The sequence below is a fragment of the Streptomyces seoulensis genome (genome assembly GCF_022846655.1).
Lineage (GTDB): Bacteria > Actinomycetota > Actinomycetes > Streptomycetales > Streptomycetaceae > Streptomyces.
In genome coordinates this window covers 620,603-677,994 of record NZ_AP025667.1, presented here as the reverse complement: position 1 = coordinate 677,994, position 57,392 = coordinate 620,603, and the positions used below count along the sequence as shown (strand labels likewise).

Here is a 57,392-nt window from a genome sequence, read left to right as displayed (position 1 = left end):
CACTTGTAGCCGTTGCGCTGGGCCATCTCGACGGCGTCCAGGGTCTCGGTCAGCGAGCCGATCTGGTTGACCTTGACCAGCAGGGCGTTGGCGATGCCCTCCTCGATGCCGCGGGCCAGGCGCTCGGGGTTGGTGACGAACAGGTCGTCGCCGACGATCTGGACCTTGTCACCGATGCGGTCGGTGAGGACCTTCCAGCCCGCCCAGTCGTCCTCGAACAGCGGGTCCTCGATGGAGACGAGCGGGTAGGCCGCCACGAGCTCCTCGTAGTACTCCGTCATCTCGGCGGCGGAGCGCTCCTTGCCCTCGAAGAGGTACTTGCCGTCCTTGTAGAACTCGGACGCGGCGACGTCGAGCGCCAGGGCGATCTGCTCGCCGGGGGTGTAGCCCGCCTCCTTGATGGCCTCCAGGATGAGGTCGAGGGCCTCACGGTTGGAGCCGAGGTTCGGGGCGAAGCCGCCCTCGTCGCCGAGGCCGGTGGCGAGGCCCTTGTTCTTCAGGACCTTCTTGAGGGTGTGGTAGACCTCGGCGCCCCAGCGGACGGCCTCGGAGAAGGACTCCGCGCCGATCGGCGCGATCATGAACTCCTGGATGTCCACGTTGGAGTCGGCGTGCGAGCCGCCGTTCAGGATGTTCATCATCGGCACCGGCAGCAGGTGCGCGTTGGGGCCGCCCAGGTAGCGGAAGAGCGGCAGGTCGCTGGCCTCGGAGGCGGCGTGGGCGACGGCGAGGGAGACGCCGAGGATGGCGTTGGCGCCGAGCGAGCCCTTGTTGTCCGTGGCGTCCAGGTCGAACATGGCCTGGTCGATCAGACGCTGCTCGGTGGCGTCGTAGCCGACCAGCTCCGGGCCGATCTGCTCGATGACGGCGAGGACGGCCTTCTCGACACCCTTGCCCATGTAGCGGTTCGGGTCACCGTCACGCAGCTCGATGGCCTCGAAGGCACCGGTGGAGGCGCCGGACGGGACGGCGGCACGACCCGTGCTGCCGTCGTCGAGGCCGACCTCGACCTCGACCGTGGGGTTGCCTCGGGAGTCCAGGATTTCCCGAGCTACGACGACGTCGATGGACGGCACGAGCATCTCCTTCGTGGATGTGACGCTGAGAGTGCGGGGCGTCTGCCGGATGGCATGCCCTGCGTCTAGAGCCTAACCGTCCCCGGGGCGTCGGCCGTCGACCGACCGCCTCGTGAACGGGGTGGGACAGGGAGACCGTACCCATTGTTCCCGCCCGGAACAAAGGGGTTCGGGGCATCGGTACGGCCGAGGGAGGACGCGCACCGCCCCGGCGCGCGGGGGGAACGCGCACCGGGGCGGGGGTCCGTGGCGGACCGGAGGCTCGCGGAGCCGGACGGGTCGGGGGCCGGCCCCGGGAGCGGGTCGCGGTTACTTCAGGTGCAGCATCTGGCCGGGGTAGATGAAGTCGGCCTTCTCGACGATGTCCTTGTTCAGGTCGAACAGCTTCTTCCAGCCGCCCTCGACCTTGTGCTCGGTGGCGATGGAGCTGAGCGTGTCGCCCTTGACGACCTTGTACTCGCCGTCACCCTTCTTGGCCTTGCCGCCGGTCGGGGTGGTGACGGTCTTGCTCGCGTCCGGACGCTCGGTGGAGCGGGAGGCGGCCTGGTCGTCGGCGGTGCGGTCGGAGGTGTCGGCCGCGGCCTTGTCCTCCGTCTTGGTGTCCGTGGAGGGGGCCGGGGCGGCGGAGCCGCTGTACGGCGTGCTGGACAGGCCCGTGCCGCAGACCGGCCAGGCACCCTTACCCTGGGCGGCGAGCACCTTCTCGGCGACGGTGATCTGCTGTTCCTTGCTCGCCTTGTCGGCGGTGCCGGCGTACTGCGTGCCGCCGTACGCGGCCCAGGTGGAGGCGGAGAACTGCAGACCGCCGTAGTACCCGTTGCCGGTGTTGATGGACCAGTTGCCGCCCGACTCGCACTGCGCGACGGCGTCCCACTCGGAGCCGGTGGCGGCGGAGGCGCTGCCCGACGCCATCACCGGGCCCGCGACGGCCGCGCCGGCGACACCGGCGAGCGCGAGGACACGGACGGTCTTGGACGGGCGACGGTACTTGCCCTTGCTGGAAAACAGCATGGATCGATCCCCTCACCGACGCCTGCGAGGTGAGCTGTCGGGTTCGGGCCGGTTGAGTGCCCGGCCACCCCTCCCCCGTCACTGCGGAAAAGGCGTGGCTCCACCCCAAGCCCGCACCGGCGTCAATCACCGGTCCGGGCACTTACCTTGGGTCCCCCGCTCCTGCCTACGGCGCTTGACGCGACGGTTGTCCCCGAGGGCCGCTGGCAGGATTCGGCGTTGCGGCCACGGGGGCTCGTGGTGACGAGCGGTCCCGACCGTAGACACGCGCCGAGGCGAATTTCAAAGACGATCAAGGCTTCTGAGAGTCATCCCACACTTTCGCCAATTGGGACATATAAGAGGATAGTGGGCGTCAGATTCCCCTATTCCGCGTCCGTTTCGCCCGGCACCTTCAGGGTCTGCCCCGGGTCGAGATGGTTCGGGTCGGAGCCGATGGCATGCTTGTTCGCGGAGTAGAGCGCTTCCCACCCGCCGTCCACGTCGAGGGAGTCGGCGATGGAGCCGAGCGTGTCACCGTCGCGGACGATGTAGCCGCCCGGAGAGGCGGTGGCGTGGCGGCCCGTCCCGGCCGCGTGCTGACCGCCCGTCACGGCCTCGTCGGCGCTGCCGCCGCGATGACGGCCGCCGCCGCCGAGGTCGCCGGTGTCGACCAGGCTCCAGGAGCCGCCGTCCTCCCACGAGTCGTCGGAGTCCTTGGCGGCGGGAGCACTGGAGGCCGAACCGCCGCCCGCGTAGCCGCCGTCGGAGGCCGCGGGCGCGGACCCGCCGGAGCGGGAGGTGTCGGTGTCCTTGCCGGAGTGGCCGGAACCGGCCTTCTCACCGGCGTCCGCGGACGGCTTGCCGGTCTCCTTCGAGGAGGAGTCGGACGAGGGGGACGAATCCGCCGTTCCGGACGAGTCGGAATCATCGGGCGAAGCGCTCGCGTCGGGAGCCTCGCTCGGCTTGTCGTCACCGGTGTCGGAGCCGCCCTTGTCCGCGGACGGGGACTCGCTCACACCCGTGTCGACGTCCACCGAGCCGGAGTCGGAGGTCAGCCCGGCGAGCAGGGCGCAGGTGGCCCAGTGGGTGGTGCCCTGGTCGGCCAGGATCTTCTCGGCCACCGAGATCTGCTGCGAACGGCTGGCCTGGTCGGCGCTGCCCGCGTACTGCGTGCCGCCGTACTTGTCCCAGTCGTCCTGGGATATCTGCAGGCCGCCGTAGTAGCCGTTGCCGGTGTCGGCGCTCCAGGAGCCGCCGCTCTCGCACTCGGCGACCTTGTCCCAGGTGGTGCCGTCGGCCGCGTTCGCGCTCGCCGCCCCGAGGAGCGGGATCGCGATGGCGGACGTGGTCACGCCGGCCGCGACGAGGAGCGCCGGAGCCTGGCGGGGTCGACGGTGCCTACCGTTCCCGGAGAGCATGCGGTTGCCTTTCGTGCGACAGCAGTACGGCGTGGCAAGTGGTGCTCGGCGCCACACTGATGGGTGAACGTATCGGCAGACGATCGCTTGTCACAAGTTAATGCCGCACAGATCACGTGAAGATCACATAGTTGAAGGTCTGTCATGTGAGGTTTCACGACTGGGACCGACCGGTGTGAACTCCACCGGCAGTGTGCGCAGTCCACGCATGATGAGTCCGCCGCGCCAGCGCAGTTCGGCCGGGTCGGCCGCCAGGCGCAGGTCCGGCAGCCTGGTGAGCAGGGTGGCCAGCGCGGTCTGGCCCTCCAGCCGGGCGAGCGGGGCGCCCAGGCAGTAGTGGATGCCGTGTCCGTAGCCGAGGTGCTGGTTGTCGCGGCGGCCGAGGTCCAGCAGGTCCGGGTCGGCGAAGCGGTCCGGGTCGCGGTCCGCCGCCGCGAGGACCACCAGCACCGGGTCCCCGGCCGCGATGTCCTGGCCGCCGATGGTGAGCGGCCCGGTGGCGTAACGCCAGGTGGCCAGTTCCACCGGGCCGTCGTAGCGCAGCAGTTCCTCCACCCCGGTCTGGAGCAGGCCCGTCTCCCCGGCGGCCAGGGAGCTCTGGAGCCGGTGGCGCTGCCCGGGGTGGGTGAGCAGGGCGTAGGTGCCGTTGCCGATGAGGTTGACGGTGGTCTCGAACCCGGCGAACAGCAGGATGAAGGCCATGGCGGCGGCCTCGTTCTCGGTGAGGTGCTCGCCGTGGTCGGAGGCCCGGATGAGCGCGGAGATCAGGTCCTCGCCGGGCTCGGGCTCGGCGGGGAGCGCCTGGCGCTTGCGGTGGATGAGGTCGGCGAGATAGCCGCGCATCTTCTTCACCGACCGCGCCACCCCGCCCCTGGGGCCGCCGCCGTGCCGGATCATCATGCCCGCCCAGTCCCGGAAGTCGTCCTGGTCCTCGCGCGGGACGCCGAGCATGTCGCAGATGGCGTAGATGGGGAGCGGGAAGGCGAACTCGTGGATGAGGTCGGCCGAGCCCCGCTCGGCGAACCGATCGATGAGGTCGTCCGTCAGCTCCTGCACGCGGTCCGCGAACTCGGCGACCCGGCGCGGGGTGAACGCCTTGCTGACCAGACGGCGCAGCCGGGTGTGGTCCGGCGGGTCGATGTTCAGCAGGTGGGTCATCAGGTCGGCCTTGCGCTCACCGGGGATGCCGGTCTTGCCCTTGGCCTGCGCGGTCTCGGCGTGGTGTGCCGGGTTCTTGCTGAGCCGCTGGTCGGCCAGGGCCTGCTTGGCGTCGTCGTACCGGGTGACCAGCCATGCCTCCACCCCGCTGGGCAGCTTGGTCCAGCGCACGGGAGCGTGCTCCCGGAGCCAGGCGTAGGCGGGGTAGGGGTCGGCGGCGAACTCCCAGGTGAAGAGTTCCGGGGCGGAGTCTTCCGGGGCGGAGTCCTCGGAGGCGGGGTCGTCGGGGGTGGGCTGGTGTGGCTCGGTCACTCCTCGACGGTATCCGGCGGGCGGGGGCGGGGTGCGGGTCGGCTCCTCTCTGTCGGGGCCCGCCTGCCGGTCCGGGGGTCCCCGCCGGCCGCGCTACTCGGTGTCGTGCTCCGGGTCGGTGTCGTGCTCCGGGGCCGGTGCGCCCTCGGCCGCGCGTATCGCGTCCCGGTAGGTGCGGGCGGCCGCTCTCAGGGCCGTCTCCGGGTCGACGCCCGCTTCCTCGGCCCGGGCGGCCAGGTCCAGCAGTTCGTACCCGATGCCGTCGCCCTGGGGGAGGGGTACGTCCAGGCCGGCGGCGCGGACGCGGGAGGCGAGTTTGGCGGCGAGGGCGAGGCCGGGCTGGCCGAGGGGGATGCCTTCGGTCACGGAGGTGCGCCGCTTCTCCTCGGCCTTGGTACGCAGCCAGTGCGCCTTGACGTCCTCGGGCGTCTCGGCCTCCTCCTCCCCGAAGACGTGCGGGTGACGGTGGATCAGCTTGGTGACGATGCCCCCGGCCACGTCGTCGACGGAGAAGGGGGACTCCGGGTCCTCCTCGGCGATGCGGGAGTGGAAGACGACCTGGAGCAGCACATCGCCCAGCTCCTCCCGCAGCTCCTCCCGGTCGCCGGCCTCGATCGCCTCGACCAGTTCGTACGCCTCCTCGATGCCGTACTTGGCCAGGCCCTCGTGGGTCTGCCGGGAGGACCAGGGGCATTCGGCGCGGATGCGGTCCATGACCTGCACGAGGTCGAGGAGGCGGGCGCCGGGCAGGTCGTAGGAGGCGGGGAGGAGCTCCAGCTCGGGCATGCTCACCCGGCCGGATCCGGCGAGCCGGGCGAGGCCGTCGGTGAGGGCGGGCTCACCCTCGCCGGTGGCGACGACGACCACCGTGCGGTCGCCCTTGCAGGCGTCGACCAGTTCCTCGGCGGTGGGGGACGCCTCCGACACCGCTATGCCGGCCTCACGCAGATACGGCACCTGCGGATGGGCGCCGTCCGCGCACAGCACGGCGTCGGCGGAGCGCAGCGCCTGCCAGGCGGGCCAGGACAGCAGGCCGGGGGCGACCCGGTGGCTGGTGGTGAGCAGGACGATGCGGCCAGGGGCGGTTTCGGGACTGATTGCGTTCACGATCCGAACGTAACCCAGGACGCGGAATGACGGGCCGAGTTATCCACAGGGGCGGGAGAGTCCTGTGATCGTATGACCGACACGCCGCGCGGGGCCGGGAACCAGCAGGTCACACGGCCCGCGCCGGGCGTACCCGTCCCGTCAGGCGCTCTGGGCCGCCGTGGCGTCCCGCAGCCAGGGCGTGCGGGCGTCGACCCGGCTGCTCTTGACCACGTCCCAGGCGCCGTAGCGCGGGTTCACATCGATGTGGAGGGCCTTCGACGCCTTGGACAGCGCGTCCCAGAACGGGGGCTGGCTGGTGTCGGTGCCGAGCTTGGCGGCCAGCTTCTGCGCCTCGATCTGCAGCCCGAGGTTGTCGTCGAGACGCTCGGGGGCGATGCCGTACTTCTGGAGCCACGCGGCCCGGAGCTGCTTGTCGCCGCCGGCCTGCTTCTCCAGGTCCGTACGCATCCGCTGGACCTCCTTGCGGGTGACCGTGACGCCCTGGTCCCGTGCGGCGCGGTGCAGCACCTGGTCGAGGACCATGTTGTGCAGGGTGTCGCGGGTGAGGCTGCCGGTGGAGGCCAGCACCTGCTGGTACTGGGCCTGGTCGGACACCTCGGCCCGCTGCGCCGCCCGTACCTCGTTCACCCGGCTCTCCAACTGGGACACGGTGATCCGCTGCCCGCCGACGACGGCAGCCGCGCCGGGGTGCGCGTCGTTTCCGCAGGCGGTGAGGAGCGGGGCCGCGGCGGCGATCGCGGCGGTGAGGGCTAGCGCGGTGCGACGGCGGCGGAGCAAGGGGAACCTCCTGAGGAGATTGTGCGACGGTGCACAAGGTCTTGCGGTGATCGATGTTAGGCAGCCGTACTGCTCCGGCCAACCCATTGGACCAACGATTCACCACGAGTTCGGGCACCGCCGCGTCACTCTGCCGAGGGGCGCGTCACCGGGCCGGTGCCGTCTCACGCCCGCCGGGTGGTCCGCACGATCCGTACGGCGGGCCACACCAGCAGGGCGGTGATGCCCCAGAAGAAGGCCGAGATGGCGATCCACTCCCCCATCGTGAGCTCGGGGTCCTCGGCCTCGAACACCGTGAAGGAGAGGGCCATGAGGCCGCAGAGCACGGCGAGTATCCCGAGCACCACCAGCCCGATGGACTGCATGACGGTCCGCCGCGTGGGGGTACGGCCGCCCGGGGCGGACCCCTGAGCGGTGCCGCCCTCGTGAGAGGCGGCCGCGGTCGCCGGCCTGGCCGCCGGCTGCTGCCGGGGCGGCAGCCACACCACCGCGTGCGGGGGCACGGCGGCGTCGATGGTGGCCATGGTGTGCGCGTCGATGTCGTACAGGCCCGGATCCACGTCGACGCACAGCGCGTCGGTCCCGACGAGCCGGCGGCCGCCGTCGGGCCAGCACAGCACGGCGGCGCAGGCACGGTAGGGGACGGTCACGGCGCACTCGGTGCCGTCCGGCGACTTCGTGGTCACGCTGACGCCCTCGGCACCGACCACCAGCGCCACGCTCTTGTCCCGCACCGAACGGAACCTGCGCCCGGTCACCGTGTACGACGAGTCCGTGGGGGCCGCCGTGTACCCCGCCCAGTCGGCGCTGTGCCCGGCGGGCACCTGCATCAGGGCCGTCTGCGCGGCCTGCCGCGCCACCGTGTGCACCTGCTCCGGCGTCACCGCCCGCAGTTCGGCCCGCAGCGCGTCCGGGGTCAGGACCGGGCGCCCGGCGAGCAGGTCCTCGGCGGAGCCGGGCAGCCGCTTGGCGGCGGCGTCGGGCGCGGCCAGCGCGGAGTCGTGGCGGGTGCGCACCGCCTCCAGGTCCGCCGGCCCGATCCGGCCCGCCCGGAGCCCGGCGAGGACGTCGACGAAGCCGCCGAGCACCGCGTCCTGCTTGTCGGGCAGGGAGTCGGCGAAAGCCGTCACGAGGGCCATGCCGTCGCGGCGGGGGGTGTAGTCGGTGCCGGCCGTGTAGGAGTAGCCGCCCTCCTGGCGCAGGGAGCGGGACAGCTCGCGCTCCAGGACGCCCGCGTACAGCCGGGCGGCGGCGGTGTCGGCGACGACGGCGTCGAGCAGGACACCGCCACTGCCGTCCGAGAAGTACGCCGGGGTCTCGGGGAGCGCGGAGGTGACGGCGGGCATCGGGATGCGGGCGCCCTCGGGCAGCCGCAGCGACAGCCCCTCCGGTATCCGCTCACCCGCGACCCACAGCACGGCGTTGCCCCGCGTGAACCAGGTCTGCGCCCAGTGCCGCACGTCCTCGGGGCGCAGGTTGCGCACGCCCCACTCCGGGTAGCTGACCAGCCCGTGCCCCTGGGCGCCGTAGCGCCACAGCGGGAGCTGGGCCGAGCCGCGCCGGGACTCCTCGGTGCGCAGGATCTCCTTCTCGGTCTCCAGGCGCTCCATGGGCAGGTCGCACAAGGAGGCGCAGACGCCCTGGAGGTAGGCGACGACCTCGTGTTCCACGCCCTCCATGTAGAAGTGCGTGAACGCGGCCTTGGTCTCGCCGTTGAAGTGGTAGTCGGCCAGGCCGTGGCGGTGCAGGGCGAGATGCTCCACGAGGTGGGTGATCCCGGACCGGGTGAGCGTCTCGTCGGCGACTCCGACACGGAACACGAGTCCGGCGCGCATCGGCCCGGTGGCGTGCGCGAAGAGGGTGGGTACGCCGTCGACCTCGGTGGTGCGGATGGCAGCCTGGGGGTTCATCTCCGGCCTCTGTTCGGCGGGTTCGTCGTGCGAAGGATGGGGGATCTGGGCTCTGCCGGGCACGCGCGTGCGTCAGTCGGCGAAGGGCCAGGTGTGCGCGGCCGCGGTCAGCCGCGGGCGAGGGCGGCGTCGCGGTGCTTGACGTACGCCTTGGTGGCGTCGCCCAGGTAGTCCCAGGGGTACTCGGAGGCGAGGTCGCCGAGTACCCGGAAGCAGGCGGCGGCCCGCGCCAGGTCCCCCGTGAGGGAGAGCATCGCCGCGAAGCAGCTCTGGGCGATGACCCAGCCGTGGTCGCGCCGGAAGTGCGGGCTGAGCACGGACCGGTCGGCGGCCTCGGCGAGTTCGGCGTGGACGTGTCCCTGGCGCAGGTACGCGTCGCGCTCCTGTCCGCTCAGGGAGAGCCAGTGCTCGAGGTGGACCTCGGCCACCATCGCCCCGCTGAGCGCTCCTTCGGGGGCGTCCAGCAGGCACTGCCGGGCGAATCCGTGGGCCGCCTCCCAGCTCCCGCCCCACTTGGGGCAGAGCTGCTGCAGCAGCCGGGACTGGCCGTTGAAGTGGTGCGGGTGGTGCGCGGCCAGCCGGTCGTAGCGCCGGCGCGCCTCGTTCTGCCCGAGCTGGAGCCCCATCGCGGTGGTGAGACGCTCGGCCCAGGCCGCGTCGGACGACGGGTCGAGCGCGGTGGCCCGGATGAGCAGTTGCTCGGCCTGGCGCAGATGCGCGTGAAGCCCGGCGAACTGCTCGCGGCTGACGTCCTTCGCGGACGCCGAGGTCCGTATCTCCCAACCGATCTGCACCTCACGGGCGCCGAGGACCGTCAGCGCGAGCACGTCGTCGGGCTCGGCGGCCAGGATCTCGCGCATCCACACCTCGATCCCCGCCACCTCGTCGAGCACACGGACGGCGAAGCTGCGGGCGACCTCGCGCGGCAGCCCGTCCAGGTACCGGCGGATCGACGGCCAGTCACGCGCGGCGGCGGTCTGCCGGAGCCACGCGACCTCGGGGTAGGCGGAAGCGACCTCGAAGTCGGGTGGCGGCAGCGCGGATCCGGAAGCGAACGACATGCGGCGGATACTAGGCGAGACCTGTGACAACCCCTCGCACGGGGCGCCTTGCGGAACTTCCGTACAACCATCGCCAGTCGGCGGGAGTCTCCTTGGAGCCCCTTTTCCCCGCGCACCCGTCTCGGAGTCCCGGATGTCCATAAGCTCCCGCCGCAACCGGCAACTGCTCGAAGCCACCGCTCCCCTGCTTCTCCAGGGCGAGCGGGTGGAGTTCACCTCCCTGGCCGGGGTCGGCTCGGTGTCCGTGCGCAGGCAGGCGCTCACCGCGGCGGTGGTGGGTGTACTGAGCGCCGGGACGGTGATGGCCACGGTCACGCCCCGCCCGCTCTACCTGGTGCTGACCGACCAGCGCCTGCTCTTCTTCGACGGCAACCAGGGCCGCAAGCCGGGCAGGCTCGTGCTGAACCTGCCCCGCCCCTACCTCTCCGCGGGCAACTCCAGGAAGGTGTTCCTCGGCATGCAGTACGCCACCGTCCTCTCGGTGGCCGGCCAGGAGCACGGGCTGAAGGTGACCTTCCCGGTCCAGCACAAGTCGGACGGGCCGCGCTTCGTCTCGGCGCTGCCGGTCACCCGCTGACCCCGCGCGGGCGGCGCCGTCAGCCCCGGACCTGGCCCAGCCACTGGAGGGTCCGCCGGATCTCCGCCGCCAGCGGATCGAGCGGGCCGTGCGTCCGCTCCACGTCCATCAGCAGTCGCGCGAGCATGTCGTGGGCGGCCGGACGGTCGCCCAGGGCGAGCAGCAGATGGCCGATGCGGCGGCGGACGTCATGGGCGAGCCGGGGATCGTCGAAGGCGTACCGGTTCTCGTAGTAGGGCAGCAGCGCGCGGTACTCCGCGAGCGCGGCCGCCGGTTCGCCCAGTTGCTCCAGGCACTGCGCGGCCTCGTAGCGGAAGCGCAGGGACTGCTGGTCGGCCTGTCCCGCCTCGGCCGCGCGCTCGTCGGCCAGACGGCGCAGCTCGGGCAGGGCGCGCCGGTACTGGCCGTCGTCCAGGAGCGTGGCCGCGTACTGCTTGCGCAGGGTGCGTACGACCGGTGAGTGCTCGCCGTGCTGTTCGGCCGCGGCGGGCAGGATCGCGCCGAGGATGTCCACGGCCTGCGTGATGCGCCCCTCCCCCAGCAGCCGCTTGACCTCGTCCACGGCGGCGGCGACATCGGGCTTCTCGTCCACCGGGGGCGCCGGAGCGACCTGGGCGGGCTGTGGCGCGGGGGTGCGGGCACGGTCGGGCCAGGGGGCGTGCGGACGCAGGAAGGGACGCGTGGGGTCCAGCGGGGCACCGGTGGGCATGCCGCGCTCGGGCAGGAGCGGCGCGAGCTGCTCGTACACCTCCTGCGCGGAGGCCGGGCGGTCCTGCGGGTCCTTGGCGAGCAGCCGCAGCACCAGCGCCTCCAGCGCGCCCGGCACCTCCGGGCGCAGCCGGCGTACCGGGAGCGGGGGCTCGTACAGGTGCCGGTGCAGCACGCCGAGCGCGGTGGAGCCGGTGAACGGCACGTCCCCGCTGAGCAGTTCGTGCATCAGCACACCGAGCGCGTACAGGTCGGTGTACGGGCCGACGGCGCCGCCCATCGCCTGCTCCGGCGCCATGTAGGCGGGCGAGCCGATCGGTGAACCGGTGTGCGTGAGGCGGGTGGTGTCGGTGTCCATGACGGACGCCACGCCCAGGTCGAGCACGGTGACCGTGCCGTCCTGCTTCACCATCACGTTGCGCGGCTTGAGGTCGCGGTGCACGATCGGCACCGCGTGCACCGCGCTCAGCACGGCGCACAACTGCGCGGCCACCGCGACCGTCCACTGCCACGGGTACGGGTCGTGCTCCGCGAGATGGTCGGAGAGGTCGGCGCCGTCCACGTACTGCATGACGAGGAACAGCTCCTCGCCCTCGCTGCCCGCGTCGTGCACGGTGACCAGGCCGGGGTGGTCGACCTGCGCGGTCACCCGGCACTCACGCAGGAAGCGGCGGCGCAGTTCGTCCGCCTCCTGCCCGGCCACCTTGTCCGGACGGAGCAGCTTCACCGCCACCCGGCGGTCGAGCCTGCGGTCGTAGGCCGTCCAGACCTGGCCCATGCCGCCCTGCCCTATCAGCGTGGACAGCTCGTACCGGTCGGCGACGACGCGTCCCTGCGTCACGCTCACCGTCCGCCCTCGGGCTTGCCGTCCTGCCGGCGCAGGTAGTCGCTCAGCTCGTCCAGCTCGGCGCGCACCTGGTCGATGCGCGCGGGGGCGGGACGGGGAGGAGCGGACGGCTGGGGCGGAGGGCTCTGCATGTACGTCTGCGGCGCCGGGTGTTCGGGCCGGGGCGGGGGCGGCATCTGGACCGGCGTGTCCGTGTAGAGCGAGGCGGGCTGCGGGTAGCCGTACGTCATGGGCATCGCCTGGACATGGGCCGACGCGTAACCGGCTTGCGTGGCCGCCCTGTTGTGGAACCGGATGTCCGCGACCAGGAAGTGGACGGCCGCGCCCACGGCGACGCACAGGATGGCGATCGCCGCGACGTCGCTCCACGGGTCGCCCTCCGGCAGTTCACCGACCGCCACGAAGCAGCCGACGGACAGCACCAGGCTGACCCAGGACACCAGCCAGTCGTACCACCGCCCCCGCAGGAACGCGATCCGGAACAGCGGCACGCACGCGAAGACGCCGCAGGACAGGAGGGAGCATGCGGCCATCAGCACGCGAAGGGTGATGACGGTCCCCGCGTTGCGGACGGGCGGCGGCTCCCCGTGGCCGTGCATGGCTGCTCCTGGACGGTTCGGTATCAGGGTTCGAGCGTATAGGCCGACACCGACAGGGTGTTACAAGTTGTACCGAACCGTTGTCCGGGGTTCCGGTCAGTGCGGCGCGACCGTCCCGTCGGTGAGCCCGTCGTACATGCCGCGCAGCAACTGCTCCCCCAGCCTGCCCGCTTGGCGCAGCGCCCGCTCGAAGTCGTCCAGGGCGCGGAAGCGGTCGCCGTAGCGGCGCTGTTCCTCCAGCGGGAGACGGGGCAGTTGCAGGCGGCGCACGTCCAGGCGGGTGGCGGTGGAGGCGTAGCTGCTGGCCTGGCGGTTGTTGGCGGTGCCGCGCAGGAACCCGGCGAGGAACCACGCGTCGAGCGAGGCGGCGTCCGGGCGCAGCAGTACGAGGTTGCGGCCGAGGGCGGCGCCCGCCGTCTCCGCGTCCACCACGCGGGCCACCGAGCCGCCGCCGAGTACGGGTACGACCACGTCGCCCGGCTCGGTCAGCACGGTCTCCTCGTCGCTCTCGGGGAGGGTGCCGGAGGGCGCTGATCCGGCGAGCACGTCGTGGTCGGTCAGCACGGGCACGCGCGCGTGCGTGCCGGCGGCGGGGGTGCCGCCGGCGTGCGTGCCGGCGGTCAGGGTGCCTGAGGTTCCGCCGGTGCGCAGCGTCAGGGCGCCGCCCCGGGCGAGTTCACCGATGGTGGTGAGCGGCCAGCGCGTGGGCGGGGCCGGGGCGGCGGTGGGCGGGGTGAGGCCGGTGGTGAGGCGGAGAGTGGCGGCCAGGTCGTCCCGGACCGCGGCGAGCTGCTCCACCCCGTCGGCCGCGGCGGGGGGCGGGAGGTGGCGGGCGGGGGCGAGGTCCACGTCGTCGTCGAGGAGTTCGATGACCGGCACGGAGCGCGCGAGGCCGGGCCGCTCGGCGAGCCGCCCGTCGCGCGCGAAGGAGCGCCAGGTGTCGAGCGCGGCGTCCCGCACCGCCTGCCAGTCCGGGCCGCCGCGTGCCTCCCCGGCGAACGCGCCGGTGTCCACGAGCAGCACCTCCGGCGCCGCCGGGGTCCGGTCGGGGCGGCGGAGCACCCACAGGTGGAGCGGGAGGTTGTACGGCGGCGCCGCGCCGACCGGCAGTGCGAGCACGGCGCGCAGGGCGCCCCGGCGCAGCAGATCGGCGCGGATGCGGCGCCCGGAGCGGCGGGAGGCCGCGGCGGGGGGCATGAGCAGCACGGCGGTGCCGCCGTCGGCGAGCCGGGCCAGCGCGTGCTGCACCCAGGCGAGCTCGGACTCGGTACGCGCCGGGAAGCCGTACTCCCAGCGTGCGTCGTAGGCGAGTTCGTCGTGGCCCCAGTTGCGCTCGTTGAACGGCGGGTGGCACAGGACGACGTCGGCCCGCAGCTCCGGGTACGCGTCGGCGCGCAGGGTGTCGCCCACGGCGCCGCGCACGGCGGCCCGGGTGCGCAGGGCGAGCCGCAGCGCGGTGAGGGCGACGAGGTCGGGGGCGCTGTCCTGGGCGCAGAGGGTCTGCTGCGGGCGGGCGTCCACGGCGCGGAGCAGGGCGCCGGTGCCGCAGGCGGGGTCGAGGACGGTGTCGGCGGGGCCGGCCAGCTCGGCCATGAGGCCCGCCAGTTCGGCCGGGGTGGGCGTGAACTGGCGCGAGTGGACGTCCAGGTACCGGCCCAGCAGGAACTCGAAGGTCTGCCGCGCTCCCAGTTCGGCGGCGAGTTCGGCGGCGCCGCGCAGGAGGGGGGCGGAGGGGAGGAGTTGCGGCCCGGAGGGGGTGTGAACAGGCGGCGCGGTGTTCACAGGGGCCGACTCGTTCACGGGCTCACAGCCGAACCGCGACCCGGTCACCTGGTCGAGAACCCCGGGCAGCCGCGCGGCGAGGCGCTCGTCGGAGCCGGCTTCGATGTCGAGCCAGACGGTGGGCCGTTCCTGGATGAGCAGCAGGACGCAGCCCGCGTGCACCAGGGCGGTGGCGGGACCCTCGGGGTGGCCGGTGAGCTGCTGCCAGACCCGCTCCCGCAGCGGGACCTCGGCGAGTTTCCCCTGCCTGCGCAGCCATGCCTCGACCTCGGCTAGGGCGAAGGAGGGGCTGGTCTCGGTACCGCCCACCGGCTTGGGGAAGTCGGGGTGCCTGCGGCGCCAGTTGCTGACGGCGGCCCGGCCTACCCCGGCGAGCCGCGCGATCCCGGCCGCGGTCACCTCTGTTGCGTTGTCCTGCACCGGCCCCGGCTCCCCTCGTTCCATGTGTGCACCGAGCATACCGACGCTTACAAGACTCATGGATTCACACCTGTGCACTCTCCACTTCTTGTGAATCGTGTTGACTCGGTTCACAAGCTCTGCTCTTATTGACCCAGCGAACGAGCGGCCAACCGGAGGGGGTTGGCCGTATGCATCGGGGAGGGGCCTTGCCGTGGGCATGAAGGGCAGGATCGCGCTCAGCGCGGCCACCGGACTCGTCGTCATCGGCGTCGTGTCCGCGAACGCCGACAACCATGAGGGCGACGGCGGCACCGGCGGCGCGGGCAAGGAGGCTCCGGCCACCGCCGGGAGCAAGTCCGGCGGACAGCCGGGCGGTCAGGGCAGGGCCTCGGGGGGCACCGAGTCGGGCAAGGCCAAGGCCGTACTGCCTGGGGACGGCGATTTCCGGGTCGGTTCGGACATCGAGCCCGGCACCTATCGCTCGACCGGCGACGCCGACGGCTCCTGCCACTGGGAGCGCACCAAGGTCGCCAAGCATGGCCTCGGTTCGGTCATCGCCGCCGACGACACGACCGGGACCGCCGCGGTGACCATCCGCCCCACGGATACCTACTTCAAGTCGACCGGCTGCGGCGGCTGGAAGAAGACCGGCTGACGCACCGGCTCCATCCGCCGGTGCGGGACGTGACGGTCACTCCCGGCACTCCCCCTAACCGACACTCCGTTCGCGGAACTCTTCCGCCGCCCGGCGCACTTCCCGCCCGGACGCCGGACTCGCTTCCCCTCTCTTCCCACGCCTTTTCTCGTCTTCTCTCTTCCGCTCACCAACTCTTCAGTAGGAACTCTCATGCGCATCCAGTCCCGCTTCGCCCAGGTTCTCGCCGTCGCCGCCCTTCCGCTGGCCCTGGCCGCCTGCTCCCCCAGCTCTTCCGACTCCGGCGCCTCACCCAAGGAGCCGAAGGCGAAGAACCTGAACGCCGGCCTGATGACGGGCACCCAGCTCAAGAAGGCTCTGGCGCCGGCGTCGTTCTTCCCTTCCCACCTCAGCGCGCTCTCGGACGGCTTCTCGGACAGCGGCGACCAGTTCGTCTCCCCGGCAAGCCGGGACACGGCCAAGCCGGACTGCACCAAGTTCGAGAACACGACCTGGCTCGACGCTTCGGGGTTCAAGGGAGGCGTGTCGTTCGCGCAGGGCGAGTACGCCAACAAGGACGAGACGGAGGAGATGGTCCAGGAGATCGACGTGTTCCAGGGCACGACCGCCGACACGGTGATGCAGCAGGTGCGTGCCGCCGCCGGGGCGTGTGCCACGTTCACGGACCTCAACGACCACTCGAAAGTGAAGCTCGCGGGCACCACCACCTCCGGACTCGGTGACGACGCCTACACCATGACACTCACCAGTGGTCACTGGGAGAACGGCACGACCTTGGTGGCCGCCCGCGTGGGCAATGCCGTGGTCACCGTGACGTCCTCCACCGGCAAGGACAACGGCGCCGCCAACGCCGCCAAGCTGGCGGGGCACCTCGTGGACTCGCTGAAGGCCGCGAGCGCCAAGGGCTGACCTGGCGGGCGGCAGCCGCTCAGCGGGCCCGGAAGCGGGACGGGGCCTTGGTGGGGTTGCCGCCGGTGGGGAGCTTCTGAGCGGGGCAGCTCATGAGGATCTTCTTCATCTCGGACTTCTCCGCCGAGGTGACCCAGAGGCCGTACTTCTTCTTCACGGCGACCTGGGCGGCGACGTAGGTGCAGCGGTACTTCTTCTCCGGGGGGACCCAACTGGCGGTGTCGCCGTCGCCCTTGCCGCGGTTGGTGCTCGCGTCGACCGCCAGGAGGTTGAGGGGGTCGTTGGCGAGGGCTATGCGCTTGCTGGTGTCCCAGTACTTGGCGCCCTTCTGCCAGGCGTCCGAGAGGGCGACGACATGGTCGATGTCGACCAGGCTGCGGCCGCGCCGGTAGGTGACCGTCTTGCCGGAGTAGGGGTCGGGTTCGAGCACCCCGAAGGTGACCTTGCACTTGCCTCCGCTGAACTTCACCTCCTTCAGGTCGCGCTTGAGGATGTCGTCCCGGGTGTCGCAGGAGTTGGAGTCGGTGTCGGCCCAGGCGCTGCCGAAGCGCTCGCGGGCGTAACCGGTCTTCGGCGCGCGGCCCTTGACCTCGAGCGAGTCGGCGGCGGTCAGGGCGGCGCCGCGGGCACCGGTCTCCTCGGCGCCGGAAGACCCCTTGACCTGTTCGGTCTTGCAGCCCGTCACGGTGGTCAGCACGACCATGGCGGTGACTGCCCCGCCCCACAGACGCTTCACGGCGCCCCCCTCGTTCGCCCAGGTCCGTCCGCGGACGCGGGCGGAGAGATCCGCCCTCCACCGTAACCGCCGGGCCGCGCTTGATGGAGAGGAACCAAAGGGGCGTACAGGGTCATTCGGGGCTCTGGGCGTCTGCCGGTTCGCGCGCCTCGCTCACACCTTGCCTATCCCCAGGGTCGATTCGGAGGGCAGCAGACCGGAGGAGAGGACCGCGACCCAGTGATCGCCGAGGAGGTCGGCGAGACGGTCGGCGTCCGCGCGGCCGAGGGACTGCCATGGGGCCGCGGCCAGTCGGTCGGTGTGGTCCTCGATCCGACGACGCAGGGCGCGACCTTCCTGCGTGGCCGTACCGTCCGGCTCCACCAGGCCCCGCACGCCGAGGCGTTCACGGGCGGCCTCCCACTCCTCATCGCTCCAGCCGCGACTGCGGAAGCGCTCCACGGACGCGGCGCCTATCGCCGCGAAGGACACCAGGGACTCCACGGGATCGAGCCCGGCGACCAGCAGGGCGGCCAGGTGGCCGTCACCCCGGTGCTCGCGCAGGATCGTGGCCGCCTGCCATAGCTGGAGGTGCGGGGCCTCGGGCCAGGGCAGTTCGGCGTTGGCCGCCGCGAGGGGGCGGCCGCCGGTACCCGCGGACTCGGCCGCACGGCGGGCCAGGGCGGCGGCCTCGGCGAGGTCCGCACCGTCGACACGGTCTCCGAGGACGGCGCGATAGGCGCGGTCGATACCGCGCAGGCGGGCCGACAGCACGTCCCGGGGGCCGGCGATGTCCCACGACCGCTCCATGTGTCCGGCGACCATGCGCGGGCTGAAGCTGTAGAAGGCGGAGGCAACCCGCTCGGGGCCGACCTCACCCAACGGGGCCGCGCGAAGCGGGAAGTACGCGGGCCAGCGGTCCTCGGTGCCGTACCCGAGCGCGGCCATCTCCCGCTCGACCTCGGGTGCGTAGTAGAGCAGTGCGTGGAACGGCTCCAGCAGGTGCCAGAGCTGCCGCACGCGGGCCGTCTCCACTGCTTCCAGCGTCTTCTCGGACATGCCAGTCTCCTCCCCCGGATGCGACCGTCGGCCGGCCGCCTTCGACTTGACACTGACTAGATTGCCGAACCGGGGAGAACTTGTCAATGACTAGATTCCGCGTATTCTGGTGGGCATGAGCCCCTCGAAGTCCGCGTCCGCGGAACGGCGGTCGTACCACCACGGCGACCTGCGCCGCGCCGTGCTGTCCGCCGCGCTCGACGTCATCGCCGCCGACGGCCCCGGCGCGCTCAGCCTCCGCGACCTCGCCCGCCGGGCCGGGGTCTCGCACGCGGCGCCCGCGCACCATTTCAAGGACCGCACCGGACTGCTCACCGCGATAGCCGCCGAGGGGTTCGGGCTGCTCGCGCAGGCGGTGCGGGAGTCGTCCGGGCTGCGTGAGGCGGGTGTGCGCTACGTCCGCTTCGCCCGCGAGCACCCCGCGCACTTCCAGGTGATGTTCAGTCCGGAGCTGCTGCGCGCCGAGGACCTCGAACTGACCACGGCCCGCGCACTGGCAGCCGACGCCCTGAACCAGGCAGTCGCCGGCGTCGACCCCGGGGACCGGGGCCCCGACGCCCGGCTGGCCGGGATGGCCGCCTGGTCCCTGGCTCACGGCTACGCCACGCTGCTCCTCGGCCACAACCTCGACGGCCAGTTGGGGGAGGACGACCCGGAGGACACGTTCCGCGCGCTCACGGCGATGCTCTTCCACTCGGCGGCCGACTGACACCGGGCCCGGGCAGCGGAAAGGGCCGGGGGAACATCCGCTCCCCCGGCCCTCTGGAGCAACCGGCTCAGGACCCCAGGATCGACCCCAGGAACTCCCCTACCCAGCCCAGGAGTTCGCGGCCGACCAGCGGCTTGCCGCCGACCTTCGCCGTCTTGGGCCGCGGCACCAGCACCTGGTGCGCGGTCGCCTTGATGACCGAGCCGGGGTACAGCCGCTTCAGCCGCAGCTCCTGCGACTCGCGCAACTCCACCGGCGCGAAGCGGATGTTGTTGCCCTGGAGGACGATCTCACCGATGCCGCAGGCCCGCGCGAGCATGCGCAGACCGGCGACCAGCAGCAGGTTCTCCACCGGCTCGGGCAGCTTGCCGTAGCGGTCGGTGAGTTCCTCGCGGACGGCCTTGATGTCGTCCTCGGAGTTGGCGGAGGCGATGGACCGGTACGCCTGGAGGCGCAGCCGCTCGCCGGGCGCGTAGTCGTGCGGGACGTGCGCGTCGACCGGCAGCTCGATCTTGACCTCGAGCGGCGCTTCCTCCTCGATCTCGCCGGTCTCCAACTGGCGCCGGTAGTCGGCCACGGCCTCGCCGACCATGCGCATGTAGAGGTCGAAGCCGACGCCCGCGATGTGGCCGGACTGCTCGCCGCCGAGCAGGTTGCCCGCGCCGCGGATCTCCAGGTCCTTCATGGCCACGTACATGCCCGCGCCCATCTCGGTGTGCTGGGCGATGGTGGCGAGCCGTTCGTGCGCGGTCTCGGTGAGCGGCTTCTCCGGCGGGTACAGGAAGTAGGCGTACCCACGCTCGCGGCCACGGCCGACGCGGCCGCGGAGCTGGTGCAACTGGGAGAGGCCGAAGTTGTCGCCGCGCTCCACGATCAGGGTGTTGGCGTTGGAGATGTCGATGCCGGACTCGACGATGGTCGTGGAGACCAGGACGTCGAACTTCTTCTCCCAGAAGTCCACCACGACCTGTTCCAGGGCCTGTTCGGACATCTGGCCGTGGGCGGTGGCGATCCGCGCCTCGGGGACGATCTCGCGGAGCCGGGCGGCCGCGCGGTCGATGGACTCGACACGGTTGTGGATGTAGAAGACCTGGCCCTCGCGCAGCAGTTCGCGGCGGATGGCGGCGCCGATCTGCCGCTCCTCGTACGGGCCGACGAAGGTCAGGACCGGGTGGCGCTCCTCGGGCGGGGTGGTGATCGTGGACATCTCGCGGATGCCGGTGACCGCCATCTCCAGGGTGCGCGGGATGGGCGTGGCGGACATGGTGAGGACGTCCACGTTGGCGCGCAGCTTCTTGAGCTGCTCCTTGTGCTCGACGCCGAAGCGCTGCTCCTCGTCCACAATGACCAGGCCGAGGTCCTTGAACTTGGTCTCGGAGGAGAACAGGCGGTGGGTGCCGATGACCACGTCCACGGAGCCGTCCTTGAGCCCCTCCAGTACGGCCTTGGCCTCGGTCTCGGTCTGGAAGCGGGAGAGGGCGCGCACGTTGACCGGGAACTGCGAGTACCGGTCGGAGAACGTGCCGAAGTGCTGCTGCACCAGCAGGGTGGTCGGGACGAGCACGGCGACCTGCTTGCCGTCCTGGACGGCCTTGAAGGCGGCGCGGACCGCGATCTCGGTCTTGCCGTAGCCCACGTCGCCGCAGATCAGGCGGTCCATCGGGACCGACTTCTCCATGTCCTCCTTGACCTCGGCGATGGTGGTGAGCTGGTCCGGGGTCTCCGCGTACGGGAAGGCGTCCTCCAGCTCGCGCTGCCAGGGGGTGTCGCCGCCGAAGGCGTGGCCGGGGGCGGCCATGCGGGCGCTGTACAGCCTGATCAGGTCGGCGGCGATCTCCTTGACGGCCTTCTTGGCGCGCGCCTTGGTCTTCGTCCAGTCGGCGCCGCCGAGGCGGTGGAGGGTGGGGGCCTCGCCGCCGACGTACTTGGTGATCTGCTCCAACTGGTCGGTGGGGATGTACAGCCGGTCACCGGGCTGACCGCGCTTGGCGGGCGCGTACTCCACGACCAGGTACTCGCGGGTGGCGCCCTGGACGGTGCGCTGCACCATCTCGATGTAGCGGCCGACGCCGTGCTGCTCGTGGACGATGTAGTCGCCCGATTCGAGGGTGAGCGGGTCGATGGCCTTGCGGCGGCGGGCGGGCATACGGGCGCCCTCGCGGCCGGCGGCCTTCTGCCCGGTCAGGTCGGTCTCGGTGAGGACGGCCAGCTTGAGCGCCGCGTCCACGAAGCCGTTGTCGATCGAGCCGCAGGAGACGTGCACCACGGACGGGCTCAGCTCGGCGAGGTCGGCGTCGAGACGGGCCGCGATGCCCTCGCCGCCGAGGACCTCGACCGTGCGGGCGGCCGGGCCGTGGCCCTCGGTGACGAAGACCGTGCGCCAGCCGTCGGAGAGCCAGCCCTTGGTGTCGGCGAGCGCTCTGGCGGTGTCGCCGCGGTAGGTCTCGGGGGCGCGCATACCGAGCTTGAGGGTGTCGCCGTCGAACTCCTCGTCGGCGGCGAACGGCGAGACGGACCACCACATCATGTCCAGCTCGCGCGCGCGGTCGCGCACGTCCGCGATGGACCACAGGGAGGCCGCGCCGACGTCGATGGGCGCCTCGCCGCCGCCCGCGCTGGCCGCCCAGGACGCCTGGAGGAACTCCTGGGAGGTGGCGACGAGGTCGGAGGCGCGGGTACGGACCCGCTCCGGGTCGCACACCACGGCCATCGAGCCCTCGGGGAGCACGTCGAGGAGCAGTTCCATGTCGTCGACGAGGACCGGGGCGAGGGATTCCATGCCCTCGACCGCGATGCCCTCGGCGATCTTGCCGAGCAGTTCGCCCAGCTCGGGGTGTTCCTCGGCAAGAGCACGCGCGCGGGCGCGCACGTCGTCGGTGAGCAGCAGTTCCCGGCAGGGCGGGGCCCACAGGCCGTGCTCGGCGACTTCCAGGGAGCGCTGGTCGGCGACCTTGAAGTAGCGGATCTCCTCGACGTCGTCGCCCCAGAACTCGATGCGCAGGGGGTGTTCCTCGGTGGGCGGGAACACGTCCAGGATGCCGCCGCGTACGGCGAACTCGCCGCGCTTCTCGACGAGCTCCACGCGCGCGTACGCGGCGGCCGCGAGGGCTTCCACGATCTCGTTCAGGTCGGCGGTCTGGCCGGTCCTCAGGGAGACGGGTTCCAGGTCGCCCAGGCCCTTGACCTGCGGCTGGAGCACGGAGCGCACGGGGGCCACGACGACGGAGACGGGGCCGGTGTCGGGGTCGTCGGGGCGCGGGTGGGCCAGGCGGCGCAGGACGGCGAGGCGGCGGCCGACGGTGTCGCTGCGCGGGCTGAGGCGCTCGTGCGGCAGCGTCTCCCAGGAGGGGTACTCCACGACGCCCTCGGAGGGCAGCAGCGAGCGCAGGGCCGCGGCCAGGTCCTCGGCCTCGCGGCCGGTGGCGGTGACCGCGAGGACCGTTCGGGTGGTGCCGCGGGCCAGGGCGGCGATGGCCAGGGGGCGGGCTGCGGAGGGACCCACGAGGTCGATGTGGGGGCGGTTGCCGTCCGTGGCCGCGGTGATCGCTTCCGCGAGGGCGGGGTCCTTGACGACGGCGTCGAGCAGACCGTGCAGGCTCATGGAGGGGCTTTCCGTCCTGGGGGTGGGAACGCGAATCGCCCGACTCGTCGTACGGGCCGGGGGTCTTCCAGCCTACGACGCTGCGGTCCGGCTTGGCGGGGCTGTGGATAACCTCTGCCGCTCTGGTGCCCTGTGCCGCAGCTCGCGTACCAGGGGGCTCTACCCCCGACAGCAAAGAATGGTGCCGGGAGCCCCCAAGCCCCCGGCACCAGCCTTCTCACTGCCCCTTACTCCGTGGCGATAGCGCTCAGCACGTTCATCCGCCCCGCCCGGAACGCGGGGATCAGGGCCGCGAACAAGCCCACGAACGCCGATGCGATGAACACCGTGATGATCGTCGGCCACGGGATCTCCAGGACCGTCAGGCCCTGGAGGGCCAGCAGTTTCTGGGCCGTGGCGCCCCAGCCCATGCCCAGACCGAGGCCGAGGAGGGCGCCGAACAGGGCGATCACCACGGACTCCAGGCGGATCATGCGGCGGAGCTGCCTGCGGGAGAGGCCGATGGCGCGCATCAGGCCGATCTCGCGGGTGCGTTCGACCACCGAGAGGGCGAGGGTGTTCACCACGCCGAGGACGGCGACGATGATGGCCAGGGCCAGAAGGCCGTAGATCAGGTTGAGGAGCTGGCCGATCTGGTCCTTGAGGGCCTGCTTGTAGTCGGTCTGGTCGCGCACGGTGTACTGCGGGTAGTCGTGCAGCGCCGCCTTGAGCGACTTGTACGCGGCGTCCTGCCGGCCGTCCTTGGCGGTGGCGAAGAACAGCACGTCGAGCGGCATCTTGTCCGCGGACACGTACTTCTTCACGGTGGCGATGGAGACGTACATCGCGCCCTTGTCGATCACGACGTCGTCGCTGGTGATCGCGCGGACCGTCAGCGTGGCCGTGCGGCCGTCCTTGAAGGCGACGTCGACCTTGGAGCCGAGCTTGATGCCGTGGTCCTTGGCGAAGCCCGCGAAGACGGACATGGAGTCGGGGCCGTAGGCCTCGGCGAGGTCGCCCTGGACGGTCTCGGTGCGCAGGTCCTGGGCGTAGGAGGGGTCCGCCGCGTTGATCGTCTCGTGCTTGGAGACCTTGCCGTCCGGAGTGGTCAGCGCGGCGGGCAGGACCTTGTACTCGGTGACCCGCTCCAGATCCGGCGTGCTCTTGAGCGCGTCGACGGCCTGCGGGGTGATGACGGAGCCGTTGTCGCTCTGGACGATGAAGTCCGCGCCCACGGTCTTGTCGAGCTGGTCGGTGGCGGAGGCCACCATGGACGAGCCGACCACGGAGAGGCAGGCGACCAGGGCGAGGCCGATCATCAGGGCCGCGCCGGTCGCGCCGGTGCGGCGCGGGTTGCGCAGCGCGTTGCGCTCGGCCATGCGGCCGACCGGGCCGAAGACCCTGAGGACGATCGCGCCCAGGACGCGCACCACGCCGGAGGCGAGCAGCGGGCCGATCACCACGAAGCCGATCAGGGTCAGCACCACGCCGAGGCCCAGCCAGGCCGAGCCGGCCGTGGCCTTGTCGGCCCCGGCGGCCGCGAACAGGCCGGCCGCGCCCGCCCCGGTGAGGACCAGACCGATCACCGCGCGGATCACACCGGCCCTGGCGTCGGCCGGGGCGCCCGCGTCGCGCAGGGCGGCCATCGGGGAGACCTTGCCCGCGCGGCGGGCCGGCAGGTAGGCGGCGAGGACGGTGACGACGACGCCGAGCACCACACCGGCCACCGGGGTGGTCCAGGCGACCGTCAGGTCGTCCGTGGACAGGTGCATGCCCATCTGGCCCATGAGCTTCATCAGGCCGACGGCGATGCCGACCCCGGCGCCGACGCCGAGCAAGGAGCCGATGACGCCGAGCAGCAGGGCCTCGATCAGCACCGAGCGGTTGACCTGGCGGCGGGAGGAGCCGATGGCGCGCATCAGGCCGATCTCGCGGGTCCGCTGGGCGACCAGCATCGAGAAGGTGTTGATGATCAGGAAGATGCCGACCAGGAAGGCGATCCCGGCGAAGCCGAGCATCGCGTACCGCATGACGTCGAGGAAGCTCTTCACGTCCTGCTGGTTGGCGTCGGCCACCTCCTTGGCGGTCTGCACCTTGTAACCGGCGCCGAGGGCCCTGCTCACGTCCTGCTTGAGGCGGGCGTCGGTGATGCCCTGGGCGGCGGTGACGTTGACGTTGGTGTAGACGCCGGTGCGGCCGACCAGGGTCTGCTGGGCGGTCTTCGTGTCCAGGTAGAAGATCGCCGCGCCGGGGTTGGTGACGGTGAAGGTGGCGATGCCGGACACGCGCGCGTGGTGCGTGCCCATGGCGGTGATGACGCCGATGTCGTCGCCGAGCTTCAGGTGGTGCTTCTTCGCGGTGTCGGCGTCGACCATGATCTGGCCGGAGGCCGTGGGCGCCGCACCGGTGGTGATCTTCATGGTGCGGGCGTCGTTGCCGTTCCAGTTGCCGACGATGGTCGGCGCGCCGCTGGTGGGCGACAGCTTGTCCTTGTCGCCGTCGACCACGGTGACCGAGGTGGAGAACACCGTGCCCTCGGCCGACTTCACCCCCTGCGTCCGCTTGATCTCGTCGACCACCGCGGCGGGCAGGACGGGCGGCTTGCCGGTGTCGGAGGTGGTCTCCCCGGTGTCGGAGGCGCCCTTGGCGCTCACGGTGACGTCGGAGGACGTGGCCTGGAAGAGCTTGTCGAAGGTGGTGTTCATGGTGTCGGTGAACACCAGCGTGCCGCACACGAACGCCACCGACAGCAGGACCGCGATCGCGGAGAGCGCCATCCGGCCCTTGTGCGCGAGGAAGTTGCGCAGCGAGGTCTTCAGGACGGTCATGATGTGCGCCCCCGCGCGTCGAAGTCCTTCATGCGGTCCAGGACCTGGTCGGCCGTGGGCTTCAGCATCTCGTCCACGATCCGGCCGTCGGCCAGGTAGAGCACGCGGTCGGCGTAGGAGGCGGCGACGGGGTCGTGGGTGACCATGACGATGGTCTGGCCCAGCTCGTCCACCGAGCGGCGCAGGAAGCCGAGGACCTCGGCGCCGGCGCGCGAGTCGAGGTTTCCGGTCGGTTCGTCGCCGAAGATGATCTCCGGGCGGGCGGCGAGCGCGCGGGCCACGGCGACACGCTGCTGCTGGCCGCCGGAGAGCTGGGCGGGCCGGTGCTTGAGGCGGTCCACGAGCCCGACGGTCTCCACGACCTGGTCCAGCCACGCCTTGTCGGGCTTGCGGCCGGCGATGTCCATGGGCAGCGTGATGTTCTCGAGCGCGTTCAGCGTCGGCAGCAGGTTGAACGCCTGGAAGATGAAGCCGATCCGGTCGCGGCGCAGCCGGGTGAGCTTCTTGTCCTTCAGGCCGGTGATCTCGGTCTCGTCCAGATAGATCTGACCGCTGGTCACCGTGTCCAGACCGGCGAGGCAGTGCATCAGGGTCGACTTGCCGGAGCCCGAGGGACCCATGATCGCGGTGAACTGGCCACGGGAGATGTCCACGTCGACGTGGTCGAGGGCGACGACACGGGTCTCCCCGGCGCCGTACGCCTTCACGACCTGCCGCGCCCGCGCGGCGACGGCCGTAGGCCCTCCAGTACCCCCGTGCCTGGGAATGGTCACAGCCGATGTCACGGTATGTCTCCTATGCGGATCGATCGCGGGCGACCTGGGTCGCGGTGCGATGCGGGAAGGTGCGGGCCGGTACGTCCGTGCGCTACGCCTCGAGTCTGGCCGTGACGGGGGGTGCCGCACGCTGGTGCGGACCCCCGTCTCCAGGGGGGAAATCCCTACCCCCGAGGTTCGGTCAGCCGCCCCCCGGCGGCATAAAGCCAGACTAAGGACGGGGCATGCCCGCTCTCGTCCTCCGCGGGGACGAACCCTCCCCGAGCCCTCGTACGGAGATACCCCTAGGGGTACTCCACCGCCGGGTGGAGCCCTTCTCAGGGTCGTCTCCACCCCGGACCCGACTCAGCCTCCACCCTTACGCCGCGTCAGGGGCAACCCGCCCCCTAGGGCATCCGGTCCCCGACCCGGGCATCACCGCGCGGCGGCCCGGCTGGTCAGCGCCGTGAGCCGGTCCCGTACGCGGCTCGTCTGGGCCTGTACGTCGTCCCAGGTGTCGCTGTGCTCGCGCAGTACGCGTTCCGTCTCGCGGGCGGTGCGCTCCTCGTGGCGGCGGGCCTCGGCGAGGATCTCGGCGGCACGCGCGTGCGCCTCGTCCTGGCGGTGCCGGGCCGAAACGGACGCCTCCTCAAAGGCACTTTCGGCAGCGGCGAGTTCGGCCTCCGCGCGGGCCGTCCGCTGGGCGAGGCGGGTCTCGGCCTCGACCGACCGCTCCGACCCCGCGTGCCCGACCGCAGCGCCGCGCTCGGCGTGCTCGGCGTCCTGCTCGGCGAGGACGGCGGCACCGTGGGCCCGCGCCTCACGCAGGAGCGCGAGGGCCTGCCCGCGCAGTTCGCGCACCTCCCGCCGGGCGCCGACGCGCACGCCGTCCGCCTCGGTACGCGCCGCCAGCAGCAGCCGCCCGGCCTCCTCCTCGGCCTCGGCGCACAGCGCTCGCGCCGCCTCCCGCGCGGCACCCACCAGCCCGGCGGCCTCCTGCTCGGCCCGGTCGACCTGGTGCCGCGCCTCGTCATGGGCCCGCTCGCGCAAGCCGGCCGCCTCCTCGCGCAGCAGCCCGAACGCGTGCCGGGCACGCTCGCCCAGGGCGTCGTACTCCTGCGGAGCGAGCCCGGCGGCCGTCTCGCGCAGCCGCGCGGACTCGCCCTCCATCCGCCTGGCCAGCACGGTCAGCCGGGCCGCGCGCTCCCAGGCGGCGTCCCGGTCGCGGGACAGCACCGCCAGGTAGGCGTCGACCTGGTCGGGCCGGTAGCCGCGTGATGTCCTCGCCGTACCGCTCACCCTGGGACCCCTCTCCGCCGGACATACCCGACATGATGATTTTGCGCATATCCTGCCGGTTGGGTCATGGGTGTTCATGACGCGACACTCCGCGGACGCCGCATGGCCGGAAGCGGGCACGGAACGCCAAGGGGCCCTTCACCCGAACCGGTGAAGGGCCCCATGTTTCGACGGACGCGCTCGCTAAAGCAGCCCGTCCCACATCTGCTCCAGCAGCACCGACCACCAGCTCTCCGGCGACGCCAGCGCGGCCGGGTCCAGGGCGGCCAACTGGGCCTGGAAGTCGACGGTCCAGCGGGCCGCCTGCTCCTGGTTCAGGCCGTAGCGCAGCCGCCACATCCGGCCCAGCAGGGCCAGGCAGCGCGCGAACTCGGGGAGCCCGGAGTTGACGAACTGCGGCGGCACCGGCGCCCCGCCCGGACCGCTCTCCACCGGCACGGCCACGATGTTCGCCGTCCCGTACTGCACGCAGATCGCCTTGCCGAAGTCCGTACCCATCACCAGGTAGGACCCCGCGTCCGAGGCCGGGGCCACTCCCCGCTCGGCCGCCAGCTCCGCAAGCGTCGGCACCGGACGGCCCGGCTGGGCCTGCGCCCAGAAGAACGGGCCCATGTCCAGCGGGAGTCCCGCCACCACCAGGGTGTGCGCCACGACCGGCGGCACGCCCTGGCGGGCCACCGCCTGCTGCTCGAACCGGTACACGCCCGGCCCGAACACCGCCGCCAGCTCCTGGGCGACGCCCTCCGGCGGGACCGGCTGCGCGGGCGGCACCGGCGGCAGCGGCGCCCGCACCGGCGCGGGCCGCGCGGGACCGTCCGCCACCTGGTGCAGCTCGCCCTGATGGGCCAGCAGCTCCTGCATGCCCTCCTGCCGGCTCGCGTGATCGGTGCCGTACGGGGCGATGGACGCGATCCGCGCCTGCGGCCACTGCTCCCGGATCATCCGCGCGCAGTACGCGCCCGGCAGCTCACAGGACTCCAGCTCGGTGTGCAGCTCCAGCACCTGGTCCGGCGGCACGTTCATCGCGCGCAGCTCGTGGAAGATCTGCCACTCCGGGTGCGGGGTGCCCGGCGCCGAACGCCGGATGAGCTGCTGCTCCGAGCCGTCCTGCGCGCGGTAGCGCAACACCGCCTGGTAGCCGGGCCCCACCATGGGCTGCCCCGGCTGCGGATACCCGTAGGCGGCGGGCTGGCCCGGCATCGGCGCGGCCGGGTGAGGCATCGCGCCGGGCGGCATGGCACCGGCCGGAGGCGGCATGGCTCCCGGCGGCGGCATCGCACCGGGCGGGGGCATGGCGCCCGGCGGAGGTACGGCGCCCGCCGGGGGCATGGGCGCGCCCTGCGGCACCGGGCCCGCGTGCGGCATCGGCGCCGACGGGGGCGGCCCCGCGTGCGGCATGGGCCGCGGCGCGGCCGGGGGGCCGGGCGGCATGCCGGGTACGGGAGGCATCCCCGCCGTCGGCTGGGTGCCGGGCGCGGGGGGCGTGCCGGGGGCGGACGGCGGCGGAGGCACGCCGGGGCCGCCCACGGGGGGCTGCGACAGCACGGTCTCCGCGTGGTGCACGGCGCCGGGGGCTCCGGCGGGCCGGGGCGGGGCCGGGGTGCCCGGAGCGACCGGCGGCTGCGGCGCTCCGCCCGGCCCGGCAGGGGCGTCGGGGTTCTCGGGGCCGAGCGAGGACACCAGCCGCGTGGGTACGTAGCCCTCGGCGCCGCCGCCCCGGTGCTCGCCCGGTGTGCCGGGGACGCCTGGCGGGGGCGGGGGTGCGGCGGGGCCGCGCGGCTTGCGCGGCGGGGGCGCGGCCTTGCTGGTCGCCGCGTCGGCGATGTCACCGGCGTGCGGCGGCAGCGGCCGCGCCGGACCGGCCGGGGTGCCCTGGGCCGGGGTGCCCGCTTCGTCCACGGCGGGGGCGACCGCGGTGGACGGGAGCCGGCTGCCGCCCGACATCAGCGCCGTCTTCGCGTCCGGTTCGGCGGCGGGCGGGCGCGGGCTGCTGTCGTTCAGCGGCGGCGCGAACACCGTCGCGGGCAGCGGCACCGAACGGTCCTCGCTCCCCTCGGCGTTGGTGTCCGTACCGGCCCACGGGGTGTCTCCGGCGCCCGGCGCGTCACCCCCGGCGGCGGGCCACCCGGCCCCGCCCGACGCGGCGGCCGGCACCCCGGCCCGCGTCTCGGCGAGCCCGGACCCGGCACCCTGGACCGACCCCGGAACATCGGTCCCCGACGCGGCGGCCGGTACCCCGGCCTGCGTCCGGGCGAGCCCGGAACCGGAGTCCACGGACGACCCCTGGGCCGGGACCGGGGCCGAACCCTGGGTCGGACCGGAGTCCGTACCCTGAGCGGTCTCCGGACGCCGGTCCGGAATCCCCAGCTTGTCCGCCGCCTCCTGCAGCCACTCCGGAGGACTCAGCAGGAACGACGTCTGGTTCAGGTCCACCCGCGCGGCGGGCGGCACCGGTACCGCGTCCTCGACGTCGTCCGGGCGGCCGTACAGCTCCTCGTACCGGCGGATGACCTCGCCCACCGGCAGCGCGGGCCACAGCGTGGCCTCGCCGCTGTCCCGAGCGATCACCAGCCGCTGACCGCCCGCGTCGATACGCGGCCCGTCGGCACGGTCCTCGCCCCACACCACGAACCCGAGGTCGAACTCCCGCACCCGCACCTCACGGTGCTGGTACGCCGGGACGTCCCCGTTGATCCATTCCTCGCCGCGCTCCTGCGCGCGCGCAAACGTCACCATGACCCGGACCTCACTCCCCCGCCGGCGCCGAGGACGCCGCGGACACCGGGACGGCACGCGCGAAGCCGCCGTCCACCATCAGACTCGCCACCGTCTCCAGCTCCGGCGGATCACCGGCCAGCCGGGACAGGAACGCGTCGAAGTCGTCGCCGCAGGGCAGCAGCAGCCGCTCCACGCGCTCCGCCGCCGACCACGAGGGGTCCACGTCCCGTACGTCGTCGTACGCGCAGAACCACACCGAGCCCGCCCGCTCGCCCTTCACCTTGACCGCGACCAGACCGCCCTGCACGAAGGTGACGCCCAGGTAGTCCTTGGTCAGGTGGTCGCGCAGGCACTTGTTCACGTACACCAGGTCGTTGACCGCAGCCTCGTCCCTGACCGTGAAGAACGGCTGGTCCAGCAGCAGTCCCAGCTCGGCGTCGAGCGCGGCACCCACCGGCGCGCAGCCGCCCGCCGCCTTCAGGAACGACCGGTAGGCGCCCGGCAGCCGGTAGCCCAGGTCCTCCTCGACGGCCTGCACCTGCGACTCCGTCACCGCCACCCCCGACTTGGGGAGCGCGAAGTGCGCCGGACGCGTCTCGTTCAGCGGGCGCGTGCCGCGCTTGGCGTGGTCCACCACCGCCGTCGCCACCCCGCCGTGGTGCCGCAGCAGCGCCTTCACCTCGACCGGGATCAGCTCCAGCCGCCGCGAGCCCGCCACGTGGTGCCACGTCCAGCCGTGCGGCGTCGCCACGTCGGGCACCGTGTCCCACAGCTCGTGCCCCGACGCCGCCAGCACCGCGTTCGCCGACACGTAGTCCGTCAGCCGCAGTTCGTCGACGCCGAACCCCTCCGGGGGGTCCGCGATCTCTGCCGCCGCGCGCGCGTACGGAGCGAAGTCGGGATGACCGTGCTCGCCGATCCGCACGCCGCGCGGATGGCGGGCCGCCCGCACCGGGTCCGGGAAGTGCACGACCTGCCCGGCATAGGCCGCGTTCGGCGGCGCGGCTTCCTGCCCGAGCCGACCTGTCGTCATGGCGGTTGCCCCCTGCGGCACTCTGTACGAGCCGGCACCGCACCCTCTCCGGTACGCCCCGACCCGTATCCGACTGTCTTCAACGTCACCGACGCCTTGAGCCCGCGCCCCGGCGCGGTGCCGACAGCCTATGCGGTACGCGTACACCGGTCACCGGCCCACCGGACCCCGGCCCTCCGTCCCGCCACACCCGATCCCACTCGAACACCCCGCCGAAAGTCCGCTGTTTGTGTGACCATCCGTCACCACACGTGACGAGCAAGCCCCGCCCTGGCGTGTCGCACCGCCCCAGCTTCCGCAGCCGCCACGGCATTTGGCACTCTGTGTCCCTCGGGCGCGGGCCCAGGGGAGGGAAGACGACCATGAACACCATGCCGACCGGAGGTACCGACGTGCGGGCCGGGGATCCCCGTATCGGCTGGAGCGACACCAACGAGCCCCCGGCACCTGCCCTGCTGCAGCGCCGCGACGGCATCCTGCCCGCCGTCGCCGCCGCCCTCTCCGTACGCGGCGCCACCCTCACCGGCACCGCCGCCCGCGGCGACCAGCCCGCCCCCCTGCACCACCTCGTGCAGGACTTCCTCGACACCCTCACCAGCGGCCAGCGCGACCGCTTCACCGGACGGTGTGCCGAAACGATCCTCATCTCCCGGCACCTCACCGCCGCCGACGCCACCCGCAGCAGGCGCTCCGCCCGCCGCCCCATGACCAACGGCGAGGCCCGCAAGGCCCTCAAGCACGCCAAGCTCACCGCCCGCCGCATACGCGAGGACGGCGACCCGCTGCACGGCAGCTTCGCCACCCCCTGCCGCGCCTGCGCCGCCCTCAGCGCCCACTTCGGCGTCCGCGTCGTCGACCCGGCCACCACCGGCGACTGATCCCCGCCCCGCCGGGCCCCCGTACCAGCTCACCAGCACGACGATCGATTGGGCAGATGCACCCCGACCGCACCTCATCCCCCAGGCTCGCCGCACCTCACGGGCCGGGCGGCACCGCACCCCGGTTCCCCGGCGCGGTCGACAACGCGCTGCGCACCGCGGGCTGGCACCCCGGCCGCTGGGACATAAAGCAGGCGGAGGTCTGGGCCGACACCCTGCGCGAACACCTCTCCCCCGCCGGACACCGGCACGCCGTCTTCCCCGCCGCCGTCGAAGCCTGGGCCGAGTTCGGCGGACTGCGCGTCACCCCCACCGGCACCGGCCGCCAGATCGCCCCGGCGGCCCTCCACCTCGACCCCCTGCAGGGCCTGCACCTGGCCCGCACCCTCGGCGACCTCGGCCGCGCGCTGGGCACTGAACTCAGCCCGCTGGGCGAGGAGACCGACACCGCCGCCCTCCTCGCCATCGACACCCAGGGCCGCGTCTACACCCTCGACCACACCGGCGACTGGTACCTCGGCCCCGGCATCGACCTCGCGCTCACCGCGCTCATCGCCGGAACCCAGCCGGTCCGCCTCAGCACCGGCTGACCCCGCCCGCCTCCTTCACCGCGAACACCCAGCGGTTGGCGGCCAGCGCGTCGTCCGGCTCCGGCCGCGGCCCCCGCCCGTACCTGCGGGCATGGTCGAACGGCGTACCCACCTGGGTCCGCCAGCCCCGCGCCGCCAGATCGGCCGCGGAATCCGGACGTGGATCGCCGTCGAACAAGGCCGGCAGATCCACCCCCAGCCGCTCCCGCGTCTCGACGTACACCGGACTGTTCCGCACCGCGTCCGCCTCCGGCAGAAGCTTCACCTCGTACCCGAGCATGCTGCCGGCCGGGCTCAACCCGTCGATCACGGCGACGAGACGGCGCTCGGCCTCCGCCGGCAGATACAGCAGCAGCCCCTCCGCCAGCCACGCCGTCGGCAGCCCCGGCTCCAGCCCGGCACCGAGCAGCGCCGCCGCCCAGTCCCCCCGCAGATCCACCGGCACCGGCACCCGCCCGCACGACGGAACCGCCCCCGCCCCCGCCAGCACCCGCTCCTTGAAGCCGAGCACACCGGGCCGGTCCACCTCCCACACCGTGCTGCCCGACGGCCAGTCCAGACGGAACGCCCGCGTGTCCAGCCCCGCCCCCAGCAGCACGAACTGCCGCGTCCCCGCCCGCGCCGCCGACCGCAGCGCATCGTCCAGCACCCTCGTCCGCAGACCGAAGTACCGGCCCAGCCGCCCCCACACCGGATCGGCCTCCCCACGCGGCACCTGCTCCGGACACACCGGCCACCCGGCCGACACCGGCGCCGCGCGCACGAAACACTCCGCGTACGGATCACGGGCCAGCGCGTCCGGCCGCCGCGCCTCGATCGCCCGCGCCGCCGCGACCAGCAGCGCGGTCACCCCGACCCCCGCGTCCACTCCGAAGTCACCGGCACCGGGCCGGTCCGCCGCACCGACGGTCGCGATGATTCCTCCTCGGTCGTGGACACCCGGACACCCCGCGCAGCCCTTCGGGTTCCGCCCTCATCGTCGGACGGGCCCCCTGCCCGCCTCCCAGCCCCTCCAGCCCCCGGCCCCCGCCTCACCGGTCGCCGCCGCCCCACCCACAGCGGCCGTACGTCCCCCGCACCGGCACCCGGCCTCCCCCGCGCCCGCACCCCGCCCCACCGGGAGCCCGGCGACCGACCCCCCGGCCGCCCCTCTCCCCGAACCGGCCCGCCCCCGGCTCAGCCCACCGCGTCCACCAACCGGTCCCCCGGAATCCCCGCCTTGTCCGGCGCGTAGAAGTCCTCGATCCCCCCGACCCACGTCGCCACCGTGATCCGGTCCCCCTCGTCCGGACCGAACGCGTCGAACAGGGCATCGATGTTCGGGCCCGCGAAACCGATCGCCAGCATCAGCGCCGTGAACAGAGGACGCTCGATCGCCCCGTCCCCGTCCGGATCACCCAGCGCCGCCAGGGACTCCGCGAACTCCCGCACCGTCCCCGCGAACCGCTCCGGCGCCAGCACACACGCCCGGTACTCCTCCAGCGTGACCCGCCCGTCCCCGTCCGCGTCCAGCTCGCCCTCCAGCGTCTCCCAGTACCGCTGGAACGCCGCCCCCATCCGCGACCGCGCCGCCTCGTCCGACCCCACGGCCGCCGCCGTCACCCGGGACGCCATCAGCTCGAAGTCCTCCGGGTCCAGATGACCGTTGCCGTTCGCGTCGAACAGCGAGAACACCAGCGTGACCCGGTCGATGGCCTCAGTACGCATGACTCCCTGGCCCCTTTCCGTCGACTCGCCCGATCCCCTCGGGACGCACCGACACACTGCGTCCCGGAAGCCTCGCGCATGCCGCCGGACAGGCACGTTCATCCGATGGGTGGATTCAGCACCCGCCGAGGATTGCGCGCCGAAGCCGACAGAAGCGGCCACCGGGATCACGACCCCGGGCGACCGGAAACACGGCCCCTGGGCCGCGGGGATCACCGCCGCTAGGCCGCCGGGATCACCGCCGACACCCGGAAACCCCCGGCGTCTGTCGGACCCGACACGAACACGCCCCCCAGCGCCACGACCCGCTCCCGCATCCCCACCAGACCATTGCCACCCGACGGCAGCCCCGCCGACGCCGACCCCGGCTCCGGCGGCGAGTCGTTCTCCACCTGCATCGCGATCTCCGCCCGCCGATGCGCCAGCCGCACATACGTCTTCGCACCCGCCGCGTGCTTGTGGACGTTGGTCAACGCCTCCTGCACCACCCGGTACGCCGTCTGCTCGACCTCCGCCGGATACGGCCGCAGCTCACCCTCCACCGACAGCGCCACCACCATCCCGGCCTCCGCCGACTGCCCGATCAGCTCCTCCAGCTCCGACAGCCACGGCCCGTCCACCAGCACCACCTCGGCCGCAGCCTTCGACGCCGCCTCCGCCGCCGCGGCCCCCACAGCGGCCAACGGCACCGGCTCCACCCGGCGCCGCACCCCGTCGTCGCCCGACCGCAGCACCCCGAGCATCTCCCGCAGCTCCGTCAACGCCTGCCGGCCCATGTCCCCCACCAGCGCCGCGTTCCGCACCGCCTTCTCCGGGTCCTTACGGGCCACCGCCTGCAACGCCGCCGCGTGCACCACCATCAGACTCACCCGGTGCGCCACCACGTCGTGCATCTCCCGCGCGATCCGCGTGCGCTCCTCGTTGCGCGCCCACTCCGCGCGCTCCTCCGCCCGCTCCGCGAGCAACTGGAGCTCCCGCTCCAGACTGTCCGCCCGCTCCCGCAGGCTCTCCATCAGCCGGCGCCGGGCACCCACGTACAGCCCCAGCAGCAACGGAGGCGCCGTCAGGCCCAGCGAGGTGGTCACCGCGGCGAACGGCACGAACCAGTCGCCCAGGGTCAGGTCACCGCGTGCCATGTCCTGGCGCACCCGGACGAACGTCACGATCATCGTGCCCACCAGCGACATGCCCGCCAGCGCCACGATCACCCGGCGCGGCAGCTCGCACGCCGCCAGCGTGTACAGGCCGACGATGCCCATCAGGAAGCCCATCTGGGCGGGCGTCACCGCGATCGCCACCAGGACCACCGCGACCGGCCACTTCCGGCGCACCAGCAGGACCGAGCCCGCGAGCGCACCGAACACGATGCCCAGCCACAGCGGCACGCCCGCGTCCCGCGCGAACGGGACACCCTCCGCGCCGCACTCCACCGCGGACACCAGCGCGAGGCCGCCGTCCAGCACCGCACCGCGCCGTCTCTCCCACCACCACGGGCCGGTCGGCGCCCTGGTGTGGTCTTCCCCCGTCGTGGTCATGCCCTCCAGCCTACGGGCGGCCAGGGCGGCTTTTCCGGTGACTTTCGCCTACCCGTCCGGACCACGGTCCTCACCCGAACGCTCCCGAAACCCGGCGAGTCACTCGAACTAATAAACTCCACGACCCATCCTCCGGAAGCCCACATTCCGCCCGGACGATATTCAAATGGCACATTCAGCGGGCAAAACCGGTAAGTACGCGAACTTCGAGCACTTGCGCGAACAGGCCATCGCGCTCCGCCGTCAGGGCCTGAGCCTGCGCCAGATCAGGAACCACCTGAAGGTCTACAACAACGACCTCCTCAACCGCCTCGTCCGCGGCGAACCGGCCCCGGAATGGACAAAACGCCCGAACGCCAAGGACGACCTCCGCGAACAGGCCAGAGAACTCCGCCGCCAGGGCCACACCTACGACCAGATCGAGGCGACCCTGGGCTGCTCGCGCAGCTCGGTGTCGCTGTGGGTACGGGACCTGCCGAAGCCCGAACGGAAGCGGACGCCGGGGGAAGCGGCGGCCATCGCCAGGAAGGGATGGGAGGAGAAGCTGCGCATCCGCGACGAGGAGCGGCGGCGGACCAAGGACGAGGCAAGGCGCACGGTCGGCCCCCTGTCGGAGCGCGAACTCTTCCTCGTCGGCGTCGGGCTCTACTGGGCCGAGGGCGCCAAGGACAAGCCGTACGACCGCCGGGAGAACGTCACGTTCGTCAACAGCGACCCCGGCATGATCACGACCTTCCTGGCCTGGCTCGATCTACTGGGGGTGGAGCGCGGGCGACTGCGTTTCACGGTCATGATCCACGAGAGCGCGGACGTGCCGGGCGCCGAGCGGTTCTGGTCCGAGGTGGTCGACGCAGGCCCCTCCGCCTTCAACAAGACGTCCCTCAAGAGGCACAACCCGAAGACCGTCCGGCGGAACACGGGCGACGCCTACCGGGGTTGCCTCGTGATCAAAGTCCTGAAAAGCGCAGACTTGTACCGTCGCATCGAGGGCGCCTGGTACGGCATAGTGGAGGCCACGCGCGAAGCCGATCAATCGAATCGGACATAGAGCGCGAACCATCCCGGATCGTCTAAGGGCAGGACAAACGGTTTTGGTCCGTTGAATGAGGGTTCGAATCCTTCTCCGGGAGCCACGACAACCACACACCAGGTTCGGGTCCTGACCGGCACAAGCCCCGGCGGGACCCGCTCTCATGTCCGCCGAAAATCCCCCCGGTATTCTGCCGCCAGTCACCACCTCTTCCCAGAGCCGAAAGGCAACCCCGTGAGCGCCATTCGCCCGGCAGCCGTCGTCGTTCTCGCAGCGGGTGAGGGCACCCGTATGAAGTCGGCCACACCGAAGGTCCTGCACCGGATCTGCGGCCGCTCCCTGGTCGGTCACGTGCTGGCCGCCTCCCGTGAGCTGGACCCCGCCGAGCTGGTGGTCGTCGTCGGCCACGCCCGCGAGCAGGTCGCCGCGCACCTCGCCGAGATCGACCCCCAGGTCCGCACGGCCGTGCAGGAGCGGCAGAACGGCACCGGGCACGCGGTGCGGATGGCGCTGGAGGAGCTGGGCGGCACCGTGGACGGCACGGTCGTGGTGGTCTGCGGTGACACCCCCCTGCTGACCGCGGACACCCTGGCCCGTCTCACCGGCACCCACCAGTCGGACGGCAACGCGGTGACCGTGCTGACCGCCGAGGTCCCGGACGCGACCGGTTACGGCCGGATCGTGCGGGACGCCGCCAGCGGCGCGGTGACCGCGATCGTCGAGCACAAGGACGCGACCGACTCCCAGCGGGCGATCCGTGAGATCAACAGCGGTGTGTTCGCGTTCGACGGCGCGCTGCTGGCCCAGGCGCTGAAGCAGGTGCGTACGGACAACAGTCAGGGCGAGGAGTACCTGACCGACGTGCTGGGCATCCTGCGGGCGGCCGGGCACCGGGTCGGCGCGTCGGTGGCCGGCGACCACCGGGAGATCGCCGGGATCAACAACCGGGTGCAGTTGGCGGAGGCCCGCCGGACGCTGAACGACCGTCTGCTGACGGCCGCGATGCTGGACGGCGTGACCGTGATGGACCCGGCGACGACGTGGGTGGACGTGACGGTCGGCTTCGAGCGTGACGTGGTGGTGCACCCGGGGACGCAGCTCACCGGTGCGACGCGGATCGCGGAGGGCGCGGAGGTCGGCCCGAACAGCCGCCTGAACGACACGACCGTGGGCGCGGGCGCGCGGGTGGACAACACGGTGGCGGACGGCGCGACGGTCGGCGAGGGTGCGACGGTGGGTCCGTACGCGTACCTGCGGCCGGGTACGCGGCTGGGCGTGAAGGCGAAGATCGGTACGTACGTCGAGACGAAGAACGCGTCGATCGGTGAGGGGACGAAGGTTCCGCATCTGTCGTACGTGGGGGACGCGACGATCGGTGACTTCACGAACATCGGCGCGGCGAGCGTGTTCGTGAACTATGACGGTGAGAGCAAGCACCACACGACGGTGGGGTCGCATTGCAAGACCGGTTCGGACAACATGTTTGTGGCTCCCGTCACGGTCGGGGACGGCGCGTACACGGGTGCCGGGTCCGTGATCACGAAGGATGTACCGCCCGGTTCGCTGGCCGTGGCCCGTGGCCAGCAGCGGAATATCGAGGGCTGGGTGGCTCGTAAGCGTCCCGGGAGCGCGGCCGCGAAGGCGGCCGAGGCGGCGTCCCGGCCGGGCGTGGACAAGGGCTGAGCGAAGGCTCGTCGGACACGGGTGCGTCAAACACGGCGTACCGTGATAAGTGCACAACCGCACCCCTACCAGCCGATTCGGCCCTCTCATGCCCCGTCGAGAGGTCGCCTGGCTGATGGCTGGCTGAGAACCTCTGAGGAGACAGTGCTGTGACCGGGATCAAGACGACCGGCGAGAAGAAGATGATGTTCTTCTCCGGCCGCGCCCACCCCGAGCTTGCCGAGGAGGTCGCCCACAAGCTGGGTGTCGGGGTCGTCCCGACGAAGGCCTTCGACTTCGCCAATGGCGAGATCTATGTGCGTTACCAGGAGTCGGCGCGCGGCGCGGACTGTTTCCTGATCCAGAGCCACACGGCGCCGATCAACAAGTGGATCATGGAGCAGTTGATCATGATCGACGCGCTCAAGCGGGCGTCGGCGCGCTCGATCACGGTGATCGTGCCGTTCTACGGGTACGCCCGTCAGGACAAGAAGCACCGTGGCCGTGAGCCGATCTCCGCGCGCCTGATCGCGGACCTGATGAAGACCGCCGGTGCGGACCGCATCCTGACCGTGGATCTGCACACGGACCAGATCCAGGGCTTCTTCGACGGCCCGGTGGACCACCTGTTCGCGCTGCCGCTGCTGGCGGACTACGTGGGCGCGAAGGTGGACCGGGACAAGCTGACCGTGGTCTCCCCGGACGCGGGCCGGGTGCGCGTGGCCGACCGCTGGTGCGACCGCCTCGGTGCGCCGCTGGCGATCGTGCACAAGCGCCGGGACAAGGACGTCGCGAACCAGGTGACGGTCCACGAGGTCGTCGGTGATGTCGAGGGCCGCATCTGCGTGCTGGTCGACGACATGATCGACACCGGTGGCACGATCTGCGCCGCCGCCGACGCGCTGTTCGCGCACGGTGCCGAGGACGTCATCGTGACGGCGACGCACGGTGTGCTGTCGGGTCCGGCGGCGGACCGGCTGAAGAACTCGCGCGTGAGCGAGTTCGTGTTCACCGACACGCTGCCGACGCCGGGTGAGCTGGCGGCGGACCTGGACAAGATCAAGGTGCTGTCGATCGCCGGGACGATCGCCAGCGCGGTGCGTGAGGTGTTCGAGGACGGCTCGGTGACGAGCCTCTTCGACGAGCAGTGAGGTTTCTGCCGGCCTGCTGAGCGGGTCGGCGGAAGATCCTTTTGGGTGCGGCCTCCCTTGCCGAGTAGACTGCCAAAGTTGCTCGGCGAGGGAGGCCGCGCTCGTGTGTTCCACGGGTGTCGGTTGTCCGTTATCGACGCGCTCTTCGTAGCAGGCCGTTCGTGGCCGGGTGACCCGTCCGCTTCAACCTGTACGAGGAGTGATCCGTATGTCCGAGGTCAAGCTCGCCGCCGAGACCCGCACCGAGTTCGGCAAGGGTGCCGCCCGTCGCATCCGCCGTGACAGCAAGGTTCCCGGTGTGCTCTACGGCCACGGTTCCGAGCCCCTGCACATCACCCTGCCGGGCCACGAGCTGCTGCTGGCGCTGCGTACGCCGAACGTCCTGATCGCCCTGGACATCGACGGCAAGACCAACGAGCTGGCGATCCCGAAGGCCGTGCAGCGCGACCCGCTGAAGGGCTTCCTGGAGCACGTCGACCTGCTGCTGGTCAAGCGCGGCGAGACCGTCACCGTCGAGATCCCGGTCGTCGCCGAGGGCGAGCTGGCGCCGGGCGGCAACCTGCTCGAGCACGTGCTGAACGCGCTGCCGGTCGAGGCCGAGGCCACCCACATCCCCGAGTCGCTGACCGTCTCCGTCGAGGGCCTGGAGGCCGGTGCCTCCGTCCACGCCAAGGACATCAAGCTGCCCAAGGGTGTCTCCCTGGCCGTCGAGGGCGACGCCGTCGTCCTGCAGGTCCTGGCCGCCCAGGTCGAGGAGGCCCCCGCGGCCGACGCCGCCGAGGGCGACGAGTCCGCCGAGGCCTGATCCCCGGCTCCGCCGCCGCGTACGCGGTGGCGACTGTCCTGAAGCTCCAGCCGCTGCTCCCCCGTCGGGGGAGCGGCGGCTGTCGCACGTGAGGAGACGTGGTCGTGAGCACCCCCGAAAACGCCCCTTGGCTGGTGGTCGGACTCGGTAATCCGGGGCCGGAGTACGCGATGAACCGGCACAACGTCGGTTTCATGGCGGTGGATCTGCTCGCGGAGCGGATCGGCGGGAAGTTCAAGCGGTCGGGCAAGGCGCAGGCGCAGGTGCTGGAGGGCCGGATCGGTCCGGTGGGCCCCGCCAACCGGCGGGTGATCCTGGCGAAGCCGATGTCGTACATGAATCTGTCGGGCGGCCCGGTGAACGCCCTGCGGGACTTCTACAGGGTGCCGCTGTCCCAGGTGGTGGCGGTCCATGACGAACTGGACGTCGACTACGGGGCGCTGCGGCTGAAGCTGGGCGGCGGTGACAACGGGCACAACGGGCTGAAGTCGATGACGAAGGCGATGGGCGCGGACTATCACCGGGTGCGGTTCGGGATCGGCCGGCCGCCGGGGCGGATGCAGGTGGCGGACTTCGTGCTGAAGGACTTCGCGTCGGCGGAGCGCAAGGAGCTGGACTACTTGGTGGACCGGACTGCGGACGCGGTGGAGTGTCTGGTCATCGAGGGGCTGGAGCGGGCTCAGTCGGCGTACAACTCGTAGCGTCGGGGGCGTCGTCCTCGCAGGCGTCGTCCTCGGGGGCGTCATCCTCGGGTGCGTCGTCCTCGGGGGTGTGCTCCAGGCCGAGGAGGGCGGCGAGCACGACGTTGCGCTTGGGGGCGCCGGGGTTGGCGGCGATCCAGACGAGGGCGCGTTCGCGAAGTTCCGGGTGGTGGGGCGCGGAGGCGGGGTGCGCGGCGAGGGTGCTGAGGACCCGCCAGGTGCTCTCGCCGATCTGCGGGTGTTCGTCGAGCCGGGGGTGGGCGCGCAGCCAGTCCAGGGCGCGGTCGACGGTGCCCCGGTCCGGGCCGCCGCGTTCCTTCAGGTGGGTGAGGACGGGCGCGAGGATGTAGGAGGCGCCGGGGATGGTGCCGTGGGCGCGCAGCCAGATCACGGCGTGGCCGAGGGCGATGTCGAGGGTTTCGCCGGGCAGCGCCGTCGTCTTGAGCAGGTGGTGCAGGAGGAAGGTGGCTTCGGGGCTGCGGCCGAAGCGCTTGAGCCAGCCGAGGGTGACGCGGAGGATGGCGCCGTCGGGTTCGGGGGCTTCGCGGACTCTGCTGAGCAGGGGGGCGAGGGTGAAGGTGTCGGTCAGGACGAGGCGGTCGTGGCGGTGGCCGAGCCACTTCTTCGCGGTGCGGACGAGTCCGGCCTCGGTGTCGGGTTCCAGGGGTGGGAATTTCAGGGCGCCGTCGAGGGCGTAGCGCCATTCCTCGGTGTCGGGGTCGCGGTGCTGGCCGCGGAAGCAGGTGATGACGTGGCGGGCGGCGCGTTCGGCCTGTTCGGGGGTGAGTTCGCCGGCGCGGGGGGCGACGCTGTGCAGGGGCTGGAGCAGGTGGGCCAGGGCGCCGGGCTCCTCGGGGACCTCCTGGGCGTCGTACCAGGCGAGGGTGTACTCGAAGGACTGGTGGGCGACGGTGGCGGCGTCGCGGGTGGCGGTGGTGACGCCCTGACACATGAGCAGGACCCGCAGGACGCGGCCGGCGGTGTCGACGGTGTGGTGGAGGCCGAGCCAGTCGAGGGCGCGTTCGACGGCTTCGGCGAGGTCGTCCGGGCGCTCGAGGTAGCGGGCGCGGCCCGTGAGTGAGGGCAGCACGTAGGCGGCTTCGGCGCTCTCGCCGTGGAGGTCGAGCCAGGCCAGGGCGGCGGTGTGGAGCAGTTCCTCGGTCTCGGGGGGCTGCTCTTCGCGTCTGAGGAGGTGCTGGAGCAGGTAGCGGTCGCTGGGTTCGGGGGGCTGGGGGCGCCTCAGCCGGCGCAGGGCCATGGCGGTGACGTGCTTGAGCTGGTGTTCCGTCAGTTCCGGTACGCGCTGGAGGAGGTAGACGAGGACCTGGGTGTCGGCGGAGCCGGCGCCGTGGCGGTCGAGCCAGGTCAGGGCGTGTTCGAAGGTGCGGGCGGCGGCCACGTCGGCGCTCAGGTCGGCGGTGGCGGTGGCCGGGATGCGCAGGGCGAGGCGCAGGACGTAGTCGGCCGCGGTGTCGTCGGCGTAGCGGTCGAGCCAGTTCAGGGTGTGGGCGACGGTGTGGTCGGGGGCGACGGGGGTGCCGGTGCGGGCCTGGTTGAGGAGGCGGGCGAGGACGAAGGAGGCGCCTTTGCGGGTGCCGTGGTCCTGGAGCCAGGTGTGGGCGTGGTGGGTGGCGTCGGCGATCTGACGGTCGGGGATGCCGGAGCGGTCGAGCAGGACGGTCAGGAGGCGTCCGGCGACGGACTTGCGGCCGTGGCCGCCGAGCCAGCGGATGCCCAGCTTGGCGAGGTGTTCGGCCTTGCTGGCGGGCAGGCCGGGGTGGCGCAGGGCGACGACGTACAGAGAGACGGCGCGTTCGCGGGTGGTGTGGCGGCGTAGCCAGTCGTGGAGGGACTCGGTGAGGACGGGCCAGCCCTCGGCGTCGGCGCCGGTGGTGTGGGTGAGGACGGTGAGGAGTTCGCCGGTGCCGAGGTCGTCGCGCAGGCGGTGGGCGAGGGCGATGGCGGTGCGCCGGGCGGCGGCTTCGACGGTGGGGCCGTGGCCTTCGTGCTGGAGCAGGGCGACCAGCCGGTCGCGGGCATCGGGGGTGTCGCCGTGTTCGCCGAGCCAGGTGAGGGTGAGCCGGTCGAGGTCGTCGCGGTGGCCGTCGGGGAGGTCGGGGACGCGGGCGAGGACGTTGATGAGGGCGAGGGAGTCCGGCGCGGTGGTGATGTGCGCGTCGAGCCAGGTCCGGGCGCAGTCGAGGAGGCTCTGCGTGGGCTGCAGGGTGTTGCGGACGGCGTCGGTGAGGAAGGTGCGGACGAGGGCGGGGTCTCCGGCGCGCTCCATCCAGGGGGTGACGACGGTGTCCCAGGCGGCGGTGACGCCGTGCCGCCAGGGGGTGTCGGAGACCATGGCGGTCAGGGCGCGCATGCCGTCGTGGGGGTCGGTGACGAGCATGTCGACGAGGGCGGGTGCGCGGTCGGCGGTCCAGGTGGCGCAGGCGCGGACGAGTTCGCGCTGCCGGTCGGGTTCGAGTTCCTTGGCCCAGCGGCCGATGTGTTCGACGGCGCGGCGGAAGGAGGGGAGGTCGCCGAGGAAGGTGTCGAGGAGCTGGGTCAGTGAGGCGGCGTGCAGCGCGACGGCGCGGGGCAGGCAGGTCTGCTGGAGGAACGCCTCGGCGACGATGTCGTGCATGAGTTCCACCGAGTCCGGCAGGTCGGTGGTGGGGAGCAGCCAGCCCAGCGCGACGAGCCGGTTGACGACGCTCTGGCCGTCGTCGAAGTCTGTGCCGGTGCTGGTCAGGCAGCGGTCGACGGCGGTCTCGACGGCGTCACGGGGCTGGGTGCAGGCGAGGGCGGCGACGGTGACGGCGAGGAGCAGGGCGCGTTCCTCCCTGGGGTCGCCGTCGGCGGCGGTCAGTCCTTCTCCGGTGCGGCGGTGGAGCCAGCGCAGCAGGGTCTCGGAGCGGGCGGCGGTGGGTTCGAAGCGCTGGTCGCCGGGGGCGGTGTCGCCTTCGGTGAGGAGTCTCTGCAGGTTCTTCTCGACGGCGAGGGCGTGCAGCAGGGCGAGGACGGGCCGGGTGCCGCAGGCGCGGGCCATGCGGGCGTGGCCCCAGGCCTTGAGGGCGTCGGGGGCGACGCGTTCGAAGATGCGGGCGGCGACGGCCCGTTGGTCGAGGTCGTCGGTGGCGAGCGGGGTCTCCTCGAAGAGTTCCTGGGAGCCGCGCTGGTGGACGAGGTCGAGGGCGCCGGGGCGTACGGAGGCGAGGCAGGCGATGCGGCTGCCGTCGGGGTCCTCGGCGCCGAGGGCGTCGGCGAGGGTGCGCAGATCGAGGTAGCGCTGGCTGTCGAGGTAGTCGAAGACGAGGAGGATGCGGCGTTCGGGGTCGTCCTCGGTGTCCTCGCGGATCTCGGCGAGGAGGTCGTCGACGAGGAGGCGGGTGGCGCCGGTGCGGCCTTCGGGCTGGGCGATGTGCAGGACGTGCCAGCCGTGTTCCTGGGCGAGTTTGGCGGTCTCCAGGCAGGTGCGGGTCTTGCCGGCGCCCCAGGGCGCGGTGAGCAGGACGCCGCGTACGGGTTCGCCGAACTCGGTGGTGGGCGGGTCGGCGAGCCGGTCGAGGAGGTTGGCGGGGGCGGCGGGGTGCCGGGGGTCCTCGGGGGCGACGTAGGGGAGGTGGTCGTCGCTGAGGTAGCGGCCCTTGCGGCCGATGCGGTGCAGGGCCTGGTCGTGGGTGAGGACGGCGGCGTGGCGCGGGGTGGTGCGGCCCCAGCCGCGGCGGTCGCCGTTCCAGTGGCGGGCGTCGAGGTAGGGGGTCTGGCGGGTGCGGTCGGCGGTGAGGCGGGCGCGGACGGGTTCGATGAGGGTCTGCGGGTCGGGGGGCCAGGCGGGGGCGGCGGCGAGTTCGGCGAGGAGGGCGCCGGTGAAGGCGCCGCCGCGGCCGGAGCGGCCGTTGGAGGCGGTGGCGCCGTTCTGGGTGGCGTACAGGCTCATCAGCCGCGAGCCCGCGCTGTGCTGGGTGGGGGCGGGGAAGCGGGTGCCGCCGGCGCCGGTGAAGCCGGGCAGGTACTGGCGGCAGGCGTCGACGAGGAGGACCGTGCGGGGGATGCCGGCGTAGAGCGGGTTGTGCAGCAGGGTGTCCTGGAGGTTCTCGGTGGCGAGGGTGTACTCGCGGAAGCGGACGGCGTCCGCGTAGAAGAGGTACTGCTCGCCGGTGCCGGGGTCGAGGGCGCCGTGGCCGCTCCAGGCCAGCCAGAGCAGGTCGCCCTTCCAGGTGGGGAGTTCGTCGGCGAGGACGGCCCAGATGTCGGCCTGGGTGGCGCCGCGCACCTCGATGCCGAGCGCGGCGGCCTCGGCCTCGACGCTCTCCCGGCGGGCGTCCTCCACCGACAGGCACAGCCGGATCTGGTCGGCGGGGACGCCACTGGCGCGCAGCCAGGTGGCGTGGGCGAGGGCGTCGGCGGCCGGGCTCTCGTGCAGCGTGGGCAGGTAGGCGTCGTTCTCGTACTTCTCGATGCCGACGAGGATCGCGTACGTGGCGCGTGGGTCGACGCCTTCGAGGGTGCCGGTCATGCCCCGAGGAGGCGGCCGAGCAGGCGGTGGACCTCGGGGTTGGGGAAGTAGCCGCTGTGGGCGGCGGGGAAGGGCTGGCCGCTGCTGAGTTCGAGGTCGGTGACGCGGGCCGGGAAGACGGGTTCGGCGGGGAAGCCGAGCAGGTCGCGGGCGTCGTAGACGTTGGTCCAGGCGGGGAAGTGTTCGGGCAGCGGCTTGCCGGGGTCGAGGCCGGGCAGGGCGCCGATCTCGTGCAGGTGGGCGGCCTGGGAGCCGACGGTGACCAGGTGGCGTACGCCGGGCAGTTCCTCCTGGGCGAGCAGGTCGACGGCGGCGATGCCGCCGAGGCTGTGCGCGAGGAGGGTCACGGGGCCGTGTTCGCGGGCGACGGCGGTGACGCGGTCCTTGATGAACGCGCGCAGGGCGGCGCCCCGGGCGAGGTACTTGAGGATGTCGCCGGCCTGGGGGTGGATGCGGGTCATCAGCCATGCGCGCCGCTTCTCCACGGCGCGCATGACGCCGAAGCGGTGGGCGGCCCAGCCGTGCAGCACGAGGACGCCGAGGCCGATCCCGCGTGCCTGGCCGCCGAGTTCGCCGGTGACGACGCGTACGGCCTCGTCGCGCTGGTCGGTGGTCCACAGCACGGGGGTGCCCCGGCGCAGGGCGCCGCCGAGGAGGTGGGCGACGGTGGCGGTGGCGACGGCCTGGGGCAGTTGGCCGGGGCCGAGGCCGTGGGTGAGGGCGTCGCGGCCGGGTCCGCTGTCGAGGACGGCGCTCAGGGAGGCGCGGAAGGCGGCAGGGCCTCCGGCGAGGTCGAGGAGCGCGGTGAGCCGCTCGGGCGGGTCCTCGGCCAGGGCGCGGGCGCGGTGTCCGACCTCGGGTCCGGAGCGGTCGCCGAACGCGGGGGCGCCGAGGCCCTGTCCGTCGTCCTCGGGGCGGCGCAGTACGGCGAGCGGGTCGTCGTAGAGGGCGCCCCAGACGACGGCCTGGCGGTCCTCGGAGGTGAGTTCCTCCTCCGGGGCGGGGTCGTCGGCCGGAAGGCCGGGGCCGGGAACGGGGGCGCCGGGCTGGGCGCCGGGCAGGGGCGGAAGGCCGGGGCCGGGAACGGGGGCGCCGGGCTGGGCGGCGGGCAGGGCGGCGGTGCCGGCGTTCGCCGGGACGCCGAAGGTGTCGCCCCAGTAGCAGTCGTGGACCGGGGCGCCGGGGGCGATCCGGGCCAGTGCGGTGCGGAGCAGTTCCAGGGTCTCGTCGTAGGCGGGTTGCCGGACCCCGGTGCCATGGACGAACAGCAGCGCACTCATCGCTCTCCCCCGAATGTCCCTCGTACCGCGTGGGTTCACCTGCCTTTCATCTTAGGCAAGTTGTCCCCTGAACGGCCCTCTCGTGCGGGTTCTGTCCCGGCGTCCGGGGCGGGGAGGGACGCGTTTCGGGACGTGTCCGTCGCCCGGCACCCCACCCGAGTTGACCCGCCGTAGAGGTATGGCCAATGATCCGGGCCATGCCTGCCTCCGCGAGTTCCGCGCGTCCGGGGTCCGCCGTCCGGTTCGGGCGGACCGTGGTCATGGGCGCGTTCGCCGCGCTGATCCTGTTCGCCGGGGTGTGGGGGTCCTGGGGCACCGCCCAGCACGCGATGCTCCCCAAGGGCCGCGAGCGCGGCACGCTGACGGTGACGGACTGTCTGCCGGAGCGCTGCGGCGGCACCTTCGAGCCGCTGTCGCCGGGCGCCGAGACGCGGAAGTCGGTGGAGATCGACCGGTCGGTGGCGGTGCGCGAGGACCACAGCTACGACGTCGTCATCGAACCCGGTACGAACCACGCGGTGCGCGCGGGTATCGCGGGCGTCCTGCTGGCCTGGCTGCCGCTGGGCGGGGCGCTGCTGCTGGCCTCGGTGGTGGTCGCGGGCGGCATGCGGCTGACCCGCCTGGCCTGGGTGCTGGCGGGCGCGGGCGCGGCCCTGCTGACGGCGGCCTTCGTACTGTCCTGAGCCCCGGTACGAACGGTGCCCCCGGAGCCGTCTCGCTCCGGGGGCACCGCTCGTACGGGCTTCGGGTCAGCCGGTGTTGCGCAGGCCCGCGGCGACACCGTTGACGGTGAGCAGCAGGGCGCGGCCCAGCGTCGGGTCGGGCTCCTGCCCGGCGGCGGCCGCGTCGCGCTGGCGCTTGAGCAGGGCCACCTGGAGGTAGGAGATCGGGTCCAGGTAGGCGTCGCGGATGCCGAGGGTCTGCCGCAACTCGGGCTGGGCGTCGAGGAGTTCCTTCTCGCCGGTGATGCGCAGCACCTCGGCGACGGTCAGCTCGTGCTCGGCCTTGATGGTGTCGAAGACGTGCTTCAGCTCGTCGGGGACGAGGGTGTCGACGTAGTGCTGGGCGATGCGCAGGTCGGTCTTGGCGAGGGTCATCTCGACGTTGGAGATGAAGTTCCGGAAGAAGTGCCACTGTTCGTGCATCTCGCCGAGCACGGTGTCCCCTTCCTGCCGCAGGCCCGCCTCGCGCAGGGCCTTGAGGCCGGAGCCGACGCCGAACCAGCCGGGCACGATCTGCCGGGACTGGGTCCAGCCGAACACCCACGGGATGGCGCGCAGGCCGTCGAGCGAGACGCCCGAGCCGGGGCGGCGGGAGGGCCGCGAGCCCAGGTGCAGGTCGGCGAGCTGGTCGACCGGCGTGGAGGCGAGGAAGTACGTCGGCAGGTCGGGGTCCTCGACCAGGCGGCGGTAGGCGGAGTGGGCGGCGTCGGAGACGACGTCCATGGCCGCGTCCCAGCGGGCGAGCGCCTCGTCGGACTGGCGGGGGGCGGTGTGCAGGGCGGACGCCTGGAGGGTGGCGGCGACCGTCAGCTCCAGGTTCTCCCGCGCCAGGGAGGGGATCAGGTACTTGTCGGAGATGACCTCACCCTGCTCGGTCACCTTGATCTCGCCCTCCAGGGTGCCCCAGGGCTGCGCGAGGATCGCGTCGTGCGAGGGGCCGCCGCCACGGCCGACGGTGCCGCCGCGGCCGTGGAAGAGGCGCAGCCGGACGCCGTAGCGGTGGGCGACGTCGCGCAGCCGGCGCTGGGCGCGGTGGATCTCCCACTGGCTGGTGGTGATGCCGCCGAACTTGGAGGAGTCGGAGTAGCCGAGCATGACCTCCTGCACGTCCCCGCGCAGCGCGACCAGGCGCCGGTAGGACGGGTCGGAGAGCATGTCCTCCAGGATGGTGTCGGCGGCCTTCAGCTCGTCGGTGGTCTCCAGCAGCGGCACGATGCCGATCTTCGCCCAGCCGGCGTGCAGGTCGAGCAGTCCGGCCTCGCGTGCCAGCACGGTCGCGGCGAACACGTCGTCGGCGCCCTGGCACATGGAGATGATGTACGACTCGATGACCTCGGGTCCGAAGACCTCCAGGGCCCGCTTGACGGTCTGGAAGACGCCCAGCGTCTTGGCGGCGGCCGCGTCGACCGGGGCCGGGCTCGGGGCGAGCGGGCGGCGGGAGCGCAGTTCCTTGGCGAGCAGCTTGGCGCGGTACTCGCGGGGCATGTCGGCGTAGCGCCAGGACTCCTCGCCGAGCCGGTCGAAGAGCTGGCCGAGGGCGTGGTGGTGGGCGTCGGCGTGCTCGCGGACGTCCATGGTGGCGAGCTGGAGACCGAAGGCGGCCAGGGTGCGGATGACGCGGTCGATGCGGCCGTCGGCGAAGAGGGCGCCGCGGTGCTCGCGCAGGGAGGTCTGGATGATCCTCAGGTCGGCGAGGAGCTCGGCGGTGCCGAGGTAGTCGCGGCCTTCCTCGTGCGGGATGTTGCGGGCCAGGCGCTGCTTGGTGTTCTCCAGCTTCTGGCGGATCGCGGTGGCCTTGAGCCGGTAGGGCTCCTCGGCGTTGAGCCGCTTGTAGCGGGGGCTGATCTCCGGCAGCCGCTCCAGGTCGGCCTCCAGGGAGTCCAGGAGTTCCTGGGTGGCGCCCGCGTAGCGGATGGAGTTGGAGAGCAGGCCGCGGAGCTGGTCGATCATCTCCAGCGCGTCGTTGATGCCGTGCTCGTGCTGGAGGATCAGCACGTCCCAGGTGACCTGCGGGGTGACATTGGGGTTGCCGTCGCGGTCACCGCCGATCCAGGTGCCGAAGGTCAGCGGGCGGGTGTCGGCGGGCAGGGTCACGCCGACCCGCTCCAGCTCGGCGGTGAGGTCCTCCAGGACGTCGCCCACGGCGTCGGCGTGCAGCTCGTCGAGGTAGTAGATGGCGTTGCGGGCCTCGTCGGTGGGCTCCGGGCGGACCACGCGCAGTTCGTCGGTCTGCCAGACGAGGTCGATGTTCTCGGCGAGCCGGACGTCGTGGCGACGGCGGTCGGAGTCGAGGACGGGGGTGTCCAGCAGCTCGGCGATCCGGCGCAGCTTGTTGAGGACCGAGCGGCGGGCGGCCTCGGTGGGGTGGGCGGTGAACACCGGGCGCACGTTCAGGTTGCGGACCGTCTCGCGCAGGTGCTCGGGGTCGGCGTCCTTGAGCCGGTCGGCGGTGCGGGAGAGCAGACCGCCCTCGGCCGCCCGGCGGGCGCGCAGCTCACGGCCGCGGTGCACCTGCTCGGTGACGTTGGCGAGGTGGAAGTAGGTGGAGAAGGCGCGCACCAGCTTGGCGGCGGTCTCCAGCTCGGTGCCGCGCAGCAGCTCGGCCGCGGCCTCTCCGTCCTCGCGGGTGAGACTGCGGACCTTCTCGACCAGCTCCAGCAGCTCGGGGCCCTCCTGGCGGACGAGGGTCTCGCCCAGGAGGTCGCCCAGGCGCCGGATGTCGGCGCGCAGCGCTTGGCCGTTGGTGGTGGTCTGGTCGTCGACACTGCTCACAGGTGCGGCTCCTTGCGGTGTTGAAGCTCATCCGGGAGGGAACCCGGACACCCATCCATCACACGGCAAAACGCCGCATACCGGCCGGAACGTCCGGGAAGTAAACAGAGCGGACCGCGCTGTCCGACCGGTTCCAAGGATAGGTGGCCCGGCGGACGCGCAGGTTGTCGGGCTCTTGCCGCCGACCGACACGCTGCCATACTTACGACGCCGTAGGTTACGGAACCGTAGGGACGTACCGTCCGTTCCACACCTGTCCGGCAACGTCACGACCACGCCCTCGACCCCACAGGGGACGCGCATGACCTCCAGTAGTTCCGATGTGATCGACAAAGCCCAGACGGACGGCGCGTCCGCCACGCTGGGCGGCGAACAGAAGCGCTCGATCGAGCAGATCGCGCTGCTCGTGTTCATCGTCGTGCCCTTCCTGGCCCTGCTGGCGGCGGTGCCGCTGGTGTGGGGCTGGGGGGTGAGCTGGCTCGACCTGGGCCTGCTGGTGTTCTTCTACTTCCTGGGCTGCCACGGCATCACGATCGGCTTCCACCGCTACTTCACCCACGGCTCCTTCAAGGCCAAGCGGCCGCTCAGGATCGCGCTGGCGATCATGGGGTCGATGGCGGTGGAGGGTCCGCTGGTGCGCTGGGTCGCCGACCACCGCAGGCACCACAAGTTCTCCGACGCCGAGGGCGACCCCCACTCGCCGTGGCGGTTCGGGGAGACGCTGCCGGCGCTGATGAAGGGCCTGTGGTGGGCCCACATCGCCTGGATGTTCGACGAGGAGCAGACCCCGCAGGAGAAGTACGCGCCGGACCTGGTCCGGGACCCGGACATGCGGGCGATCTCCCGCCAGTTCGCGCTGTGGACGCTCGTCTCGCTGCTGCTGCCCCCGCTGATCGGCGGTCTGGCGACGATGTCCTGGTGGGGCGCCTTCACCGGGTTCTTCTGGGGTTCGCTCGTCCGGGTCGCCCTGCTGCACCACGTGACGTGGTCGATCAACTCCATCTGCCACGCGGTGGGCAAGCGCCCCTTCAGGTCCCGCGACCGTTCGGGAAACGTGTGGTGGCTGGCGGTGCTGTCCTGCGGCGAGTCCTGGCACAACCTGCACCACGCCGACCCGACCTCCGCGCGGCACGGTGTGGAGCGCGGGCAGATCGATTCCTCGGCCCGGATCATCCGCTGGTTCGAGAAGCTCGGCTGGGCCTATGACGTGCGGTGGCCGTCACGCTCGCGTATCGATTCGCGCCGCACCGACGACGACGGTTCCTCCCGGCGCGGGAAGGCTGCCGCGAAGGCGGCATGATTGACGGCGTGGCCACCGACTCCAGCAGCACCTCGAGCAACGACAAGACGCGGCGGACCCGCCGGACCCGTATGACCGGTGCGGAGCGCCGCCAGCAGTTGCTGGAGATCGGCCGGACCCTGTTCGCGGCGAAGGGCTTCGAGGGCACGTCGGTGGAGGAGATCGCGGCCAAGGCCGGGGTCTCCAAGCCGGTGGTGTACGAGCACTTCGGCGGCAAGGAGGGGCTGTACGCGGTCGTGGTGGACCGGGAGATGCGGTGCCTGCTGGACATGGTCACCGGCTCGCTGACCGCCGGCCATCCCCGTGAGCTGTGCGAGCAGGCCGCGTTCGCACTGCTGGACTACATCGAGGAGTACACGGACGGTTTCCGCATCCTCGTCCGCGACTCCCCCATCCCGCAGTCCACCGGTTCCTTCGCCTCGCTTATCTCCGACATCGCCACCCAGGTGGAGGACATCCTGGGCCGCGAGTTCAAGAGCCGCGGCTTCGACTCCAAGCTCGCCCCGCTCTACGCCCAGGCCCTGGTCGGCATGGTCGCCCTGACCGGCCAGTGGTGGCTGGACGTCCGTCGCCCCAAGAAGGCCGAGGTGGCCGCCCACCTGGTCAACCTCGCCTGGCACGGCCTGGACGGCCTGGAACAGAAGCCCCGGCTGATAGGGCACCGCAAGAACTAGGCGTCCGGCGCCAGGAACTCCAGGCGGTTGCCGACCGGGTCCTCGGAGTGGAAGCGGCGGTGGCCGGGGAGCCCGCCGTCCCATTCAACCGGCGCGCCGTGCGCGGCCAGCCGGGCGGCGCAGGCGTCGATGTCCGTGACCAGCAGTCCGGGGTGCGCTTTGCGCGCGGGGCGGAAGCCGGTCTCGACACCCAGGTGGAGCCGGACCCCGCCCGCCCGGAACCAGCAGCCGCCGCGCGCGGCCAGGGCCGGCGGCTCGGGCACCTCGGTCATGCCGAGCACCCCGCCGTAGAAGGCGCGCAGCGCGTCCTGCGTGCCGGGCGGCGCCGCGAGCTGGACGTGGTCGATCGCGAGCAGCACGGCTCAGGCCCCCTTGACCGCCACCGCGAACAGGCGGCGGAAGGGGAGGACCGTGCCGTAGGGGGTTGTCGGGTACGCCTTGCGGAGCAGGTCGCGGTATTCGGTGACGAAGGCGTCCCTGGCCTCGGGGTCGTCCGCGAGGGCGGTCAGGGCGGGGCGGAGGCCGGTGCCCTTGACCCAGTCGAGGACGGGATCCTCGCCGGTCAGGACGTGCTGGTACGTGGTCTGCCAGACGTCGGTGGCCAGGCCGAGGCGGGCCAGGCGGTCCAGGTAGGCGCCGGGGGTGTGGACGGAGTCGGGGGCGCGCAGGATGTCGGCCAGCCGGGAGGCCCAGCGGGGCGTGGCGGCCAGTTCGCGCATCAGGGCGTGCAGCGGGGCGTCGGTGTTGTCCGGCACCTGGAGGGCGAAGGCGCCGCCCGGCTTCAGCGCGGCGGTCCAGTCCGCGAACCGGTCGAGATGGCCCGGCACCCACTGGAGGGTGGCGTTGGTGAGGATCAGGTCGTGCGGTTCCCCGGGCGTCCAGGTGCGGGCGTCGGCGAAGGCGAAGTCCAGTCGGTCCCCTTCATACCCGGCGCGGGCGCGCTCCAGCATCTCGGGCGAGTTGTCGTAGCCGGTGATCCGCGCGGCGGGCCAGCGTTCGGCGAGCAGGGCGGTGGCGTTGCCCGGGCCGCAGCCGAGGTCGGCGATCCGGGGCCGCTCGGCGGGCAGGGCGGGGACGCGGGCCAGCAGGTCCGTGAACGGGCGCAGCCGGTGGCCGGAGTGACGGAGGTACTGGGCGGGGTCCCAGGCGGGTGTCGTCATGGCAGCCACCCTCCCGACGAATTCTCTTGATGTCAAGATACTCAGCTTCAAGAGACTTCACGTCGACACAACCACTACACTGATCTCCATGGAGGACGAGGTCGATCGGCTGGTCGCAGCATGGCGCCGGGAGCGCCCGGACCTCGACGTGGAACCACTGGAAGTGCTGAGCCGGGTGAGCAGGCTGGCCCGGCACCTGGACCGCGCGCGCCGGCTCGCCTTCGCCGAGCACCAGTTGGAGCCCTGGGAGTTCGACGTGCTGACCGCGCTGCGCCGCGCCGGCACCCCGTACCAGCTCTCCCCCGGCCAACTGCTCACCCAGACCCTCGTCACCTCGGGCACGATGACCAACCGGATCGACCGGCTCGCCAAGAAGGGCCTGGTGGAGCGGCTGCCCGACCCGAGTGACCGGCGCGGCGTGCTGGTGCGGCTGACGGTCACCGGCCGGGACCGCGCCGACGAGGCACTGGCGGGCCTGCTGGCCCAGGAGCGGGCCATCCTCGGCGAGCTGTCCCGCACCCAGCGCGGCGAACTCGCCGGGCTGCTACGCCAGTTGACCGCCCCGTTCGACAACGTCCCCGGCTAGGTCGACCGGGCCCACCCCGGCCCGGCGGGCCAGCGCCACGGCGGCCAGCGTGGAGTGCACGCCGAGCTTGCCGAGGACGTTCTGCATATGGGTGCGCACGGTGTGCGGGGAGAGGAACAGCCGCTCCGCGACCGCCTTGCGCCCGAGCCCGGCGACCATGCAGCGCAGCACCTCCCGCTCGCGCGGGGTCAGCGACTGCACCAGCCGCTCGCTCTCGCTGCGGTGCTTGCGCGCCGCCGTCAGCTCCTTGAGCACGCCGGTGAGCAGCGCGGCCGGCAGATGCGTCTCGTCCCGCAGCACCCCCCGGATCACGGTGAGCAGCCGGGACAGCGAGCAGTCCTTGGCGACCCAGCCCGAGGCGCCGGCCTGGAGCGCGAGGGCGGCCCGGTGGGCGTCGTCCTTCTCCGCGAGGACCACCGTGCGCACCCCGGACTGCGCCGAACGCACCCCGGCGACCAGCGAGATCCCGTCGACCAGCCCCTCCGCGTCACCCGCCTGCACCGGTACGGCCGCCCGGCCGCCGGGCAGCACCCGGCCGAGGTCGGCGTCGACCAGCAGAACGTCGTAGCGGCGGCCCTCGGTGGCGGCGCGCTCGATGCAGCGCAGCGCGGCCGGGCCGCTGCCCGCGGCGGACACGTCCACATCGGGCTCGGCGGCGAGCGCCGCCGCCAGGGACTCGGCGAAGATGCGATGGTCGTCCACGACCAGCACTCGGATGCGAACCACGAAACCCCCTTCCCCACGCTCCGCACGGAGCAGGGGTCACCCCAGGTCCGGAGAACGACGACGGCTCACGGGCACGGCACCCGCGGCAGCGAGGCGAACCGCGCGGCCGCCGCCGTCGCGGAAACTGCTACCCCCGCCGCGGGCGCCGTACCCGCCTGTCTCGCCCCCTGATCGGGCACCGGCCCCCACCGGTACCGCTCCTCAGCGTACGGGCGCCGTCCGCCGGGAGGCAGCCGATTGCCGGAACTGACCGGGCACCGCGTTTATGGTGTGCCGCATGTTTCGGATCGAGACGGAAGTGGACAAGGACCGACGAGATCTGCTGCGTGCCAGGCTGCGGGAGACCGACATGGCGGCCTCCCCGGTGCTGGCCGCGATGCGGGGCACGCCCCGCGAGCGGGACGTGCCGCTGCACGTGTGGGCGCTGGACACGGCGGGCGGCCTGACCGGTGGGCTGGTCGGCCACACCTGGGCCGGCTGGCTGCACGTCACCTATCTGTGGGTCGACGACCGCCACCGGGGCGCCGGGATCGGGACCCGGCTGCTGAAGGAGGCGGAGCGGGTGGCGCACGCCGACCGGGGCTGCGCGCGGGCCCGCGTGGAGACCTGGGACTTCCAGGCCCCGCGCTTCTACCGGGCCCAGGGGTACGACGTGGTGTCCGTGATCCCCGACTATCCGCCGGGGATCACGGAGTTCACCCTGACCAAGCGGCTCCGCTGACGCGGGTTCAGCGAAGGCGCCGGGCGCCCGGCGAGGGCACCGCCTCGAAGACGCGCGGGGCGGTGTACCCGGCCGCCGCGAACGCCTCCTCGACCGCCTTGGTGAGGGTGTCCACCGCGGACGCCTCGGCCAGCGCGATCGCGGAGCCGCCGAACCCGCCGCCGGTCATCCGGGCACCGAGCGCGCCCGCGGCCAGCGCGGTGTCGACCACGAGGTCCAGCTCCGGGCAGGAGATGCGGAAGTCGTCGCGCAGCGAGGCGTGGCCCGCGGTAAGGACCGGGCCGATGGCACGGACGTCGCCCGAGGTCAGCAACTCCACCACCCGCTCGACGCGACGGTTCTCGGTGACGATGTGCCGCACCAGCCGGCGCACCTCACTCTCATCCCCAAGCTCCTCCAGCGCCGCGTCCAGCCCGTCGTACGCCACGTCGCGCAGCGCATCGACGCCGAGCAGGGCGGCGCCCTTCTCGCAGCCGGCCCGGCGCTTGCCGTACTCGCCGCCGCTGTGGGCGTGCTTGACCTGGGTGTCGACCACCAGCAGCCGCAGCCCCTCTGCCGCCAGGTCGAAGGGGATCTGCCGCTGGGACAGGTCGCGGGTGTCGAGGAAGAGGGCGTGGCCCTCCTCGCAGCAGGCCGACGCGGTCTGGTCCATGATGCCGGTGGGGGCGCCGACGTAGACGTTCTCCGCGCGCTGGCACAGCCGGGCCAGCTTCCAGCGCGGCAGGTCCAGGCCGAACAGGTCGTCCAGCGCGAGCGCGACGACGACCTCCAGCGCGGCCGAGGACGACAGGCCCGCGCCGGTCGGCACGGTGGAGGCGAGATGGATGTCGGCGCCGGTCACCGGGTGCCCGGCCTCGCGCAGCGCCCAGACCACACCGGCCGGGTACGCCGTCCAGTCCTGGTCGGTGCCGGGTGCGAGGCCGTCCAGGGCGAGTTCGACGACACCGCCCCCGACGTCCGCCGAGTGCAGCCGCAGCCGGCCGTCGGTGCGGCGGGAGACGGCGGCGGTGACCTGGTGCGGCAGTGCGAACGGCATGACGAAGCCGTCGTTGTAGTCGGTGTGTTCGCCGATCAGGTTGACCCGGCCGGGCGCCGCCCACACCCCTTCCGGCTCCGCTCCGTACAGCTCGGTGAAGCGTTCCCGGACCTGCTGTGCCCCCACTAGTGCTCCCTCTGCGTGTCGCGCGCGAACTCCCAGGCGTCCGCGATGATCCCGGCGAGGTCCGCGCGGGACGGGTTCCACCCCAGTGTGGCGCGTGCGGTGTCCGCGGACGCCACCAGGACCGCCGGATCGCCGGCCCGGCGGGGGGCGGTGACCTCGGGGATGGGGTGGCCGGTGACCTCGCGGGCGGTCTCGACGACCTCGCGGACGGAGAAGCCGTTGCCGTTGCCGAGGTTGCAGATCAGGTGCTCGGCGGGGCGGGCGGCGGTCAGGGCGAGCAGGTGGGCGTCGGCCAGGTCGGCGACGTGGATGTAGTCGCGTACGCAGGTGCCGTCGGGGGTCGGATAGTCGTCGCCGTAGACGGAGATGGCGTCGCGGCGGCCCTGGGCGACCTGGAGGACGAGCGGGATCAGGTGGGACTCGGGGTCGTGGCGCTCGCCGTAGGAGCCGTAGGCGCCGGCCACGTTGAAGTAGCGCAGGGAGACGGCGGCCAGGCCGTGGGCGTGCGCCTCGCTGGTGATCATGTGGTCGACGGCCAGCTTGGAGGCGCCGTAGGGGTTGGTGGGGCGGGTGGGGGCGGACTCCGGGATCGGGACCTCCGCCGGCTCGCCGTAGGTCGCGGCGGTGGAGGAGAAGACGAGCCGGCCGACCCCCGCCTCGCGCATCGCGGCGAGCAGGGCCATGGTCCCGCCGACGTTGTTCTCCCAGTACTTCTCGGGCTTCACCACCG

At 72.4% G+C, this 57,392-nt stretch carries 46 protein-coding genes, 1 tRNA gene and 1 riboswitch (2 of these 48 running past the window's edge); of the genes, 17 read left to right on the top strand and 30 right to left on the bottom strand.

Annotated features, from left to right (window positions below):
• From eno to HEK131_RS03165, 8 genes are all read right to left on the bottom strand, one after another.
• Nucleotides 1-1,076 carry the 5' portion of a phosphopyruvate hydratase gene (gene eno, locus HEK131_RS03200; protein WP_217462008.1) on the bottom strand. 205 nt of this gene lie to the left of the window's left edge, so the window shows 1,076 of its 1,281 coding nt (coding positions 1-1,076); it begins with the start codon at nucleotides 1,074-1,076; its stop codon lies off the left edge, out of view.
• Nucleotides 1,077-1,385: 309 nt separating this feature from the next.
• Nucleotides 1,386-2,087: a transglycosylase family protein gene (locus HEK131_RS03195; RefSeq protein ID WP_217462009.1), complete on the bottom strand. Its 702-nt coding sequence runs from the start codon at nucleotides 2,085-2,087 to the stop codon at nucleotides 1,386-1,388.
• Between the two features lie 4 nt (nucleotides 2,088-2,091).
• A riboswitch (cyclic di-AMP (ydaO/yuaA leader) is annotated at nucleotides 2,092-2,271 on the bottom strand.
• A gap of 181 nt (nucleotides 2,272-2,452) precedes the next feature.
• Complete coding sequence (locus HEK131_RS03190; protein WP_244333595.1) at nucleotides 2,453-3,487, bottom strand: transglycosylase family protein; 1,035 nt, start codon at nucleotides 3,485-3,487, stop codon at nucleotides 2,453-2,455.
• Between the two features lie 123 nt (nucleotides 3,488-3,610).
• On the bottom strand, nucleotides 3,611-4,957 hold the full coding sequence (locus tag HEK131_RS03185) for a cytochrome P450 family protein (RefSeq protein WP_244333594.1): 1,347 nt from the start codon (nucleotides 4,955-4,957) through the stop codon (nucleotides 3,611-3,613).
• 93 nt (nucleotides 4,958-5,050) lie between these two features.
• A complete protein-coding gene (locus tag HEK131_RS03180) occupies nucleotides 5,051-6,064 on the bottom strand; it encodes a nucleoside triphosphate pyrophosphohydrolase (protein WP_244333593.1) in 1,014 nt (337 codons plus the stop codon).
• A gap of 141 nt (nucleotides 6,065-6,205) precedes the next feature.
• Entirely contained in the window at nucleotides 6,206-6,844 is a 639-nt protein-coding gene (locus HEK131_RS03175) for a SurA N-terminal domain-containing protein (protein WP_217462013.1), read from the bottom strand.
• Between the two features lie 164 nt (nucleotides 6,845-7,008).
• Nucleotides 7,009-8,754, bottom strand: coding sequence for an insulinase family protein (locus HEK131_RS03170; protein WP_244333592.1), 1,746 nt, complete (start codon nucleotides 8,752-8,754; stop codon nucleotides 7,009-7,011).
• Between the two features lie 107 nt (nucleotides 8,755-8,861).
• Complete coding sequence (locus HEK131_RS03165) at nucleotides 8,862-9,815, bottom strand: hypothetical protein (RefSeq protein ID WP_244333591.1); 954 nt, start codon at nucleotides 9,813-9,815, stop codon at nucleotides 8,862-8,864.
• A gap of 133 nt (nucleotides 9,816-9,948) precedes the next feature.
• Here HEK131_RS03165 and HEK131_RS03160 point away from each other — a divergent pair, with 133 nt between their 5' ends.
• Nucleotides 9,949-10,392, top strand: coding sequence for a hypothetical protein (locus tag HEK131_RS03160; protein ID WP_217462016.1), 444 nt, complete (start codon nucleotides 9,949-9,951; stop codon nucleotides 10,390-10,392).
• 19 nt (nucleotides 10,393-10,411) lie between these two features.
• Here the strand turns inward: HEK131_RS03160 and HEK131_RS03155 are convergent, their stop codons facing one another.
• The 3 genes from HEK131_RS03155 to HEK131_RS03145 all read right to left on the bottom strand — a co-directional run bounded on the left by HEK131_RS03155 (nucleotide 10,412) and on the right by HEK131_RS03145 (nucleotide 14,748).
• Nucleotides 10,412-11,905 (bottom strand): serine/threonine-protein kinase, encoded by a 1,494-nt coding sequence (locus HEK131_RS03155; RefSeq protein ID WP_279614285.1) that lies wholly within the window; start codon nucleotides 11,903-11,905, stop codon nucleotides 10,412-10,414.
• A 38-nt stretch (nucleotides 11,906-11,943) separates the two neighbouring features.
• On the bottom strand, nucleotides 11,944-12,546 hold the full coding sequence (locus tag HEK131_RS03150) for a hypothetical protein (RefSeq protein ID WP_244333590.1): 603 nt from the start codon (nucleotides 12,544-12,546) through the stop codon (nucleotides 11,944-11,946).
• 96 nt (nucleotides 12,547-12,642) lie between these two features.
• Complete coding sequence (locus HEK131_RS03145) at nucleotides 12,643-14,748, bottom strand: N-6 DNA methylase (protein ID WP_244333589.1); 2,106 nt, start codon at nucleotides 14,746-14,748, stop codon at nucleotides 12,643-12,645.
• Nucleotides 14,749-14,947: 199 nt separating this feature from the next.
• On the opposite strand from HEK131_RS03145, the gene HEK131_RS03140 reads away from it, so the two are divergent.
• On the top strand, nucleotides 14,948-15,385 hold the full coding sequence (locus HEK131_RS03140) for a hypothetical protein (RefSeq protein WP_244333588.1): 438 nt from the start codon (nucleotides 14,948-14,950) through the stop codon (nucleotides 15,383-15,385).
• Nucleotides 15,386-15,577: 192 nt separating this feature from the next.
• On the top strand, nucleotides 15,578-16,294 hold the full coding sequence (locus HEK131_RS03135) for a hypothetical protein (protein ID WP_244333587.1): 717 nt from the start codon (nucleotides 15,578-15,580) through the stop codon (nucleotides 16,292-16,294).
• A 19-nt stretch (nucleotides 16,295-16,313) separates the two neighbouring features.
• Here HEK131_RS03135 and HEK131_RS03130 read toward each other — a convergent pair whose 3' ends face one another.
• The gene (locus tag HEK131_RS03130; protein ID WP_244333586.1) at nucleotides 16,314-17,030 is read right to left on the bottom strand and encodes an HNH endonuclease family protein; all 717 of its coding nucleotides are present in this window, start codon (nucleotides 17,028-17,030) and stop codon (nucleotides 16,314-16,316) included.
• Between the two features lie 153 nt (nucleotides 17,031-17,183).
• Entirely contained in the window at nucleotides 17,184-18,068 is an 885-nt protein-coding gene (locus HEK131_RS03125) for an SCO6745 family protein (RefSeq protein WP_244333585.1), read from the bottom strand.
• Between the two features lie 115 nt (nucleotides 18,069-18,183).
• Here HEK131_RS03125 and HEK131_RS03120 point away from each other — a divergent pair, with 115 nt between their 5' ends.
• Nucleotides 18,184-18,777: a TetR/AcrR family transcriptional regulator gene (locus tag HEK131_RS03120; protein ID WP_244333584.1), complete on the top strand. Its 594-nt coding sequence runs from the start codon at nucleotides 18,184-18,186 to the stop codon at nucleotides 18,775-18,777.
• Nucleotides 18,778-18,844: 67 nt separating this feature from the next.
• Here the strand turns inward: HEK131_RS03120 and mfd are convergent, their stop codons facing one another.
• The 6 genes from mfd to HEK131_RS03090 all read right to left on the bottom strand — a co-directional run bounded on the left by mfd (nucleotide 18,845) and on the right by HEK131_RS03090 (nucleotide 30,990).
• On the bottom strand, nucleotides 18,845-22,378 hold the full coding sequence (gene mfd, locus HEK131_RS03115) for a transcription-repair coupling factor (RefSeq protein ID WP_244333583.1): 3,534 nt from the start codon (nucleotides 22,376-22,378) through the stop codon (nucleotides 18,845-18,847).
• 227 nt (nucleotides 22,379-22,605) lie between these two features.
• Nucleotides 22,606-25,185, bottom strand: a complete 2,580-nt coding sequence (locus tag HEK131_RS03110) for an ABC transporter permease (protein WP_244333582.1) — start codon at nucleotides 25,183-25,185, stop codon at nucleotides 22,606-22,608.
• Nucleotides 25,182-25,970, bottom strand: a complete 789-nt coding sequence (locus HEK131_RS03105) for an ABC transporter ATP-binding protein (RefSeq protein WP_217462026.1) — start codon at nucleotides 25,968-25,970, stop codon at nucleotides 25,182-25,184. The genes HEK131_RS03110 and HEK131_RS03105 overlap by 4 nt, the downstream gene beginning before the upstream one ends.
• A gap of 405 nt (nucleotides 25,971-26,375) precedes the next feature.
• Nucleotides 26,376-27,239, bottom strand: a complete 864-nt coding sequence (locus HEK131_RS03100; RefSeq protein WP_244333581.1) for a cellulose-binding protein — start codon at nucleotides 27,237-27,239, stop codon at nucleotides 26,376-26,378.
• Between the two features lie 183 nt (nucleotides 27,240-27,422).
• Entirely contained in the window at nucleotides 27,423-29,975 is a 2,553-nt protein-coding gene (locus HEK131_RS03095; RefSeq protein ID WP_244333580.1) for an SUKH-4 family immunity protein, read from the bottom strand.
• A 10-nt stretch (nucleotides 29,976-29,985) separates the two neighbouring features.
• A complete protein-coding gene (locus HEK131_RS03090) occupies nucleotides 29,986-30,990 on the bottom strand; it encodes an SMI1/KNR4 family protein (RefSeq protein WP_217461189.1) in 1,005 nt (334 codons plus the stop codon).
• Between the two features lie 362 nt (nucleotides 30,991-31,352).
• Between HEK131_RS03090 and HEK131_RS03085 the strand changes: the two genes are divergently transcribed.
• Together HEK131_RS03085 and HEK131_RS03080 are read left to right on the top strand one after the other, a co-directional pair.
• Nucleotides 31,353-31,868: a YwqJ-related putative deaminase gene (locus HEK131_RS03085; RefSeq protein ID WP_217461190.1), complete on the top strand. Its 516-nt coding sequence runs from the start codon at nucleotides 31,353-31,355 to the stop codon at nucleotides 31,866-31,868.
• Between the two features lie 56 nt (nucleotides 31,869-31,924).
• Nucleotides 31,925-32,458, top strand: coding sequence for an SUKH-3 domain-containing protein (locus HEK131_RS03080; protein ID WP_244333579.1), 534 nt, complete (start codon nucleotides 31,925-31,927; stop codon nucleotides 32,456-32,458).
• On the opposite strand, the gene HEK131_RS03075 is transcribed toward HEK131_RS03080, so the two are convergent.
• From HEK131_RS03075 to HEK131_RS03065, 3 genes are all read right to left on the bottom strand, one after another.
• Nucleotides 32,445-33,326 carry an SAM-dependent methyltransferase gene (locus HEK131_RS03075; RefSeq protein ID WP_244333578.1) on the bottom strand — a complete coding sequence of 294 codons (882 nt, stop codon included), beginning with the start codon at nucleotides 33,324-33,326 and terminating at the stop codon, nucleotides 32,445-32,447. The two genes, HEK131_RS03080 and HEK131_RS03075, sit on opposite strands and share 14 nt — an antisense overlap.
• A 308-nt stretch (nucleotides 33,327-33,634) precedes the next feature.
• Nucleotides 33,635-34,165 (bottom strand): EF-hand domain-containing protein, encoded by a 531-nt coding sequence (locus HEK131_RS03070; protein WP_217461192.1) that lies wholly within the window; start codon nucleotides 34,163-34,165, stop codon nucleotides 33,635-33,637.
• 221 nt (nucleotides 34,166-34,386) lie between these two features.
• A complete protein-coding gene (locus tag HEK131_RS03065; RefSeq protein ID WP_217461193.1) occupies nucleotides 34,387-35,700 on the bottom strand; it encodes a sensor histidine kinase in 1,314 nt (437 codons plus the stop codon).
• A gap of 166 nt (nucleotides 35,701-35,866) precedes the next feature.
• Here HEK131_RS03065 and HEK131_RS03060 point away from each other — a divergent pair, with 166 nt between their 5' ends.
• From HEK131_RS03060 to pth, 6 genes are all read left to right on the top strand, one after another.
• Nucleotides 35,867-36,748: a hypothetical protein gene (locus tag HEK131_RS03060; protein ID WP_244333577.1), complete on the top strand. Its 882-nt coding sequence runs from the start codon at nucleotides 35,867-35,869 to the stop codon at nucleotides 36,746-36,748.
• 11 nt (nucleotides 36,749-36,759) lie between these two features.
• A tRNA-Gln gene (locus tag HEK131_RS03055) sits at nucleotides 36,760-36,833 on the top strand.
• Between the two features lie 131 nt (nucleotides 36,834-36,964).
• Entirely contained in the window at nucleotides 36,965-38,413 is a 1,449-nt protein-coding gene (gene glmU, locus HEK131_RS03050) for a bifunctional UDP-N-acetylglucosamine diphosphorylase/glucosamine-1-phosphate N-acetyltransferase GlmU (RefSeq protein ID WP_244333576.1), read from the top strand.
• 149 nt (nucleotides 38,414-38,562) lie between these two features.
• Nucleotides 38,563-39,543 (top strand): ribose-phosphate diphosphokinase, encoded by a 981-nt coding sequence (locus HEK131_RS03045; protein WP_161149405.1) that lies wholly within the window; start codon nucleotides 38,563-38,565, stop codon nucleotides 39,541-39,543.
• Nucleotides 39,544-39,751: 208 nt separating this feature from the next.
• Nucleotides 39,752-40,348, top strand: a complete 597-nt coding sequence (locus HEK131_RS03040; RefSeq protein ID WP_217461196.1) for a 50S ribosomal protein L25/general stress protein Ctc — start codon at nucleotides 39,752-39,754, stop codon at nucleotides 40,346-40,348.
• Nucleotides 40,349-40,446: 98 nt separating this feature from the next.
• Nucleotides 40,447-41,049, top strand: coding sequence for an aminoacyl-tRNA hydrolase (gene pth, locus HEK131_RS03035; protein WP_244333575.1), 603 nt, complete (start codon nucleotides 40,447-40,449; stop codon nucleotides 41,047-41,049).
• Here the strand turns inward: pth and HEK131_RS30105 are convergent.
• Entirely contained in the window at nucleotides 41,006-45,559 is a 4,554-nt protein-coding gene (locus HEK131_RS30105; protein ID WP_279614241.1) for a caspase family protein, read from the bottom strand. The two genes, pth and HEK131_RS30105, sit on opposite strands and share 44 nt — an antisense overlap.
• On the bottom strand, nucleotides 45,556-46,839 hold the full coding sequence (locus HEK131_RS03025; protein ID WP_244452182.1) for a hypothetical protein: 1,284 nt from the start codon (nucleotides 46,837-46,839) through the stop codon (nucleotides 45,556-45,558). Before HEK131_RS03025 ends, HEK131_RS30105 begins: the two co-directional genes overlap by 4 nt.
• Nucleotides 46,840-47,036: 197 nt before the next feature.
• On the opposite strand from HEK131_RS03025, the gene HEK131_RS03020 reads away from it, so the two are divergent.
• Nucleotides 47,037-47,522, top strand: a complete 486-nt coding sequence (locus tag HEK131_RS03020) for a hypothetical protein (protein WP_244333574.1) — start codon at nucleotides 47,037-47,039, stop codon at nucleotides 47,520-47,522.
• A gap of 66 nt (nucleotides 47,523-47,588) precedes the next feature.
• Here the strand turns inward: HEK131_RS03020 and ppc are convergent, their stop codons facing one another.
• Nucleotides 47,589-50,333 carry a phosphoenolpyruvate carboxylase gene (ppc, locus tag HEK131_RS03015; protein WP_244333573.1) on the bottom strand — a complete coding sequence of 915 codons (2,745 nt, stop codon included), beginning with the start codon at nucleotides 50,331-50,333 and terminating at the stop codon, nucleotides 47,589-47,591.
• A gap of 301 nt (nucleotides 50,334-50,634) precedes the next feature.
• Here ppc and HEK131_RS03010 point away from each other — a divergent pair, with 301 nt between their 5' ends.
• On the top strand, nucleotides 50,635-51,633 hold the full coding sequence (locus HEK131_RS03010) for an acyl-CoA desaturase (protein ID WP_217461202.1): 999 nt from the start codon (nucleotides 50,635-50,637) through the stop codon (nucleotides 51,631-51,633).
• A complete protein-coding gene (locus tag HEK131_RS03005) occupies nucleotides 51,630-52,307 on the top strand; it encodes a TetR/AcrR family transcriptional regulator (RefSeq protein ID WP_161146734.1) in 678 nt (225 codons plus the stop codon). The genes HEK131_RS03010 and HEK131_RS03005 overlap by 4 nt, the downstream gene beginning before the upstream one ends.
• Here HEK131_RS03005 and HEK131_RS03000 read toward each other — a convergent pair.
• Nucleotides 52,304-52,666, bottom strand: a complete 363-nt coding sequence (locus HEK131_RS03000; RefSeq protein WP_244333572.1) for a VOC family protein — start codon at nucleotides 52,664-52,666, stop codon at nucleotides 52,304-52,306. The genes HEK131_RS03005 and HEK131_RS03000 overlap by 4 nt on opposite strands.
• 3 nt (nucleotides 52,667-52,669) lie before the next feature.
• Nucleotides 52,670-53,467 (bottom strand): trans-aconitate 2-methyltransferase, encoded by a 798-nt coding sequence (locus HEK131_RS02995; RefSeq protein WP_244333571.1) that lies wholly within the window; start codon nucleotides 53,465-53,467, stop codon nucleotides 52,670-52,672.
• 88 nt (nucleotides 53,468-53,555) lie between these two features.
• Here HEK131_RS02995 and HEK131_RS02990 point away from each other — a divergent pair, with 88 nt between their 5' ends.
• Nucleotides 53,556-54,053: a MarR family winged helix-turn-helix transcriptional regulator gene (locus HEK131_RS02990; protein WP_217461205.1), complete on the top strand. Its 498-nt coding sequence runs from the start codon at nucleotides 53,556-53,558 to the stop codon at nucleotides 54,051-54,053.
• Here the strand turns inward: HEK131_RS02990 and HEK131_RS02985 are convergent.
• Nucleotides 54,012-54,779 carry a LuxR C-terminal-related transcriptional regulator gene (locus HEK131_RS02985; RefSeq protein ID WP_217461206.1) on the bottom strand — a complete coding sequence of 256 codons (768 nt, stop codon included), beginning with the start codon at nucleotides 54,777-54,779 and terminating at the stop codon, nucleotides 54,012-54,014. The two genes, HEK131_RS02990 and HEK131_RS02985, sit on opposite strands and share 42 nt — an antisense overlap.
• A 265-nt stretch (nucleotides 54,780-55,044) precedes the next feature.
• On the opposite strand from HEK131_RS02985, the gene HEK131_RS02980 reads away from it, so the two are divergent.
• Nucleotides 55,045-55,500, top strand: coding sequence for a GNAT family N-acetyltransferase (locus HEK131_RS02980; protein ID WP_217461207.1), 456 nt, complete (start codon nucleotides 55,045-55,047; stop codon nucleotides 55,498-55,500).
• A gap of 7 nt (nucleotides 55,501-55,507) precedes the next feature.
• Here HEK131_RS02980 and galK read toward each other — a convergent pair whose 3' ends face one another.
• Together galK and galE are read right to left on the bottom strand one after the other, a co-directional pair.
• Nucleotides 55,508-56,662, bottom strand: coding sequence for a galactokinase (gene galK / locus HEK131_RS02975; RefSeq protein WP_217461208.1), 1,155 nt, complete (start codon nucleotides 56,660-56,662; stop codon nucleotides 55,508-55,510).
• Nucleotides 56,662-57,392, bottom strand: the 3' portion of a protein-coding gene (galE, locus tag HEK131_RS02970) for a UDP-glucose 4-epimerase GalE (protein ID WP_244333570.1). Its footprint extends 232 nt past the window's final position; 731 of the gene's 963 nt are visible here — the last part of the coding sequence; the start codon falls outside the window, past its right edge; the stop codon is at nucleotides 56,662-56,664. Before galE ends, galK begins: the two co-directional genes overlap by 1 nt.

Coding starts and splice junctions, on each gene's coding strand:
- HEK131_RS03195 (WP_217462009.1), bottom strand. CDS start 2,087: ATGCTGTTTTCCAGCAAGGGCAAGTACCGTCGCCCGTCCAAGACCGTC.
- HEK131_RS03190 (WP_244333595.1), bottom strand. CDS start 3,487: ATGCTCTCCGGGAACGGTAGGCACCGTCGACCCCGCCAGGCTCCGGCG.
- HEK131_RS03170 (WP_244333592.1), bottom strand. CDS start 8,754: ATGAACCCCCAGGCTGCCATCCGCACCACCGAGGTCGACGGCGTACCC.
- HEK131_RS03165 (WP_244333591.1), bottom strand. CDS start 9,815: ATGTCGTTCGCTTCCGGATCCGCGCTGCCGCCACCCGACTTCGAGGTC.
- HEK131_RS03160 (WP_217462016.1), top strand. CDS start 9,949: ATGTCCATAAGCTCCCGCCGCAACCGGCAACTGCTCGAAGCCACCGCT.
- HEK131_RS03150 (WP_244333590.1), bottom strand. CDS start 12,546: ATGCACGGCCACGGGGAGCCGCCGCCCGTCCGCAACGCGGGGACCGTC.
- HEK131_RS03140 (WP_244333588.1), top strand. CDS start 14,948: ATGAAGGGCAGGATCGCGCTCAGCGCGGCCACCGGACTCGTCGTCATC.
- HEK131_RS03135 (WP_244333587.1), top strand. CDS start 15,578: ATGCGCATCCAGTCCCGCTTCGCCCAGGTTCTCGCCGTCGCCGCCCTT.
- HEK131_RS03125 (WP_244333585.1), bottom strand. CDS start 18,068: ATGTCCGAGAAGACGCTGGAAGCAGTGGAGACGGCCCGCGTGCGGCAG.
- HEK131_RS03120 (WP_244333584.1), top strand. CDS start 18,184: ATGAGCCCCTCGAAGTCCGCGTCCGCGGAACGGCGGTCGTACCACCAC.
- mfd (WP_244333583.1), bottom strand. CDS start 22,378: ATGAGCCTGCACGGTCTGCTCGACGCCGTCGTCAAGGACCCCGCCCTC.
- HEK131_RS03110 (WP_244333582.1), bottom strand. CDS start 25,185: ATGACCGTCCTGAAGACCTCGCTGCGCAACTTCCTCGCGCACAAGGGC.
- HEK131_RS03095 (WP_244333580.1), bottom strand. CDS start 29,975: ATGGTGACGTTTGCGCGCGCGCAGGAGCGCGGCGAGGAATGGATCAAC.
- HEK131_RS03090 (WP_217461189.1), bottom strand. CDS start 30,990: ATGACGACAGGTCGGCTCGGGCAGGAAGCCGCGCCGCCGAACGCGGCC.
- HEK131_RS03085 (WP_217461190.1), top strand. CDS start 31,353: ATGAACACCATGCCGACCGGAGGTACCGACGTGCGGGCCGGGGATCCC.
- HEK131_RS03080 (WP_244333579.1), top strand. CDS start 31,925: ATGCACCCCGACCGCACCTCATCCCCCAGGCTCGCCGCACCTCACGGG.
- HEK131_RS03070 (WP_217461192.1), bottom strand. CDS start 34,165: ATGCGTACTGAGGCCATCGACCGGGTCACGCTGGTGTTCTCGCTGTTC.
- HEK131_RS03065 (WP_217461193.1), bottom strand. CDS start 35,700: ATGACCACGACGGGGGAAGACCACACCAGGGCGCCGACCGGCCCGTGG.
- HEK131_RS03060 (WP_244333577.1), top strand. CDS start 35,867: ATGGCACATTCAGCGGGCAAAACCGGTAAGTACGCGAACTTCGAGCAC.
- HEK131_RS03040 (WP_217461196.1), top strand. CDS start 39,752: ATGTCCGAGGTCAAGCTCGCCGCCGAGACCCGCACCGAGTTCGGCAAG.
- HEK131_RS30105 (WP_279614241.1), bottom strand. CDS start 45,559: ATGACCGGCACCCTCGAAGGCGTCGACCCACGCGCCACGTACGCGATC.
- HEK131_RS03025 (WP_244452182.1), bottom strand. CDS start 46,839: ATGAGTGCGCTGCTGTTCGTCCATGGCACCGGGGTCCGGCAACCCGCC.
- HEK131_RS03020 (WP_244333574.1), top strand. CDS start 47,037: ATGCCTGCCTCCGCGAGTTCCGCGCGTCCGGGGTCCGCCGTCCGGTTC.
- HEK131_RS03010 (WP_217461202.1), top strand. CDS start 50,635: ATGACCTCCAGTAGTTCCGATGTGATCGACAAAGCCCAGACGGACGGC.
- HEK131_RS03005 (WP_161146734.1), top strand. CDS start 51,630: ATGATTGACGGCGTGGCCACCGACTCCAGCAGCACCTCGAGCAACGAC.
- HEK131_RS02995 (WP_244333571.1), bottom strand. CDS start 53,467: ATGACGACACCCGCCTGGGACCCCGCCCAGTACCTCCGTCACTCCGGC.
- HEK131_RS02990 (WP_217461205.1), top strand. CDS start 53,556: ATGGAGGACGAGGTCGATCGGCTGGTCGCAGCATGGCGCCGGGAGCGC.
- HEK131_RS02980 (WP_217461207.1), top strand. CDS start 55,045: ATGGTGTGCCGCATGTTTCGGATCGAGACGGAAGTGGACAAGGACCGA.